We start from the raw sequence: 55,045 nt of genomic DNA on the forward strand, positions 1-55,045 counted from the left end.
GCTCCATCAGGGACGTCAATTTCTGGGAGCTGGCCCACGCCCTCAAGCGGCACGAGGAGTTCATGGCGGCCGGGCCGATGCAGACCTTCGTGGGTAACCATGACGTCGACCGTATCGCCAGTACCGTAGGCGACGCCGGGTCAGCGCTCGCCGCGGTGCTACTTTTCACGGTGCCCGGTGTGCCCAGCGTGTACTACGGCGATGAGCAGGCCTTCCGCGGGGTGAAGGGGACCGGTTTTTCCGCCGATGACGCGGTGCGGCCAGCCCTCCCGGATGACCCGGCGGAGCTTTCTTCCCTCGGTCAGGAGATGTTCGAGCTTCACAGGAACCTCATCTCGCTGCGGCGCCGCCACTCCTGGTTGGGCGGCGGCCACGTCGAGGTCGTGGATACACAGAACGAGTCGATCCGTTACGCGGTCACCGCGGAGGGGCACCGGCTCGACGTGCACCTCACCCTCGCGCCCGATGTCGGCGCGGAGCTCATCTTCGATGACGGTGAGGAATTCTCCGTCCGCCGCTGACGTGCACATGTCTCCACCGCGGCGCCGGGAGCGGGGCGCGGAAAACCCCGGTCACCTTTCGGTGGCCGGGGCGCTGTCCGTCAGTGAGGGGCTGTGCCTATTTGATGGTGAGCTCCGGCGAACGGGTGACCGGCTCGGAGATCTCGATGATCTCGGCCTCGGCCGGGGAGCGCGGGATGAGGGCGGTGGCCACGCCACCGAGGATGGCCGCGCCGGCGAAGATCCAGAAGGAGACGGTCGGGCCGAAGCCGGCGCCGATGATCAGGCCGCCGATCAGCGGGCCGACGATGCCGCCCAGCCGGCCGAAGCCGGCGACCCAGGACACGCCGGCGGCGCGCGAGGCGGTGCCGAAGTAGTTCGAGGCCAGGCCGTAGGTGAGCACCTGGGTGCCGATGACGCCGATACCGGCCAGTGCGATGAGGGGGTACATCGGGGCGACGGTCTCGAACGTGGGCAGGATGGCCAGGGAAATGCCGCCCAGGATGAAGGTCGAGGTGATGACCGCCTTCGCGCCGAACCTGTCGGCGAAGGAGGCCGCGATCAGTCCGCCGACGACGGCGCCGCCGTTGAGGGCGAGCAGGGAGTACAGCGAGTCGTGGGAGGAGGCGCCGTTGGCCTGCATGATCTTCGGGAGCCAGGTGTTCAGGCCGTAGGTGGAGAGCAGGCCGATGAAGGACATGAGGCCGATCAGCAGGGTGCCGGGAAGGTAGGAGCGGGAGAAGATCCCCGCGAAGCCGGTCTTCTCCATGTCGCTCCGGCGGGCGGAAGCAGCGGCGGTGATGGTGTGGCCGGGTGCAGCGGGGCGGGGTGCGGGGTCCAGGATGAACCTGTCCTCGGGCAGGCCGTGGCGGGCGCAGATGGCGAGGGCGTCGGCCTTGCGGCCGCGGGAGACCAGCCAGCGGGGCGACTCGGGGAGGGCGAACCAGGCCAGCGGCAGGAGGAAGAGGATCGGGGTGGCACCGATCATGAACAGTCCGCGCCAGCTGAGGGTGTCCTCGAGAACGAGGGCGAACAGGGAGGCCATGACGCCGCCCATGGGGACACCGGAGTAGACGATGGCGTTGAAGAGGTTGCGGCGGTTCTTCGGTGCGAACTCGGCGATGATGGCGCCGCCGGTGGCGACAATCATGCCGACGCCCAGGCCGGTGAGGAAGCGCAGGAAGCCGAACATGACGATGGAGGTGGACAGCGCGGTCAGTGCCATGCCGGCTGAGAACCAGGCAATGGCGGTGAGCATGACCTTGCGGCGGCCGAGGCGGTCGCCGACGGCGCCGGCGGTCAGGGCTCCGATGAGGACGCCGATCATGGCGTAGGAGCCGAGGGTGCCCGCCACGGCGGGGGAGAGCTGTCCGATGTGGCTGGGGTCGTCCATGAGGGTGGACAGGACGGCGCCGTAGATGACGAGATCGTAGCCGTCGAAAAGGATCGAGATGCCGACGACGGCGAGGACGAGGTACACCGTCCGGCGGTGTGCCGGTGATGCCCAGGTTTCGGTGGATTTCACTGTGGTTCCTTCTGTGGTTCGATGCGGTTGCTCTGTGACGGAGAGGATGATCGAACTCTAGAAGTGTTACAGGCCACATGACACCGGGGGCGTCCCTAGTAACTGCCCGGGGGATCCTGTCCGGCCCTTAGCGTCCCCGGCAGGAGGGGGTCCGGGCGGGGTCTGGGCCGCTGCAGGTGGGTGGCGTTATCCGGGGCCCCGTCCGCGCCTGCCGGGGGGCCGCTTCCTCGGTGGCGGGTGCGGGGCGCCACCCCAATGCGGGGGTGAACAAAAGGGCGCTGAGTGAACACTTCGGTTCATTCGGCGCCCCTGGTGTGGGTGAGTGCGTTACTGGCTCTCGGTTTCCGTGTCTTCCCCGTCGGGTTCTTCGCCCGCCGTGTTCTCCCGGCCTTCAGCCAGGGCGGTGCGTGCGGCGCGCAGCCAGTCGGGCTGATCCTCCAGCAGGGCCTTGATCTCGGCGGTGGTCAAGGGCTTGTCCATGTCGTTGCGCTTGAGCGCCGTGACGGTGATGCCCAGCTTCTGTGCGACGACGGGGCGCGGGTGGGGGCCGGTGCGGCGCAGCTCTGCGAGCCACTCCGGCGGGGTCTCCAGCAGGGCTTTCAACTCTGCGTGGGTGACGGCGTTGTTCTGGAACTCCTCCGGAGTGGCAGGCAGGTAGATGCCCAGCTTCTTCGCCGCGGTCTGCGGCTTCATCGCTGTGCCGGACGGCTGACGTGCGGACTCTTCATTCACGCCTCCAACGGTAGCATTACCCCCATGCTGCGCCTGAGTTTCGTCACCGGCACCGAACCCGGTAAATGGTTCACCCGCTTCCGGGACCGCACTGCCCACGGCCGAATGGTCACGACGGATTCGGAGGATCCGATTGCCGATCTTCTCGACGCCCGCGCGGATCTCGCCCTCGCCCGTCTGCCGGATCCGCGCGTCACCGCCGATCACCACGTGGTGGAGCTCTACCGGGAGGCCCCCGGGATCGCGGTCCCCAAAGACAGTGAGCTGACCCTGCTCGACCGGGTGACACCCTCGGACATCGAGGGCGAGGCCGTCCACTGGCGCACGCCCGCCGACGGCGTCGTGGATGTTCCTGCGGTGCGGGCGGGACTGCAGGTGGTGGCGGCGAACGTGGGCGTGGTCATCGCGCCCCGCCCGCTGCTCAGGGTGTTGTCCCGCAAGCAGGTCGAGCACCGGGATTTTGCGGGGGACGGTCCGGACACGCGCATCGCGCTGGTGTGGGGCCGGTCCGGGGACTCGGAGGCGATCCAGGATTTCGTCGGCATCGCCAGGGGCCGCACCCCGAATTCCTCGCGGCAGGCAGTTCCGAAGCGTTCCGCCAGGGAGAAGTCGCTGGCGAAACAGAAGCGGCGGGCGGAGGCGGGCGGCGTCAAGAAGCAGACGAAGAGGCCGCGGCGGAAATAAAACGAAAAAATAGGCACTTTTGTGTCGCGGAACACATATAGGCTGGATGGCACACGTCACCGTAGAAAGGAAGATCACCATGAAATCCACCATCCTGACCCGCCGCATCCTGGCAGGCGCCGCCGCAGCCACCCTCGCTTTCGGCATGACCGCCTGCGCCGATGACGGCGACACCGCCGGCGAAGAGACCGTCACCACCACGGACGCCGCCGGCGAGGAGACCGAGGTCGACCGGGATGACGTCGAGGCGACCACTCCCTCCGTCGCCGAAGACGAGGAGGCCGCCGAGGAGGGCGAGGGCGTCGAACCTTCCGGCGACGAGGTCGAATACGAGACCGCGGAAGGCAACGTGGTGGTCCCGGCCGCCGCCGCAGCAGCCTTCGACGAGTTCGCCGCGGAGTGGGGCGCGCCGGAGACGGTGGAGACCAACAACATCGGCCAGGCGCTGGCCATCTTCCAGGGCGGCAACCTGGCGACCTTCTCCGAGGACCTCGGCGGTATCCCGATCGTCGGCGAGATCGCCAACAAGTGGCTCGAGGACGGCGGGCTGGAGAACACCCTCGGCCTCCCGACGGGGCCCGAGCAGACGGCTCCCGACGGGACCGGCTGGATCCAGGAGTTCGCCAACGGCACCATCTCCTGGATCGCGGACGAGGACGGCGAGTTCTCCGCCGAGGTTCAGGAGAACTGACCCGCACGTCCCGGACAGTCGGCGGCTCCACCTGCACGGGGGGAGCCGCCGGCTTTCTGTTGTGCAGGTCAGGGGCCGTTGGTTACCTGATATTCATGTAACAACCATGTGATTTACGTCGCGCGTCGGGGGCGTCAGGGTTAGCCTGATGGCAACCGGATGCACTGTCCGGCCCGCGTCCGTCCGAGAGCCGGTACCGGCTCGACGGCCGTGCCCCGAGATGATGTTGGACCGTGGCGGTGACGGGTACCCGGCCCGCCACACCAGGGGAGCCTGCGCCATGTTCGACTCGACCACCGACTACCTCACCGCCCGCGACCTGGACGGCCACTCGGCCGTCGACACACGAACCTACGTCATCGACACCTCCGTCCTGCTCAGCGACCCGTGGGCCCTGCGCAAGTTCTCAGAGCACGAGGTGGTGCTGCCGGTCGTGGTGATCACCGAGCTGGAGGGCAAGCGCCATCACCCGGAACTCGGCTGGTTCGCGCGTCAGGCGTTGCGGATGCTGGAGGATCTGCGCTCCACCTACGAGGGCCTCGATCAACCCGTGCCCGTCAACGCCGAGGGCGGCACCCTGCGGGTCGAGCTCAACCACCAGGACCAGTCGCAGCTTCCGGCGGCCTTCCGCGGGACGGAGGGGGACCACCGCATCCTCGCCTGCGCTCTCAACCTCCAGCGCGAGGGGCGGGACACCACGCTCGTCACCAAGGACGTGCCGCTGCGGGTGAAGGCCGGCGCGGTCGGTCTGCAGGCCGACGAGTACCACGCCCAGGATGTCGTGCTCACCGGCTACACCGGTATCGCGGACGCGCACACCGACGCAGAAACCATCGACACCCTCTACCGCGAGGGGGAGGCGCAGCTCGCCGACACCGCCATGACCGACTCAGGCGACTACGTCGCCGAGCTACCCGTCCACTGCGGTATCCGGTTGACCACGTCCACCCAGTCCGCGCTGGGGCGCATCACCCGCGACGGCGGCGTGCGTCTGGTGCGCGGCGACCAGCAGGCCTTCGGCCTTCAGGGGCGTTCGGCGGAGCAGCGCATCGCCCTCGACCTGCTGCTGGACAACCACGTCGGCATCATCTCCATCGGTGGGCGGGCCGGCACCGGGAAGTCGGCGCTGGCGCTGTGCGCCGGGCTGGAGGCGGTGCTCGAACGCAACGAGCACCGCCGCATCGTCGTCTTCCGTCCCCTCTACGCCGTGGGCGGGCAGAACCTGGGCTACCTGCCGGGTTCCGAGACCGAGAAGATGAACCCCTGGGCTCAGGCGGTCTTCGACACCTTGGACGGACTCGTCTCGGACAACGTCATGGAGGAGATCCAGGCGCGCGGTCTGATCGAGGTCCTCCCGCTGACCCACATCCGCGGCCGCTCCCTCCACGACTCCTTCGTCATCGTCGACGAGGCGCAGTCCCTGGAGCGCAACGTGCTGCTGACCGTCCTCTCCCGCCTCGGCCGGGGGTCGCGCGTCGTGCTCACACACGACGTCGCGCAGCGGGACAACCTGCGGGTGGGCCGCCACGACGGCGTCCAGGCGGTCATCGAGAAGCTGAAGGACCACGAGCTGTTCGCGCACATCACGCTGCAGCGTTCCGAGCGTTCGGCTATCGCGGAACTGGTCACCGATCTGCTCGAGGACGGGTCCTAGGGGCGGTCGCCGGGAGGGCCCGCGCACGCCCAGCGTTTGCGGGCCCTGCGACGGGTGGGCAACAATGTCGGCATGGCAGATGTGACCTTCACGCTCCGACCCATCCGTCCCGAGGACTATCCCCAGGTCCGCGCCATCTACGAGACTGGCCTGGAATCCGGCCACGCGACGTATGAGACGCAGGCGCCGACCTGGCAGCAGTTCTCCCGGTCGAAGATCCTGGAAACCGTGTTCGTCGCGGTGGACGTCGAAGACCCCGACAAGTTGCTGGGCTGGGTGGCCGCGGCACCCATATCCAGCCGTTCCGTCTTTCACGGCGTCGTCGAGAACTCCATCTACATCCACCCTGACGCACGCGGCCGGGGGGTGGCGGGCGCGCTCCTGGACAAGCTCATCGAGGTGTGCCAGGGCCTGCACAAGTGGGGCATCCACGCCTGGGTTTTCCCCGAGAACGAGGGCTCGGCGGCGCTGCACGTCTCCCGCGGCTTCGAGAAGGTGGGCACCTTCCGGCACCTGGCGAAGATGAACTACGGCGACATGGCCGGCCAGTGGCGCGACACCGTCGTCTACGAGAAGCTGCTGCCCAAGCCGGGGGAGTAGCGGGCGGGAATCCGCCTACTCCACCGTCTCCTTGAGCTTGTCCTGCCTGACAGGCAGGAGAATGAACATGGCGAAAAGCGTCAGCGGCACCATGAGCAGGAAGACCGGCGCGAGACCGTCGTTGTAGCTGCTCAGGATCACCTCCCGGATGGGGGCGGGCAGCTGGATCACGGCCTCCGGGGTCAGCGAATTCGCGGCACCGCCGCCCGCGGAGAACTGTTCCGCGTAGGCTTGCCCCTCCTCGCCCATCTGTGCGAAGGCGCCGGGCAGGCGGTCGGCGAGGTTGGCCTGCAGGTTGTGGATGAACATCGCGCCGACCAGGGAGGCGCCGAGGGCGGAGCCGATCTGCCGGAAGAAGTTGTTTGCGGCGGTGGCGGTGCCCACGATCTGGATCGGGAAAGAGTTCTGCACGATGAGCACCAGCACCTGCATCACCAGACCGAGGCCGAAGCCGAAGAGGAAGAAGATGATGCCCAGCTGGACCAGCGTGGTCTCCACCGTCAGCCGGGACATCAGCCACAGCGCGCCGGACATGACGCCCAAGCCGACGACGGGGTAGATCTTGTAGTTCCCGGACCTGGCGATGAGAAAGCCCACGCTCGTCGAGGTGCCGATCATGCCCACCATCATCGGGATCATCATCAGTCCCGCGTCGGTCGGGGTCAGGGAGTGGACCATCTGCAGGTACGTCGGCAGGTAGCCCAGCGCGCCCATCATGGCCAGGCCCATGACGGTGCCGGAGACGGTGGTCAGGGTCATGTTGCGGTTGCGGAACAGGTCCATCGGGATGAGCGGGTTCGTCGCCTTCAGCTCGACGAGAATGAACAGGATCGCGCCGATGACGGTGGTGGCGATCAGGCCCAGGATGACGGGGTCGCCCCACTCGTACTCGGTGCCGCCCCACGTGGCCAGCAGGATCAACGAGGCGGTGGTGACGGTCATCAGCGCGGTGCCCAGCCAGTCGTAGCGGAGGTTGTCCCGGCTGCCGGTGCGCAGGCGGAGGGCCAGCAGGGAGACGGTGAAGGCGAGGAGACCGAGGGGGACGTTGATCCACAGTCCCCAGCGCCAGCCGGGGCCGTCGGTGAACCAGCCGCCGAGGACCGGGCCGAGCACGGAACTCACGCCGAACATCGCGCCCATGATGCCCATGAACTTGCCGCGCTGGCGGGCCGGGACCACCTCGGCGACGATGGCCTGGGAGGTGACCATCATGCCGCCGGCGCCGAAGCCCTGGATGGCCCGGGCGACGACCAGCAACTCCATCGACTGTGCGAAGCCGCCCATGGTGGAGCCGACGACAAAAGTGCCGATGCCGAAGAGGTAGAGCCACTTGCGCCCCACCATGTCGCCCAGTTTTCCGAAGATCGGCATGGCGATGGTCATGGTGACCATGAAGCCGGAGATGACCCAGCTCATGTGGTTGACGCCGCCGAGCTCGCCGACGATGGTCGGCAGGGCGGTGGAGAAGATCATCTGGCCCAGCGAGCTCATGAGCATCGTGGTCAGGAGGGCGCCGAAGATGAGGCCGACGCGCTGGGCCGGCGCCTCGGGGCGGGTGGCGGTGGTTACCAAGACAGTTCCTTTGCGAAGTCGGAGATGAGCTGACCGGTCTCGGGCAGCATGCGTGCCCCGGCGGCGTGGTCGGAGTGGGGGGCGGACTGCCGGCTCAGGCGGGACATGTGGAGCCACACGCTCTCGCGGATGAGCGCGGCGATGATGGAGGCCTCGATCTCGGGGGGCTGGTCGCCGAGCCTGCGGTCGGCGGGGTGCCGCTCGAGGTGGTCGAGGATGAGCTGGTGGATCAGTTTCGCCTGTTCCCGGAAGCGGTTGACCGACATCATCGCCACGGAGGGTTCGGCGGCGATGATGCGGTGGCGCCGTTCCCGCAGGATGTTCAGGAACTCCTGGTCCGCACCGGCCTCGATGTCCTCGCTCTCGGCGTCCGACAGGGTGGCCACGACCTGTTCCAGCGCGGATTTCACGAGGTTGTCGGAGGGGGTCTCCACCAGCAGCTGACGCCGGTCCTCGGCGATCGACATGGGGGGAATGCCGAGGACGGCCTCGTCCTTGGACTCCATGTAGTTGAAGAAGGTGCGGCGTGAAATATCCGCGGCGCGGCAGATGTCCTCGACGGTGACGTCGGCGAAGCCGTGCTTTTCGACGAGATCCGTGGCCGCATCCTCAATTCGTCGGCGTGTGGCCTGGCGTTTCCTCTCCCGGAGTGGGGTCTCATCAATCATGAGATCATACCTTACACTCAGTGCACCTTTGCACTCAAGTGCACATTTTCGGGGGCGGTGTCGTCTGGTTGGGGGTAGTCTCGATCCTGATGATTCTGCGCCGTGTCCACGCGTTCCGTCAGCGGAACCTCCCCGACCACCACTTCCCCGGTCTCACGCGGGGCAGGGCAGGTGAGCTCCGCACGGCACTGCGCCGCACCCTCGCGGAGAAGGGCGCGACCGTGCGTTTCGACGGCCGCCACGCCATCATCGAGCACCCCCGGCGCGGCCGCGTTACCGTGAATCTGGAGAATCTCCTCGGCGACGTCGCCTCCTCCCAGCACCCCAGGGCGGCGCGCACCATGGCCCGGGCGTTCGTCACCACCGTCCTCGAGGACGAGCACGCGGAGGACCTCGGCACCGCCGACCTCTACGCGGGCCTGCGCCTGCGCCTCGCACCCACGAAGAACCTCGTTCCGGAGGAGGCCGACATCGTCGCTTCCGCCACGCTCAACGAGTTCACCGCCGACACCGCCGTCACCCTCGTCCTGGACACGGAACGCTCCATCCAGACCATGCCACTGGCGCGGCTCCGGGAGGTCGACAGCCTGGACACCCTCGTCCGCGCCGCCCGGAACAACCTGCGCGGGGAACTCCTCGGCGCGAGGGTGCACGCGCAGAACCACCCGGGTTCCGAGCAGCGCCCCGGGGCGCGTTTCCGCTCCTTCGAGTCGGGCAGCTATTACGTCGCGTCGGCGCCGATTCTCCTGGAAGAGGTGCTCCGCGCCTGGGCGCCGGATCTCGACCAGTCCCGTGGCGTCCTCTTCGCCGTCCCCTCCCGGCACATCCTGCTCGCCCGCGACATCAGCACCGGGGAGGACCTCCTCCAGGGGCTGGGCAGGCTCGCACCCGTCGCCGCGCAGCTCGCGGTCGACGGCCCGCACACCGTCTCGCCGCTGCTGCACATGTGGCACGAGGGCGAGGTGTCCACCCTGTCCTCCTTCGATCCGCAGGCGCGGGAGCTGAAGATCAGCCCCACGCCCTACCTCATGGACCTCATCGCCCGGGGCTGAGAATCACGGACGCCCCGCGGCGCCCGGGCCTGACGGCGGCGGGCGACGCGGGGCGTCAATAAGCGGGAGGACTAGTCGCGGTCGGTGTTGGCCATCGCGAGGACGTCGAGGCGCTTGTCCAGCTCCTCCTCGGTGAGGGTCTCGCCGTCGACGAAGCCCATGTCGATGACGGTCTGGCGGATGGTCTTGCCCTCTGCCAGAGCGGTCTTGGCCACCTTGGCGGCGTTCTCGTAGCCGATCGCGGAGTTCAGCGGGGTCACGATGGACGGCGAGGACTCCGCCAGGGTGCGCATGCGCTCCACGTTCGGCTCGATGCCGTCGACCAGGTTCTCCGCGAAAACGCGGGCCGTGTTGGCCAGCAGACGGGAGGACTCGAGGACGTTGCGTGCCATGACGGGGATGAACACGTTGAGCTCGAACTGGCCCTGGGTGCCGGCGAACGCGACGGCGGCGTCGTTGCCGATGACCTGGGCGGAGACCTGGGTGGCGGTCTCGCACAGGACCGGGTTGACCTTGCCCGGCATGATGGAGGAGCCCGGCTGCAGGTCCGGCAGGTGGATCTCCGCGAAACCGGTCAGCGGGCCGGAGCCCATGAGACGGATGTCGTTGGCGATCTTGTACAGGGAGACGGCCACGGTACGCATGGCGCCGGAGAACTCGACGAGCGCGTCGCGGTTGGCCTGCGCCTCGAAGTGGTTCTTCGCCTCGGAGAGCTCCGCCACGCCGGTGAGCTTCTTGAGCTCCTCGGTGACCTTCGCGCCGAAGTCGGCCGGGGTGTTGAGGCCGGTGCCCACGGCGGTGCCGCCGATCGGCAGCTCGCCCAGGCGCTCGACGGTGGACTCGATGCGCTCGATGCCCAGCTCGATCTGGCGGGCGTAGCCGCCGAACTCCTGGCCCAGGGTGACCGGGACAGCGTCCATGAGGTGGGTGCGGCCGGACTTGACGATGTCCTTCCACTCCACGGCCTTCTTCGCCAGGGACTCATGCAGGACCTTCAGGCCCGGGATGAGGTCGTTGACCGCTGCCTCGGTGGCCGCGACGTGGGTGGCGGTGGGGAAGGTGTCGTTGGAGGACTGGCCCATGTTGACGTGGTCGTTCGGGTGGACCTCGACGCCCTTGGCCTTCGCGATGGAGGCGATGACCTCGTTGGTGTTCATGTTGGACGAGGTGCCGGAACCGGTCTGGAACACATCGATGGGGAACTCGGCGTCGTGCGTCCCGTCGGCGATCTCGCGGGCGGCGGCGACGATGGCGTCGGCCTGCTCCGTCGGCAGGAGGCCACGCTCCTCGTTGACGATCGCGCAGGCGGCCTTGAGCAGGCCCATCGCGCGGATCTGAGCGGACTCGAGGCCGCGGCCGGAGATCGGGAAGTTCTCCACGGCACGCTGGGTCTGGGCACGCCACAGTGCGTTCACCGGGACCTTGACCTCACCCATGGTGTCGTGTTCGATGCGGAATTCCTGCTCGGTCATGGATAAACCACCTTTTGTCTGTAGAACGAACGTGTGAAAACTGCCCGGCAGGGGGGAGTGGAACGTCGTACGGGCCGCCGGGACATGGCCCGTACAAGTATGCCGGATGATACCGGTCTAGGCGGAAGGATCCTTGGAGTAGTCGATCACGGAGTACTCCTGCAGCTTGGCCAGCTGGTGGCGGGACTCGACGAAGCGGACGGTGCCGGACTTCGAGCGCATTACCAGGGACCGGGTGGTGGCGCCGTTGGCGCGGTAGGACACGCCGCGGAGCATGTCGCCGTTGGTCACGCCGGTGGCCGCGAAGTAGCAGTTGTCGGAGGATACGAGGTCGTTGATGCCCAGAACGGAGTCGAGATCAAGGCCCGCATCGCGTGCGCGGCCGGCCTCCTCGTCGGAGGTGGGCCAGAGCTTGCCCTGGATCTCGCCGCCCATGCACTTGAGGGCGCAGGCCGTGATGATGCCCTCGGGGGTGCCGCCGATGCCCATGGCCATGTCGATGGAGTTGGAGTCCTGTGCGGCGGCGATGGCGCCCGCGACGTCGCCGTCGGAGATGAGGCGAACCTTGGCACCCGCGCGGCGGATGTCGGTGATCAGCTCGAGGTGGCGGGGGCGGTCCAGCACGACGATGGTGACGTCGGCTGGCTTGATGCCCTTGGCCTTGGCGACGGCGTTGATGTTGTGGGCGACCGGCGCCTCGATGTCGATGGTGCCCGCGGCCTCCGGGCCCACGGCGATCTTGTCCATGTAGAACACGGCGGAGGGATCGTACATGGAGCCGCGCTCGGCGGCCGCGATGATCGAGATGGCGTTGGGGCGGCCCTCGGCCATCAGGGTGGTTCCGTCGACGGGATCGACGGCGATGTCCACCTCGGCGCCCTGGCCGTTGCCCACGCGCTCGCCGTTGTAGAGCATCGGGGCCTCGTCCTTCTCGCCCTCGCCGATCACTACGACGCCGTTCATGTTCACGGAGTTGATGAGCTGGCGCATCGCGTCCACTGCCGCGCCGTCACCCTCCTCCTTCATCCCCCGGCCGACCCAACGCCCCGATGCCAGTGCGGCCGCCTCGGTGACGCGAACCAACTCCATCGCGAGGTTACGATCGGGTGCTTCGGGGTGGGGTGCATTCATGTTTAACGGCCTCCTGCGGGCAAGGTATGTGCGTGTGACTGGCTCAGTGGAGGTTGTCCACCCGCCTCCCGGCTATTGTTCCACCTCTTCGGCCCGCCGGTGAGGGTTTCTCCACCCGAAAGAGGGGGGTGCGCCACATCTGGAGGAGGAATTCCTGAACTGGCGCCGTTCTGACATACTTGGGGCCGTGTCTGCAGCGGAAAAGCCCAGGATCTTCCAGAGCGGCCGGGATATGATCCTGTCGCTCCTCGTCGTCGTCGTTCTCATGGTCGTCAGCGTCGGTGCCACCGGCCTGTGCAGCTATGAACCGGGAACCCCGGAGAACGGGCCCGTGCGCGAGGTCGACGCCCGCACCTTCATGGGGATGGAGGCCCGCGCGGCGTCCTTCCCGCTGCGCCTGCCGGAGAGCCCCGAGGGGTGGACCACCAACTCGGCCCGCCGCAGCCAGGTGGAGCAGACTCCCTCGCCCGTCGTCGGCTGGGTGACCGCCGAGGGCGGTTTCATCCAGCTCACCCAGACTTCGCTGCCGCTCGCCGACGCCGTCCGCGGCATCGACTCCCACCGCCGCGACCTGGACCGCACCATCGACGTCGCCGGTTACCAGGTGGAGGTCTACCACTCCGAGGAATCGGACGTCCGTGACCTCTGGGCGGTGGACATGGGTGACGCCCGACTGTTGTTCGGCGGTGCCAGCAGGGAAGAGGATTTCCTCACCATCATCGAGGCCACCGTCACCTCTGAGCCGCTGCCGAGCTCCTGACGCGGGCGCCCGTCGCGAGAATCCTCCTGAGCCCGAGCCCGGTGAGGACCGCGACCGTGGTGGCCATGGCCACGCCCGTCCCCACGAAGGAGATCAACAGCACGGGGGCCGGGGTGGTGGCGTCCACGAAGGGGCCCGGCAGGAGGGTGCACACCAGTCCCGCCAGCCAGGCGACCATGGTCAGGGGAATTCACCGCCCTGCGCGCGGCACGGTCCGACGTAGCACGGTCCACTGGGCTACGGGAATGGCTGAGAGCAGAATGAAGGCCCCCGGCACCAGCACGGCCCACGTCCCCGCCTGTGTCATCTCCACATGTACGCCCGCCTCCGTCAACGTCGAGGGGAGCATGCCCAGCGACCACGCGAGTACCGCGCCCACCGTCGTTGCCGCCACCCACTGGAGCGGCGGCACATCGCCCCGAGTGCCAGCAGGAGCCCCTCGGCCGCTCCCAGTGCGATGAGGAGCGCGTAGGTGGCCACGGCCCCAGATCTGCGGTCGTGGCTACCGCGAAGTCCGCCGTCGGGGCCAGGAATCCGGGACTCTCTCCCGTCACCACGAAACCGGTCCACCGGCCCAGCGAGAAGGGGCGCGGTTCCGGGACCGCCCACTCTGTCCCGCTCACGCGGTCCGGGGTAATGGCATGGACGCCGGTCGACGGGTAGACAAAACCGCTAGTCTTCGGCCGGGCGTACGTTGCCCAGCGCCTCCTCCACGCGGCGGGCGGCGCCGTCGAGGTGCTCCTCGCAGCGCCGCGCGAGAGATTCTCCGCGTTCCCAGTACTTCAAGGACTCGTCGAGCCCCATCTGGCCGAGCTCGAGGATTTTCACGGTTTCGATGAGTTCGTCGCGCGCCTGCTCGTAGCTGAGGTCGGCCACGTCGGGGAAGGCGTTCTGGCCGGCTTGGCCGCTACCCACCACATTGTCGTTCATGCTCTGTCTCCTTGGAAGTTCTAGTCTGCCGGGACCGCGGACATGCCCGCGGCTGTGATGGATCCGTCCGCCACGCGGATGCGCAGCTGGCTGCCCGGGGGCGCCTGCCTGATGCTCATGACCACCTCGGGGGGAGTGCCGTCCCGGGGGACGACCTGCACCACCGAGTAGCCGCGGGACAACGTGGCCGCCGGACCGAGCGCCGAGACCTGCGCCCGCAACGCCTTGATCTGGGCGACTTCCGTCTGCAGCAGGTACTGCACGTCGCGGCGGATGAGGGCCACCGCCCGCTCGATCTCTTCCCGCCGCACCCGGATCGGCGTCATCGGATCCGCCAGCACCGGCCGCGAGCGCATCCCCGCCAGCCCGTGCCGTTCCCGCTGGACCCAGCCGCGCAGGGCGGCCGCCATCCGGGACCGCGCCTCGGCGAGGAAAGCCCGCTCCTCGGCCACGTCCGGGACGACACGCTTCGCGGCGTCAGTCGGGGTGGCCGCGCGCAGATCCGCCACGTTGTCCAGGACCGGGTTGTCCGGTTCGTGGCCGATGGCCGAGACCACGGGGGTCTCCGCCGCGGCCACCGCACGTTGGAGGGCCTCCTCCGAGAAGGGCAGCAGATCCTCCACGCTGCCGCCGCCGCGCGCGATGATGATGACGTCGACCAGGGGATCCCGGTCGAGCTCCTCCAGTGCCCGGATGATCTCCGGCACGGCCGTCGCGCCCTGCACGGCAGTGTTGATCACCCGGATGTCCACCTCGGGCCACCGGTCGCGGGCGACCGAGAGGACGTCGCGCTCCGCCGCCGAACCTCGGCCCGTGATCAGGCCCACGCGGACCGGCAGGTAGGGCAGGGGTTTCTTGCGTGCCGGGTCGAACAGGCCCTCCTGGGCCAGTTGCGCCCGCAGGCGCTCGATCCGGGCCAGCAGCTCGCCGATGCCCACAGGCCGGATCTCCGTCACCCACAGGGAGAAGCTGCCGCGGCCTTCATAGAAGGCGGGCCGGCCGTGGACGACGACGCGGTCGCCGTCGCGGAGCGGGGAAGGCATTGACTGGATGAGGTTCGTCGGCGCGGTCAGCTGGACCGACGTCTCGGATTCGGTGTCGCGCAGCGTCAGGTAGGACAGCTTCCATGAGGGTTTGACGTTGACCTGGGTGAGCTGGCCTTCGACCCACGCGGAACCCAGACGCTGGATCCAGCCCTTGACCTCGGCGTTGAGGCGCCGCACCGGCCACGGGGTCTCCGGTGAGGATGGCTGACCGGCCATGTGATGCTCCTGACAATCGGCTGGGGATTCGGTGACGCGTCCCAAGTCTAGGCTTAGCAGGCCGGGTTGGTTAGGGTGGGGGCATGAGTGAAGCAGTGAAGAAGGTCCTCCTCGCGGCCCCCCGCGGCTACTGTGCCGGCGTCGACCGGGCAGTGGAAACCGTGGAGAAGTCGCTGGAGAAGTACGGCGCCCCCGTGTACGTGCGAAAGGAGATCGTCCACAACCGTTACGTGGTGGACACCCTCGCTGAGCGGGGGGCCGTCTTCGTCGAGGAGACCGACGAGGTGCCCGAGGGTGCGCACCTCGTGTTCTCCGCCCACGGTGTCTCCCCGGCCGTCCACGCAGAGGCCGAGCGCCTCAGCCTGAACACCCTCGACGCCACCTGCCCGCTGGTGACCAAGGTCCACAACGAGGTCAAGCGTTTCGTGCGCGACGGTTACCAGATCCTCTTCGTCGGCCACGAGGGCCACGAGGAGGTGGAGGGCACCATGGGTGAGGCCCCCGGCCACACCCACCTGGTCGACGGGCTTGAGGGCGTCGGGAAGCTCCCGGATTTCCCCGCCGATCAGCCGCTGGTGTGGCTGTCCCAGACCACTCTCTCGGTGGATGAGACCATGGAGATCGTCCGGGCGCTGAAGGAGCGTTTCCCGGGCCTGCAGGATCCGCCGAGCGACGACATCTGTTACGCCACCCAGAACCGTCAGGTGGCCGTCAAGGCGATCGCGCCGCGGGCCGACCTGATGATCATCGTGGGCTCGCAGAACTCCTCGAACTCCAAGCGCATGGTCGAGGTCGCCCTCGACGCCGGGGCGAAGGCCGGTCACCTCGTCGACTACGCCCACCAGATCGAGGACTCCTGGCTCGAGGGCGTGGAGACCATCGGTCTGTCCTCCGGTGCGTCCGTGCCGGAGATCCTGGTGCAGGACGTTCTGGCGTTCCTCGCCGAGCGCGGCTTCGGGGACGTCGAGGAGGTCACCACCGCCTCCGAGAAGATCGTATTCTCGCTGCCGCGTGTGCTCCGCCACGCCCGCACCCGGTAGTCCCCGCCGGGGCCCGCTCCGCCGGTGCTTGTCGACGCCCCCTCAAAGCGTCGGTGCCCCGGGTGGGCGGAAGGAACAACAGCCGGGAGTGCGCCGTTGCGCACTCCCGGCTGTTGTTCAGCTGTAGAGGTCGTCGTCGAGTCGTCGGCGCCGCGGCGGCTTCGGCTGCTTCGGCGGCTGCCCGGGCGCCGGATCCCTGCGGGGTACCTCGGGTCGGCGGGCTCCGCCGCGGGTTTCGCCGGTCGCCTCGTTTCGTGCGCGGTTGCGGGCCAGCAACTCGTCCACGGTGACCTGGTTGGTGCGCTGACGTGCCCGGGAGGCGGTGTCGCGGTTGACGCGGTCGGCTTCGGCGGCGCGGCGGCGGTGCTCGATCGCCGCTCTTTCCCGGGCGCGGCCGGAGCGGCGGAGGAGCCACAGCCGGAGAACGGCGATGAGGCCCGCGGCCGCGGTGGCGCCGAAAAGAACGGGGAAGAACTGCGCCAGCGGGAACAACGCGGTGATCACCGTGGTGGTGGAGAAGGCTGCCGACCCCTCGGCCGCCAGCGAGCGGGTCACCGCCCACGCGGAGATCACCGTCATGATGCCGAACACCAGCGGCAGGGAGGCCACGACGAGGAAGAGCCCCCGAGCTTCAGTGAACAGGGCCACCACGACGGCGGCGACGCCGAAACATATCAGATACGGCGTGCCGATCGACTGCGCGTTGATGCTCAGCAGCAGGCCCGTTATCAGGGCCGCGATGACGATGGCGATACCGGACCAGGTCGGTAACCCGGCGTTCCGGGCATCCGGCCTGGCTCTGCTGCGGTGGGTGGGGGTGGACACGGAGGATCAGTCTAGTCCGGAGTCTTCGTCCGTAGGCGAAGACCTGTCCCGGGGGCGGGTGATGATCTGTTCCGGCCGGGTGGGGTGCCGGTCCGTCCGGGCGGGAACATCGAGGTCGGCCAGATGCCGGGCGGTAACCATCACCCTGGAATCGAGGGATGTCAGGGTCGAGTTGTAGGCCTCGATGGTATTCTCCAGTTGCCGGCCCACCCGGTTGTAGTGGTCGCCCATGGTGTTCAGGCGCTTGTAGAGCTCGCGGCCGAGGCGCTGGATGTCGCGCGCCTTCTCTGAGATGTCCTCCTGCCGCCAGCCGAGCGCCACCGTGCGCAGCAGCGCGAACAGGGTGGTGGGTGTGGCGATGACGATGTTGCGGGAAAAGGCGTACTCGAGCAGTTCGGGATCCACCCCGAGCGCGGCGTCCAGGAAGGGGTCAGCGGGGACGAACAGGACCACGAATTCCGGGGTCGGTGTGAAGGCGTCGATGTAGTCCTTCGCCGCGAGCTGGGTGACGTGGGTGCGCAGCAGATGGGCGTGCCGACGCAGGTAGGCGCCGTGTTCCTCGGGATCCTGCGAGTCCAGGGCATCGAGGTAGGAGACGAAGGGCACCTTGGCGTCGACAATGATGCGGCGCCCGCCGGCCAGCTCGACGACCCGCTCCAGCTGGATCTCGCCCCACCGGCCGCGGACCTGCGGGGCCCGCAGGGCGGTGACGAGCTGGTCCGTGCGGTCGGTCAGGCGGGTGGAGGTGCGCGTCATCGCCTGGACCTGGCTGGCCAGGGAGGCGTAGGAGACAGCGCGGTCCTGTTCCAGTTCACGGAGCTGCCCGCCGATGGTGCTCACGGCGGACTCCAGGCGGATGAGGCCGGGATCAACGGTGGGGATCGGCGGCGGGGAAGGTTCACAGGGTCGGCGATGCGCATGGGCGAGCCAGCCGAGCGCCGCGCCCAGAAGGACACCGACGAGCAGGACTGGCAGGGCGGAACTCATGCGCTCACCCTGTCACACGCCCCCGACACGACCAGCTCAGCGGCGGCCGAAGCGTTCGAACACCTTGTCGGCGACGGGGATCCGCAGGCGAAGCCTTCCCCGGCCGGAGGAGCGGGGTGCGGCGGGGGAGGGGGTCTCGGGAGCTGCCTGCTGCTTTGTCTTCTGCTGTGCGGAAGGTGCCTCGGAGCGGCGCGGCTCCTCGACGTAGGAGAGCGACTCGCGCCACTGGCGGCGCCGCACGCGGCCCTCCTCCTCGGAGAGCAGGCCGTTGAGTTCGCCCTCCGGGGTGGACCAGGTGATGTCGGCGGCGAGTTTCTCGCCGGCCCGCAGCGCGGTCATGTCCTGCAGGTAACGGAAACCCACCGCGATCATCGCGACGAAGGGGACCGCCAGGAAGGAACCGATGAGGCCGAACAGGCCGCCACCCACGGTGACGGAGACGAGCACGATGACGGGGTGGAGGTCCATCGCCTTGGACTGCAGCCAGGGGGACAGGACGTTGCCCTCGAGCTGCTGGACGGCCAGGACGATGCCCAACACGATCAGCGCTTCGGTGAAACCGAGGGAGACCAGGGCGACCAGCACCGACAACATGCCGGCGACGATTGCGCCGACGAAGGGGATGAAGCCCGCGATGAAGGTGATCACCGCGAGGGCCAGCGCCATGGGCACCCCGACGAGGACGAGCCCGAGGCCGATGAAAACCGCGTCGATGAAGGAGACTATCGCCTGCGCCCGGATGAAACCGCCGAGGGTGCTCCAGCCGCGGGTCAAAGATTCGGTGAGATGCCAGCCCGCGCGCCTGCCCGCGACCGCTCGGGCCCACGGGAGGAAACGGGGGCCGTCCTTGAGGAAGAAAAAGGTGAGCACCAGGACGATGAACAGGGTCACTATCACCGACGTCGCCGTCCCCACGCCGGTCATGATGCCGCCGGCGATGGTGCCCGCCTGATCCTGGATCCAGGAGGCGGCGTCGTTGATCAGCTCGGAGAGATCTTCCCCGTCGACGTTGAGCGGCGGGCCCTGCGCCCACAGTTGGAGCCGTTGCACCCCCTCCAGGGACTGGAGGTAGAGGATCTGCGACTGCCGCCCGATATCGGGTGCGATAAACCACACGATAGTGCCGAAGAAGCCGAAGAAACCCAGCATCGAGATCATCGCCGCAAGGGCGGAGGGCAGCCCTCGACGCCGCAGCCAGGTGGTGGGCGGGGCGAGAACGGTGCACACGATGATCGCGAAGACCACCGGCAGCACCCCGCGCCCGACCACCTTGAGCAGGAGCCAGGCGCCGTACGCGAACGCCACGATGATGATCATCCGCAGCGCCAGCATGGAGAAGGACTTCAGCCATTCGCCGATGACCACGGACCGGTCGATTTGGTCGACGTAGCGGCCGGACGCGTCCGGACCGGTGGGCTCCAACCCGACGAACCCCGCGGGGTTCTCCGCCGCGGCGGCAGCGGCTTCGGCCGCCTCCGCAGTTCCGGCGGAGGTCGGGGAGGGGTCGTTCGGTTCCGGTCGGGCGGTCGGCTGGTCTGTCACAGGCTCCATCTTGCCTGACATCCGCGCCCCGGGTCTCAGTAGTGGTGCTCCAACCCGGCGAGGCGGGAGTTGGTGGAATCCTCTGAGCGACCGAGCTCGCCGGAGGTGTCGTCGGGGTTCTTGATCAGGTGGATGGTGCTGACGACGAGTCCGCCCCAGATGACCACCATGAACAGGACCATCATCATGATCGCGATGCCGCTCATAGCGCCGCTCCCTTCTCGTTGTGCTGTTTGTCGGAGCCGTTGTATTTCCGCGGTTGGTGGAGGACCCGCCGGATCTCCGGGTCGACGCCGAAGTCGGATCCCGGTGGGCCGTCCAACGGATGGTTGCCGCGCCAGGGGACCAATGACAGGGCGAATGCGGCCACGACGATGAGGCCGATGACCCCCCAGCCGTAGAGCGCCACCTGGGCCGCGGTGTACCCGCCGTAGGGTTCCTGGATCAGGGTGATCAGCTCCTGGATGAGGGTGAAGCCCAGGACCAGCGTGGTCACGTTGATCACGCTGATACGCCAGAGAGTGCCCACCTTGAAGGATGAGACGGCGTTGATGTGGGAGGAGAACTCATCGATGCGGCGCAGGATCCAGTCCAGCACAATCACGGAGATCAGCGCGATGGCCACGATGCCCACGTTGTTGGTGAACTTGTCCATGATGTCCAGTGCCAGCAGGCCGGACGTGGTGGAAAACAGCGCCAGCGAGAGCAGCGCCATGACGGTGCCGATGGCGACGGCGACGGTCTTGCGCGGCAGGTTCAGTTTGTCCTTGAACGCCGAGACCACGACCTCCAGCAGGGAGAACAGCGACGTGAAACCGGCGATGGTCAGCGAGGAGAAGAAGAGGAAGCCGAAGATCGGGCCGAAGGCCATCTCGTTGATGATCGCGGGGAAGGCGACGAACGCCAGGCCGATGCCGGAGGTGGCGACCTCATCGACGGGGACCGCCTGCTGGACCGCCATGAAACCGAGGGCGGCGAACACACCGATACCGGCGAGGACCTCGAAGGAGGAGTTGGCGAAGGCGGTGGTCAGACCCGTACCGGTGAGGTTGGTGCGCGGGCGCAGGTAGGAGGAGTAGGTGAGCATGATGCCGAAGCTGACGGACAGGGAGAAGAAGATCTGTCCGTAGGCGGCGACCCACACGCCCGCATCCGCCAGTGCGCCCCAGTCCGGGGTGAACAGGGCGTCCAGGCCGGTGGCCGCGCCGGGCAGCAGGAGCGCCTGGATGACGACGATGACGAAGAGGACCGCGAGCAGGGGGATGAAGACCTTGGCCACCCGGCCGATGCCCTTGTCCACGCCGATCGCCAGGACGACGATCGCGGCGATCCACACCAGCGCGAGGGCTAGCGCGATCTGCGGCACGAAGTTCGTGGAGAAGGATGCGGTGTCGTCGAACTGGAGGAAATCGGAGAAGAAGTAGGTGTCCGGGTCGGCGCCCCATGCCTTGTTGAGCGACTTCACCGCGTAGAGGCCCGACCAGCCGATGATCGCGGCGTAGTACAAGGTGATGAAGAAGGAGATGCCGACCTGGATCCACCCGACGGGTTCGGCCCAGCTCTTGATGCGGCGGAAGACCAGCGGCGCGGAGCCGCGGTAGCGGTGACCCAGGGTGTAGTCGAGAAACAGCAGCGGGATGCCCGCGGTCAGCAGCGCCACGAGATAAGGGATGAGGAAGGCTCCGCCGCCGTTGTCGTAGGCGATGTAGGGGAAACGCCAGATATTGCCCAGGCCGACGGCCGAGCCGATGGCGGCGAGCAGGAACACCCAGCGCGAGGAGAACACCTCGCGCCGCTGGCCCTGCTGGGGAGTTGCAGACATAGTTGAACCTGTCAGTGGTTGAGGTGCACGGTCATGGGCCCGGGTGCAGGCGTGGAAGGCGTCCAGGGTGTGACGCGGATAACGTGGGAACGGGCTGATTCTATAACGGTGGCCCTTTGTACTACCAACGGTAGCCGCCCCGGCCGCTGCCAGTGCGAATCCGCAGGCTGCTAGGATCAACGCCCGTGAGCCTTACTCTTGGAATCGTCGGTCTGCCCAACGTGGGCAAGTCCACCCTGTTCAATGCCCTGACCCGCAACGACGTGCTCGCCGCGAACTACCCGTTCGCCACCATCGAGCCCAATGTCGGCCTCGTCGAGCTTCCCGACGCCCGCCTGACCCGCCTCGCCGAGATCTTCGGCTCCGAGCGGATCCTGCCGGCCACGGTGTCCTTCGTCGACATCGCCGGCATCGTCAAGGGAGCCTCCGAGGGCGAGGGAATGGGCAACGCCTTCCTCGCCAACATCCGGGAGGCAGACGCCATCTGCCAGGTCGTGCGTGCGTTCTCCGACGAGAACGTCATCCACGTCGACGGCAAGGTCGACCCCTCGACGGACATCTCCGTGATCAACACCGAGCTGATCCTCGCCGACCTGCAGACCATCGAGAAGGCACTGCCGCGCCTGGAGAAGGACGCCCGCAAGGACAAGTCGCTCGCCGACACCGTCGCCGAGGTGAAGAAGGCTCTTGCCGTCCTCGAGGACGACCGCACGCTGTTCTCCGCCGCCCGCAGCGGCGAGATCGACCTCGCGCTGCTGCGGGAGCTGCACCTGATGACGGCCAAGCCCTTCCTCTACGTGTTCAACTCCGACGAGGAGGTGCTCACCGACGAGGCGAAGAAGGAGGAGCTCCGCGCTCTGGTCGCCCCCGCCGACTGCGTCTTCCTCGACGCCCAGACCGAGACCGAGCTCCTCGAGCTCGACGACGACGAGGCCGCCGAGCTGCTCGAGTCCGTAGGCCAGTCCGAGCCCGGCCTGCACTCCCTGGCCCGCGCCGGCTTCGAGACCCTCGGCCTGCAGACCTACCTCACCGCCGGTCCGAAGGAGTCCCGCGCCTGGACGATCCACAAGGGCGACACCGCCCCGCAGGCCGCCGGCGTCATCCACACCGACTTCGAGCGAGGCTTCATCAAGGCTGAGATCGTGTCCTTCGCGGATCTCGACGCCGCCGGGTCCATGGCCGAGGCCAAGGCCCAGGGCAAGGTCCGCCAGGAGGGCAAGGACTACGTCATGGCCGACGGCGACGTGGTGGAGTTCAAGTTTAACGTCTAACGTTATTGACGCATCGCGTTATGCCTGCAAAAATTGACGGGTGATCAGATCGTTTTCGAACCGCGACACCGAACGCCTCTGGCGCCGTGAGCGGGTCGCATCGATTGACCCTAAGGTGCAGAAGGCTGCAATTCGGAAGCTGAAGATGCTGGATGCAGCGCCGACGCTCGACACACTCAGGGTGCCGCCAGGCAACCGTCTTGAAGCGCCCAAAGGGGATCGCGAAGGTCAATTCAGCATCCGTATCAATAATCAATGGCGGCTCTGCTTCATCTGGAAAGACGGAGGCGTGGAAGATGTTGAACTCGTCGATTACCACTGAGAAGTGGGCTCCGATCCATCCGGGAGAAATCCTGATGGAGGATTTCATCAAGGGCTTTGGTATTACCCAGAACCGCCTCGCCGTTGCGATCGGAGTTCCGCCTCGCCGCATCAACGAGATCGTCCACGGAAAGCGCGCGATCACAGCGGATACGGCGTTGCGCCTCGGACGTTACTTTGGTGTGGAGAGCAGGTTCTGGCTCAACCTTCAGGCGCAGTACGACCTTGAGGTTGCGGAGGGCAAAGTTGCGGACCAGCTCAATGAAATTGAACCGCTGAGGACGGCGTGATGGATGACTCCGAAAGTCTCACGCAACTCGCGTCCCAGGCAACGGCGCTCGAGCGCTCATTGCATGAACTTCTGGTGCGACGTCGTTTCGCTCCTGCTGAGGCCCTGCCAGAAGTAGATGAGGAGATTAGTCGGGTTCTGGATCGTCGAAAGGTGGTTTCTGATCAGGCTGCAGCGATTACCGCGTGCCAGATCGAGAAAAGACTTCGCAAGGCCCGGGCCTTAGCTGATCCAGATGGTCCTCGGCTGGACATGGGCAATTTTGTGCGTGCCCTGGATCGAGGACTTGGTTGGCGGCGGGATGAGAGCTGTTATATCGAAGACGGCATCAGAAAGCTTCCGACGCTGCGCGTTGTCGCCGCCTGGGATGATGGAGAGTTCATCCACTTCGTAATTCACGTTCTCGCCGGAACCCAAGAAGGATTCTTGGGTTATTGCTACGAAGACGATCCCTCCCGGTGGTCGTGGCAGGTTGCTGATATTGAGATGCAGGAAGTGAGTGCGCTCAGTGACCTGTGGTTCTATGGTGAGAACCTCGTGCCGAAGATTGAGGGTGCAGAAGCGGAAGAGGTTCGATGGCAGCGTCCGGTCCCCGATAAGTTTCTCCCGGCGAGTATGGAGGAGCTGCGTTCGTTTGAGCTGGGAAAATGTGCGTGGATCAACCCCGAATATTTTCATACGGCATAGAACAACTTTCCCAGTGACGTTGCTTGTCGACGTAACCCGGCGGAGTTCAAGTTCCACGTCTAGCTCCACGACAGTCCGGCGCGTCACTCTCCAAGGTGACGCGCCGGTTTTCTCTTTCCGAGGCGAACCACAGAGGATTGTGGAAAGCCCCCGTCTCCGGAATCGCAGATTCACTAGGGTGGGGCACACGTGAGAGCAGAGCAGCTCTGTCCAGATCCCGAACAGGAGCTTCAGTAATGAGTTTCAATGTCTATCTTTCCGGCGAAATCCACACCGACTGGCGCGAAGAAATCCAGCGCGGTGCCGAGGCCGCCGGGCTCGACGTGGTGTTCACCGCGCCGGTGACGGACCATCCCGCGAGCGACGCCGCCGGCGACCATCTGGGCGAGGCTGAGAGCCAGTTCTGGCGTGATCACCAGTCCGCCAAGGTCAATGCCATCCGCACGCGCACCCTGATTGAGCAGAGTGATCTGGTGGTGGTGCGGTTCGGGGACAAGTACAAGCAGTGGAACGCTGCCTTCGATGCCGGTTACTGCGCCGCGCTGGGCAAGCCCTATGTGACCCTGCATGAGGCGGACATCGTCCATCCGCTCAAGGAGGTTGATGCAGAGGCGCAGGCCTGGTGCACCACCACCGACCAGGTGGTGGAGATCCTGCGGTACGTGCTCAAGGCGTAGCCTGGCGGACCAGATCAACGCGGATGGGTGATTTCTCCGGGGCGAAGTGGCCACGGTCAACGGCGCTCAAGCGGATTCCGGTCATCCAAGGTGGCCGAGGTGAAGTTCAACGCGTAGCGGCACGGGCGCGGCACGGGGCATCTGCTGCTGCCACGCCCGCGACGCCCGCCACGCCCGGCGCAGAAGGAGGAGTCACAGGCGATGACGTCACCCGACAACATTCTGCTGCATCTCCGCGAGGAAGAAGAGCACCAGGTGCGTGAGGTGTTCGCGCATCTGGCGGAGCGTGGGTTCCCCGCGCAGAAGCAGACGCCGCACATCACCGTGACGTTTTCTTCGGCCATGCCGGGCGACGTCGTACGGCGCGCCGCCGATCTTCTCCCGCCCCTGATCCCCGCCCGTTTTGAGCGGGTGGGCACCGTCGTATTCGGCACGCAACGCAAACAGACCGTCGCATGGTTGCTCGAAACCTCCGACGAACTGGAGATTGCGGCCCGTGAGATCAGTGACCTCAATCCCAGTGGGCGTGGCCCCCGATGGACTCCACATCTGACGATGGGGCTGCGGCTGCCGCAGGAGGTCGTGCCCGACTACATCCGTGCGCTCAACGAGGTGACTTCTTCCCGTCTCAGGGAGGTGGAGGTTGTCCGGGCCGCGCTCTGGCGACCGGGTCCCCGGGAACTCACGGTCCTCGCCGGGGAGAGCTTCGCTGAGGGGACAGACATGAAGGTCGAGAGCGGCCCCGGCCGTCGGCCCTGAGCAATCAGATCCTCAGCACCGTTGAGGAGGCGTCGCTCCGAGAATGCGGGGCCACTGCCCTCGTGCGCGGCCACTCAGGGGACCGGGGCGAAGACGAGCAGTTCCCCGCCGTCGCCGTCACCCAGTCGAAGCTTCGTGTCCACCAACTCGTAGCTGCGGACGTCCTCGATCGAGTCGAGGAACCTCCGCTCGAAGACCATCGCGGCTGGCGCGCCTCCTCTCTCGGTCACTGCGAGCTCATCGAACTTGAAGAACCCGTTCGCCTTCCACGTGTAGGTGCCCTGATAGCTGTTGACCCCGGTGCTGCCGGACACATCGCCGGCGTCGAGAGTCATGGTGACGATCAGGCCGGGGTTGCCTGAAGAGGGGCCGGCGGATGCTCCGAAATCCTGGAACCGCCAGGTCCCGTCGAGCGCCTCGTTGCGCCCGCCGGAAATGATCCCGCATCCCGGTAGGAGGAGCAGCAGGGACAGCATAAGTGCACCCAGCCGGACGTTGCATGCCGTGTGAACCGGGTGGTCAACTGCACGGCGCCGCGCCGCCCCGGCCATGTCCTCAGCCAAGGTTGGCCTCGAACCCGAGTCCCGCCAGCACGTTCATCGCGATGAAAGCCAGCGCAATGATGCCCAACAGGACCGCCGGCACCCACCCGCGGCGGTCACCCCGGGAGGCGGCGCGCCGTGCGAACCACGCAGACACCACGGCCGGGACACAGAACACCAGCAGCGCCGGGATCGTGGCGACCAGGATCGCCCACAGCGGGGCGTCACTGTCCGCCCCGCCGACGGGATACCCCAGGAGCCCGATGAGCCCTTCCCCCACGAGGAAGGCCAGACCGAAGGCAACCGGGAGCAGGAGCACACTCAACCAGGCGTAGCGCACGTCCCGGCCCGGACCGTCACCCGGGTGACGGGTGGATGTGGTCGACATTCCTCACCTCCGTGTGCGGAAGAACCCCGGACCGGGGATCCTGCTTCCATTGTCGTACGTGGGCGGGGTGTCCACAACGGCACCGGGTGATGAGATGCGGCATATCCGCCCCCTGACGGATGGGGGTGTCCACCAAACAAGGGACGGCCCCCAGCGACCATCCCCATGATGGGGACACCATGAAAGTAACGGGACGCATGATCCCGTAGCCCTCGCCCTCTACGGTGTCCGCCGGAACACGAGCAGCGCGTCGCGGGTCAGGTCCTGTGGCAGTCTGTCCCATTCGATCTCCACGAGGGCGGCGCGGCGGAGATGCGCATCGAGAACCATGGCGCAGTCATCGATGAGATGCGTCTGGTCGCCCTCGTGGAAGATGTCCGCCACGTTCCACACCAGGTACCCGCCCGGGTGGAGAAGCCGCGCGCACTGCTTTGCCACTGCGCCGAGTTCCCTCAGGTAACGGGGGTAGTTGCCGCCGTCCTCCTCGTAGGCGGTGAGGGGGTCTGCGTCGTGGTGGGTGGCTGTCATGTAGGGCGGCGAACTGAGCACCAGGTCGACACCGTTGCCGGGGTCCGTCAGCCGTGGCAGCAGTTCACGGGCGTCCCCTTCGATGACCACGGCGCCGGGCGTGTGTCGGCGGATGTGCTCGACACGTTCGGGGAGCAGTTCCACACCGACACCCCGTCTCCCCAGACGCACCGCGCGGTCGAGGGTGGTGCCGAAACCTGCGAAAGGATCCAACACCAGGTCACCGGGGTTGGTGCAGCACTCGATGACGTGGTCCACGATCGCGGGGATCATGTGGACGTCCTCCTCCGCGCCGGGCGGCCGCTCGGACAAGAAGGTCTCGTGGGAAGCGGCAAGCCGGGCATCCACAGGGCTATCCGGCGAAGTGTCCATGGAGGGCAGCTTAGTTGGGGCGGTTCCTGGCCCGGACACGGCCGGCGTCTGTGGGGCGTCGATAAGCGATCGCGTCGGCGGCGTTCTCGCTGGGCTGAGCCCATGACCGCACTGGAACGGTCTACCGGGCCGTCGCGGAACGCGCGGGCGAACCGCTCTTCGAGACTCTGATGGCGGGCACCTACGTGCTGATCGCCGGCACCCCGCGCCTCGCTCTCTAACAGCAGACCACCGCCACCCACTGAACCGGTTCCGGTGCGGGCGATGGCCGAGTACCGTGATGGTTATGACCAGTGACAGGCCGGTGTGGGAGCGCTATCTCCCCGGAATCGGCGTACTCCGGCGCTATGAGCGCTCCTGGCTGCGCGGCGACGTCGTCGCGGGTGTGACCGTCGCCGCCTACCTGGTCCCCCAGGTGATGGCCTACGCGGTCATCGCAGGCCTGCCCGCCGTGGTCGGGCTCTGGGCGATCCTCGCGCCGATGCTCATCTATTTCGTCCTGGGCACCTCGCGCAAGCTGTCGATCGGCCCGGAGTCGACGACGGCGCTCATGACGGCGGCCGGCGTCGGCGCACTGGTGGGGGCTGCGGGCGGGCCGGAACGGTACGCAGAGGTCGCCGCCGTTTTGGCGATCGCCGTCGGAATCGTCTGCGTGGTCGGGTTTGTCGCCCGGCTGGGTTTCCTCACCTCACTCCTGTCCCGTCCCGTCCTGATCGGCTACCTGATCGGCATTGCGCTGCTCATGATCGTCAGTCAGCTCGGAAAGATCACCAAGCTGGAAGTCGAGGGGGAGAGCACCGGGGATGAGGTGGTCTCGTTTCTCGGCCAGGTGGCCCAGGCGCACCTGCCGACGGTGGCGCTCGGGTTGACCGTTCTGGTGCTGCTCTACCTGGTGAACTGGCTGGCCCCCACACTGCCGGGGCCGTTGATGGTGCTGTTGCTCGGGGCCGCGGTCGTCGCAATCTTCGGGCTGGAGCGTTACGGGCTGGAGGTCATCGGGGAGGTTCCCCGTGGACTGCCCGAGCCCCGGCTCCCCAACCTCGGCGACCTCGAGGTCTGGTCACTGCTGCCTTATGCCCTGGGCATCGCTGTGGTGGGCTTCTCGGACAACATCCTCACCGGCCGGGCGTTCGCGTCGGGGCGGGACGAGGTCATCGACTCTAACCAGGAGTTGCTCGCATTGGGCACCGCCAACCTGGCCAACGGCTTCCTCCAGGGCTTCCCCGTCTCATCCAGCGGGTCCCGGACCGTGCTCGGCGACGCGGCCGGGGCCAGGACGCAGGTGCACTCCCTTGTTGCGCTCCTCGCGGTGGTGATGGTCCTCCTCTTCGCCGGACCCGTGCTGGAGTCCTTCCCGGATGCCGCGCTGGGCGCGCTGGTCATCTACGCCGCGACCCGCCTGATCGACGTCGGGGAGATCCGTCGCATCGGCCGCTTCCGTCGCAGCGAGCTCATGATCACGGCCGCCACCGCCGCCGCCGTCGTCTTCTTCGGCGTTCTGGGGGGCATCGGCTTCGCCGTAGCGCTGTCGATCCTGGATCTGCTCCGGCGCATCACGAGGCCCCAGGCGGACGTCCTCGGCTACGCGCCCGGTGTGCCTGGCATGCACAGCCTGGACGACTACCCGGAGGCGGCCTCGGTCCGCGGGCTCGTGGTCTTCCGCTACGACTCGCCCCTGTTCTTCGCCAACGCGGACAACTTCCTGGAGCAGGCGATGTCGGCGGTCGACGACGCGGATCAGCCGGTGGTGTGGTTCCTGCTCAACGCCGAGGCGAACACCGAGATCGACCTGACAGCGGTCGACGTTCTGGAGGAGCTGCGCACCCGGCTCGAGCAGCGCGGCATCCGCTTCACCATGGCGCGAGTCAAGCAGGACCTGTACCGGAGCCTCGAGCCCACGGGTTTTATCGAGCGCGTCGGCGCCGAGAACATCTTCGCCACCCTCCCGACCGGTGTGCGGGAGTACGCGCGGCGCTACCGCGCCGAACACGGTGAGCTGCCCGCCGGGGTGCCCCGGGACGTCGTCGAGTCCGCATCGCCGCCCGGTCCGGTGCCCTTCAGCCCCGACCGCCCGGATCGTCCTCAGCGGAACTCGTAACCCTCGATGTGCTTCTGGCCCAGGAGGCGGTCGGGCAGGTCCTCGGCCACGCAGCGGCCCTCGAGGTCGTACGTGACCTCGCCCGCGGCGAGGAACTCCTCAAGTGCGTCGTGGAGGGTGAACCCCAGCAGGCGGGGATCCGCCACGTTCCTGAGCCTGCACAGTGTGGTCGGCGGGTCGCCGTCGCGCCCGCAGGCCGCCACGACGTAGGTTTCCTCCGGGTCGAGCGGGCGCCCGCCGATCTCGACGGAACGCAGGCGGTGTCCCATGGGCGCTTCGGAGACGAACCGCACCCGCATTCCCGCGAATCGCACGACCCAACCGCCGAACACTTCGTCGGCCCGTGGGGAGAAAACGTTGTTCAATTCCTTCTCGAGCCACGTGCGGATCTGCGCCCCCGTGACGCTTCCCACCTTGACCTCGGAGTTCTCCGGCAGCATCGACCACAGGAACTGCCTGTCGATGGCCGCGCTCCCGCCCTCGTCGGGGACGAGCGGCGGGCAGAACCGGAAACCGTTGGACAGCGCGATGTCGAGCTTCCCGCCGGCAGCTTCCAGCGTCGTGGACGCTGCGGCGAACAGGGCGTCGGTGATGAGGTTGTCCATCGGTGTCTCGAGCACGTAGTAGCGCTGCAGCGCGCTCGCGGTGGTCCCGATCTGCTCCTCCAGTTCCGGGTGGCCGGCGCGGAGTTTATCGACGATCGCCCGGACTTCACTGTCCTCCGGCAGGTCCCCAGGGACGTCCATCAGCTCGTAGCCGACCTCGCGGACACCCTCCGCATCCACCGCCAGGTCGAGGCGGCCGACGAAGGAGCCGAAGGCGCCGGGTTCCGTGACACGTGCGAACCTGCCCTGCAGCGGCTGCCGGACGCGTTCGTGGGTGTCGCCGCCGAGGATGTAATCGACTCCCTCGGTGAAGCCCTCGTCCGCGAGCGCCACCTGCGGCGCGATGCCCAGGTGCCCCATGACGAGCACCACCTGGCAGCCTTCCTCCTCCCGGAGGCGTCGCACCCAGTGGGCCATGCTCTGGGCCGGGCGCGTCATGGCGATGCCGCGGCTGTAGGCAGGGGCCTGCCGCTTGGTGAGGTTGGGGTCGTTGTAGGCGAGGATTCCCACCCGGATGCCGTCGCGCTCGACCACAGTGAAGGGGGAGAACAGGTGGTTGCCCACGACGTCGTTGCCCAGCGGCTGAGATTCGCCTTCCCCGGGTTCGGCGTGGTGCATGTTGGTGCACACCATGGTGCAGGCGTACTCCGCACCGACCTCCAGCAGCCTGTCCTTGCCGAAGACCACTTCCCAGTTGCCCGGCATGAGCACGTCGTAGCCGAGCGCGTTCATGACCGGCACCATCGCCTGTCCTCGGGTCAGCTGGGTCCAGCCGCTGCCCTGGAAGCAGTCGCCGTTGTCCACGACGATGGTGTTGGGGTTCTCCGCCCGCACCCGGTCGAAGAGGGTCCTGATCCGGGCCACCCCGCCGGCCTGCCGGTACGTCGGCTGACCGTCCTCGAGGTAGAACTCGTCGTGGGTCTCCAGCTGCCCGTGCAGGTCAGCGGTCTGCAGAATCGTGAGTCGTGTCGTCGTCATGGTCATGCATCTGCGCGTCCGACGGTGGCCAGCACCTCCGCCACCCGCTCCGCCGTCTCCTTCGCGGACGCCGGGTTCTGGCCGGTGATCAGCGTGCCGTCCGCGACCGTGAAAGGCGCGAACGGGAGCTTCGCCTTCCGGTACGACGCCCCGCGCTCCTTGCTCTGCTTCTCGACGTCGTAGGGAACGAGCTTGTCGACGAGCACCAGTTTCTCCTCGAGCCACGAGAAACCGGTGATCTCGCGGCCGTCGAGAAGCAGGGAACCATCCGACAGCCTTGTGTTGAGCAGCCCGCAGTAACCGTGGCAGACCGCGGAAACGACGCCGCTGGCCTCGAAGATCTCCCGGGTGATGCGCTGGAGGTCGACGTTGTCGGGGAAGTCGTACATGGCGCCGTGGCCGCCGGCGAAGTAGACGGCGTCATAGTCGGCGGCGTCGACGTCGGCGGCACGGGGGGTGTCACCGAGCAGCGACATTTTCGCGGGGCCGGAGAGCCACGCCTCCGCGGTCTTCTCCTTGGCCGGGAACTTCAACGAACGCGGATCCAGGGGCACGTAGCCGCCGACCGGGCTGATGATGGTCTGCTCGAAGCCGCGGCCCTCGAAAACCTCCCAGGCGTGGGTGAGTTCGGACAGCCACAGGCCGGTTTTTTCGGACGGGTCGTCGAAGTGGGCGGTATTGGTGACCACGTGCAGGATATGAGGGCTCATGCATCCATCCTCCACGGAGAAGGTGACCTGTGCCACCATGGCGGCATGGGCACCATCTACTGCACCGCCACCAGCCTGGACGGTTTCATCGCCGACGAAAACCACAGTCTCTCCTGGTTGTTCGCCACCCCGGGGTACGCCGATGACCCGGAGGGGCGGTACGGCGACGATGCGACGCTGGACTTTGAGCGGATGATGGGGGACGTCGGGGCGATCGTCTGCGGCGCCAGCACCTACGCATGGCTGGAAAGCGAGCTGACCAAGGACGGGCAACCTTTCGTCTGGCCCTATGCGCAGCCGTCCTGGGTGGTGACCCACCGTGACATCACCCCGGTCGCCGGGGTCGAGCTTTTCGCCGGGGATGTGGCGCAACTTCATCCCCGCCTGGTCGAGGCGGCGGGAGGAAAGGACGTGTGGGTCGTCGGAGGGGGAGACCTGGCGGGTCAGTTCGCCGACCACGGGCTGCTTGATCTGATGTGGATCCACCAGTGCCCGGTGGTTCTTGGGCGGGGGAAACCGCTGCTGCCGCGCCGTCTCCGCCTCCACCGCGAGCGTGTGGAACGCGACGGCCAGTTCACCGCCATGCTCTTCCGCGTCGTCGGCCCCGAACCTTAGGTTCACCCCGTTCGAGGTGGGGCATTTAGTTGCTGTGTAATGTTCCCCGGGTTCAAGGGTGGGGTCACATGGTCCACCCCGGGTGCCCGCGTGCGGGCCTGAGGTGAGGGAAAATCGATGAGAACTCTGCTGGTGTCGGTCCTGGTGGTGGCCGTGGGAATAGTGGCGTTTTTCGGGGGCGGCGCGTTGGCTCTGAAGGATCAGCTGCCGTTCGAGAAGCCGCTCGAGGTGATCACCGAGTCCAGCAACGAGAAGATCGTCACTGCGGTCGAACGCCAGGAGCAGCTGGTGCTGCTGAGCGCGAACGTCCAGGGTCTGTCCACGGAGACCGTGGAGCGCGTGGTCATGGGGAAGAGTGTGCCCGGCACCAGCCGCACGCAGTTCGTGAAGTACACCTACCGCGCCAAGCTCGGTATCGAGGGCGGCGATGTGACCGTCGAGGAGACCGGGGAGAACCGGTACCTCATCTCCGTTCCCGACTTCATCTTCATCGGCCACGACAACGGGAAGTTCGAGACGGCGCTTGAGGATAACGGCGTGCTCAGCTGGGGGACCCCGAAAATCGACACCGCGAAGACCATCACCGAGATCCTCAACGACGACACGAAGGCCGAGCAGGTCAAGGAGAACCGCGACCTCCTCAAGGGCCAGACACGAAACTTCTACACCGGCATCATCCACAGCATCGACGACCAGGTGAAACTCGAGTTCGAGTTCCGCTGAGTCAGGACCCCGATCGGAGGGGCGGGGCCGCGGGCAGCGTCTCGTCCAGCCCTCGGCGGCGTAGTTCACCTCGGGCCCGATCGAGCCCGCCGTGCTCGAGTGCAGCAAGCGACGTCTTCCCCGTCCACACGTGCCGGCCGAAACGGTGCACGCTCACCTCCATGTCACCCACGAGGTGCTCCAGGTCACCGGGGGTGTTGTGGTGCTCGCTGGGCAACGGGACGGGCAGCACGAAGGCCTGGTCGAGTGGGGCAGTGGCGTCGACCTCGATGCGCCAGCCATAACCGCGCCCGGACAGATGCCATTGATCGTCGCTGGTGCGGGTCCGCACCGGGCTGACCACGGGGTTGCCCAGGCGGATGACGCGGCCGTCGGGAAGCCGCACGACCAGGCCGGTGACCTCCACGCGCAGCCGGCCGTCGGTGACCAGGCCGCCGGCGAAGGCGACGCAGGCCTCGGGGTCGTCGAAACCCTGCGCCTGGCCCCACCACCAGTATCCGGGGAAGCCCTCGCGGCCCCAGTTCTTTTCCCCGTACACCTGCGCGTCCTCGAAGTGCCACTTCTCGCCGCCCACGGTCGCGGTTCCGGTTGCCTTGCCGCCGAGCAACCAGGGGTGCCAGTACTGGTTGAGGCGGGGCACGGCCTGGAACACGCTTGAGCCGCCCAGTGAACGGTGCGGCCAGGGATCGAGGTCGTGGAAAGTGACATCGAGTTTCGCGTCGGCACCGAGGTCGACCCGGAGCCGACGGTCGTCGCCCTCGAAAGCCGGGGAGCCTGTCCGGCCGACGGTCCCGCCCCTCACGCCGAGCCCCTCCGGGTCGGTCCACGAACCGTCCAGGGCATCGGTGCGGAGGAAACCGTTGGGCCACGCGGCGAGACCCACCGTCGCCCACGAGCCCCGCGGACCCTGGTTCGCTCCGCACAGCGCGATGATGACGCGGCCGGTGCCGGGATCGGTGATACGCCAGAAGTAGCCCTCCATCGCCACCCCGTGATGCGCCCGGAGGGGGTCACCGAAGGGCAGGTCTGCTCCGGTGGAGCGGTAGCGCTGCAGGAAGCTCATGAGGCCAGTACAGCACAGGTCACGGGGGTCCGGGGAAGAAAACGGCCGCGACCGTCGTTGCAGGGGAGTGGACCGAGAACATTCCCGAGAAGCACGAAAAGGACCACCAGAATTCATGAGTGATCACGACACCGCACATCCGCTGTTCTCCCCGGCTGAACTGGGCAGGCTCGAGCTGGACAACCGGGTCGTCATGGCCCCGCTGACCCGGATCCGGGCGGAGTCCGACGGGACCCCGACCGAGCTGATGAAGGAGTACTACGCCCAGCGCGCATCCTTCGGCTTGATCATCACCGAGGGCACCTGGCCCGTACAGGAGGGCCGCACGTGGGGGCGTCAGCCCGGCATCGAGACCGACGCGCACGTCGCGGCCTGGCGGGAGATCACCGACGAGGTGCACGCCCGGGGCGGGCGGATCGTCATGCAGATGATGCACGGCGGACGCATCTCCCACCCGGAGCTCACGGGCACCGGGAGGATCGTCGCCCCGAGCGAGATCGCCAGCCCGAACCCGATCCGCATCTCCTCCGGCAAGGTCGACGCCCCGGTGCCCCACGCTCTGACCGGGGAGGAGATTCAGAAGGTCATCGGGCAGTTCGTGGCCGGGGCGCGCAACGCGATGTCGGCAGGCATGGACGGTGTGCAGGTGCACGGCGCCAACGGCTACCTGATCCACGAGTTCCTCGCACCCAGCGCAAACACCCGCACCGACGCCTACGGCGGCAGCCCGCTCAACCGCGCACGCTTCGCCGTCGAGGTCCTCACCGCGGTGGCGGAGGCCATCGGCCCGGAGAACACCGGCCTGCGGTTGTCCCCGGAACACAACATCCAGGGCGCGCTGGAAAATGACCGGGAGGATGTTCTGGCCACCTACCTCGCACTGGCGGAGGGGGTGGCGGGCCTCGGGCTGGCGCACGTCGAGATCGTCCACCACGAGCCGGAGGGCGAGCTGGTGCAGGCCCTGCGCGAGGCCTTCGGCGCCCCGCTCATCCTCAACACCGGTTTCAGCCGCTTCAGCACCCGGGAGACCGCCTTCGGGCTCGTCGACCGCGCCGGCGCGGACGCGGTGTCGGTCGGCCGCTCGGCGCTGGCCAACCCGGACCTGGTGCAGCGCTGGCGCGAGGACGGACCCCTCAACGACCCCGACCCGGAAACATTCTACGGCGGCGGCGCGAGGGGCTACACCGACTACCCGGCCCTCCAGCGCGCCTAGCCGTGGCCTCGGTGAGGGTGGAGGTGCACGGCCCCGCGGCACCCGAGGAGGCGTGGGAACGCTACCTCCATCCGGAGCGGTGGACCACCTGGGCCCCGCACCTGACCAGCGTGGCCGCGTCGACGGCTGTTCTGCGGCGCGGCACCACCGGCACCGTCACCGCGCTCGGCGTCGTGCCGGCCCGTTTCGAGGTCCTGTCGGTTGATCCGGAATCGCGCTCCTGGTCCTGGGCGGTGCGCGTCGGGCCGGTGGAACTGGTCCTGCACCACAGCCTCAGCAGCCTCAGCGCGCGGGCGGGCGGCAGTGACGCGCCGGGCACGGCTGCCGGCATCACGATGACGGGGCCGTGGCCGGTCCTGACGGCGTACCGGCCGCTGATGCGTCGGGCGCTGCGGCGGCTGGTCCGCTGACGGTGCCCCGCACCCTCAGACCTCGTTCCGGCCCCGGAGAAGGCCGGCGACGGCCCAGGCGGCCCGGTCCCCCGAGACGAGGGCACCGTTGATGGAGGCGGTGTCGCGGTGGTCGCCGGCGACGAAGACGTGGTCGCCGACGCGCTGGGTGCGGCGGTCGATCAGCGGCGGCGGCTGGGCCGGCAGAGTGCGGGGGATCTCGTGGCGGGCGATGAGCTCCCACCCGGTCACGGAGGTGCCGTACATCCGCTCCAGATCGCGGCGGACCGCCGCCTCGTCCGCGTCGCCGCCCTCCGGACCCAGCAACGTCGTCGCCTCCACCAGGTGCCGGCCGGCAGGGGCGTAGGAGGGGGCCGCCTCGGAAACCACGGCAGCGTGCACGACGGGTCCCGCCGGGCCGCCCGCGGTGCCGGTGGCGTCCAGCAGGAGGAACTTCTCGGCCAGCGGCGATTCCTGCACGGAAAACCACCACGTGGTCAGCCCGTTCATGGCCGGCGCGGTGATCCCGGTCAACTCGGCGGCCTCCACCGGGCCCGCCGCCACGACAGCCATGCGCCCGCCCAGGACACCGGCGTCGGTCTCCACTTCCACGCCGCCGCCGGTGTCGCGCACGGCGGCGACCTTCAGCTCGGGGAGGGGTGGCCGGGTGAGCTGCGCGGCCATCTGCTCCGGCAGGGCCTGCATCCCCTGGGCGGGAAGCCCGGGCGCCCCGAAGGCGAATGCACGCAGAAGCAGCCGGACGAAGTTGGCGGAGGTGGTGCCGCCGGCGTCGGCGAGCACGCCGCTGAGGAAGGTGTCGAGGATGCTCCTGCGCAACGGCCCCGTCACGCCGGCGGCATCGAGCGCGTCGGCGAGCGTCGCGTCGCCCGTGGCACGGGAGGAGGCTGTTTCGCGGATGAGAGTGGGCGCCAACCACCGGGCCAGGGCGAAGACCTCGCCGGGGGTCACGTAACCGCTGCGCAGCGTCTCAAGCAGGAGCCGCGGGTGCCGGAGCGGGTGGGCGAGCGTCGACAGTCCACTGCCGTCGCGCACCATGACGCCGACGCCGAAGTGCTGCAGCCGAAGCGCGCGGACGTCGATGAAGTCCCGCACGGCCGGGTAGGCGGGGTTGAGGATCTGGAATCCGCGGTCGACGAGGAAACCGTCGACCCGGTCCGTGCGCACCCGGCCGCCGACGGCGTCGGACCCCTCCAGCACGGTGACGGTGAGTCCGTTGTCCTGCAGCCTGCGAGCGGCCTGCAGACCTGCCAGGCCGGCTCCGATGACGATGACGTCTGCGTCCATGAGCTCTCCTTGTTCCGGGCCACCGAGTGTAGTGGGACTCCGTCGGGTGTCGGACCGTCCTCCACTAGCCCCAGTCAACCTCGCCGTACCCGCTGTCCCGGAAGCGCAGGTACTCGCCGACGACGGCGGCCCCCAGGTCGTCGAGGTCCGGGGCCGTGACCCGCCCGCCCGCGCGGTCGGCGAGCTGGTTGAGGAACCTCTCCAGGCCAGGATCATCGCCCAGACGGAAGAACGTCGTGCGGGTGCCCCGCCGGGTGACGCGGTCCAGCTGCGTCACGGTGCGGCGCAGTGTCTCGGGGTGGGTCGGCCAGTCGAACCAGGTTTCTCCGTGCGCCTCGAGGTGGGCCGTCGGCTCGCCGTCGGTGACGATGAGCAGCGTCGGGTCCATACCCGGGTGCCGGGCGAAGAACTGCTCCGCGAGCAGCAGGCCGTGATGGAGGTTGGTGCCCTGCTCGTGCACCGGGGGAAGGGCGGTGAGCTCGTCGATGTCCATGGTCACGGCCAGACGCCCGAAGGTGATCAGTGCCAGCTCGTCGCCCCGGAACCTCGTCGAGACGAGGTGGTGGAGAGCCAGCGCGGTGCGCTTCATCGGCACCCACCGGCCCTGCGTGGCCATGGAGTAGGAGGTGTCCACGAGCAGCGCCACGGCCGACTGCGTGCGCGCCTCGGTTTCGACGACCTCGACGTCGCCCACCTCGATCCGCACCCGGCCGGGTGCCGACGGCCCCTCGCCGGCGGTGCGTTGCAGCGCGTTGGTCACCGTCCGGGTCACGTCCCAGGGCTGGGTGTCGCCGAACTCCCACGGCCGGGAGGCCCCGGTCTGCTCGCCCGAGGCGCCGGCCAGCCGTGAGTCCCGGGCGCCGCTGCGGGCGCCGAGCTTCTGGGCGGCGTCGTCGAGCAGCGCCTTGCCCAGCCGCCTCATGGCCCTCGGCGACAGACGCAGGGAACCGTCGGCCTCCTTCCGTAGCAGCCCGCTCTCGCGCATGGTGCGTTCGATGTCGGCCAGGATCTGCGCCGACACCGATGCCTCCTCGCCGAGCTGGCGGGTCAGCGCCTCGAGGTCGATGTCGGAGGAGTGGGCGCCGCCGTAGGACTGGCTGAGCTGCTCGGCGAGGGCGTCGAGCTCCGCGATGTCCTGCACGGCGCCCGTTCCGTCGCCGAGCCCCAGGCCCTCGTCACCGGAGAAGTCCTCGGCCCCGGACCAGTCGAGGTCGGGGCGGATCGAGCGCAGGTTCTCGTCCAGCGCGCCGAGCTGGTCCATGAGCTCCGGGGAGCCGAAGGCCTGGGCCGAGAGCTCCATCAGTTCGCGGCGCTGTTCCTCGGACATGGAATTGAGCATCCGCTGCGCGGCGGCGGAGCGCCGTGCCATCGCGTCGATGAGCTCCTCGACGCTGCCGGGGTTGCCCGGGAAGTGGTCACCGTGCCGGGCCATGAACTCGGCGAAGTCCTGTTGCGTGTCCTCACCGCGGCGGTGCTTGTCCAGCAGCGCGTTGAGGTCGGCGAGCATCTCCCGGATGGCCGCGCGGTCCTCGTCGGTCGCGCCTTCGAGCGCCTGCTTCATACCCGCGAAGCGCTGGTCCAGCACCTCCCGGCCCAGCAGGTCCCTGATGTGGTCGAACTTCTCCCGCGCGTCCGTGGACTGCCAGTCATAGTCCGACAGCTCCTGCACGGCCGCGGCGGTGGAGACCGGGAGGTTGGCCATCTGCATCTCCCGGAGGGCGCGGTCGTCGTCGTCCATGGTCACGTCGCGGGCGAGCTGCTTGCGCTCCTCCAGCACGGCGTCGTCGAGAAGCTTCTTGACGTCGCGCAGCGTGCCGCCCAGGTTGTGCTTCTGCAGCAGTTCCCGGCGCTTCTCGGAGACACGCCGGGCCAGGTCGTCGTAACCTTCGCGCCCCGCACCGCCGCGGCGCAGATACTCCCGCAGGGCACGCTCGGGGGAGTAACCGGCCATGACATCCTCGGCGATGGCGTCGAGCGCCCCGGACACGTCGACCGGGGGAGCCAGCGGATCGGGTCCGCCGGTGTAACGGCCGTAGCGGGCGCGGCGTCGGCCGCCGCCCGGGGCGGTGTGGCTGTTCGACATGTCGGCCTCCTCAGCCGTAGATGGTCTCGCCCTCGCCGGAATCCTTGGCGATCTTCCGGGCGAGGTAGAGCGCCTCGAGGGCGAGCTCGATGGCGCTGGCGCGGGTCCCCTCGTCCGTGGCCCCGAGCCGGGCGGCGACCTGGTCGTAGAGGTCGGAACCGCCGAGGTCGGGCAGCCCGGCGAGGAACTCCGCGGCGGTGACCTGCTCGCCGGTGGAGACCGTGGTGGTGCCGTCCAGCGCCCCGATCAGCGGGGCGAAGTCGACGCCGCGCAGATGCTCCCGCACGGCTTCCGCGGTAGCGGTGCGCAGCAGGTAGCCCAGCACCTCCCATTCGCGGCCCTCTTCCCCGGACTCGAACTCGATCTTGCCGCCGAGCACGTCGACGGCCGCCTCCAGGTCCACGAGGCGGGCGACCGCGTGCTCCTCGCCCCGGACGGCCGCACGGTGGCGGGCGGCGGCCGCGATCGTCTCCGCGCCCGCGATGGCGAATCGCGCGGAGACGCCGGAGCGCTGGTTGACGGCCGGCGATTCGCGCAGCGCGCGGGTGTAGCGGGCCAGGATCTCCAGCAGCACCGGCGGCACGTCGGCGAGGAGGACGGCCTCCTGCGCGATGACCGCGATCTCGTCCTCCAGGGCGATGGGGTAATGGGTGCGGATCTCCGCGCCGAAACGGTCCTTGAGCGGCGTGATGATCCGGCCGCGGTTGGTGTAGTCCTCCGGGTTCGCCGAGGCGACCACCAGCACGTCGAGCGGCAGGCGCAGCATGTAGCCGCGGATCTGCACGTCGCGCTCCTCCATGACGTTGAGCATGGACACCTGGATGCGCTCGGCGAGGTCGGGCAGTTCGTTGATCGCCACGATGCCCCGGTTGGAGCGCGGGATCAGCCCGTAGTGGATGGTCTCCGGGTCTCCCAGGCGCCGGCCCTCGGCCACCCGCATGGGGTCGACGTCGCCGATGAGGTCCGCCACCGAGGTGTCCGGCGTGGCGAGCTTCTCCGCGTAACGGTCGTCGCGGTGGATCCAGGTGAGGGGCAGGCCGTCGCCCTCCTCCCTGATGCGGCGGCGCGTCGCCTCCGTGATGGGGGCGAAGGGGTCCTCGCGCAGGTCGGAACCTTCCACGGCCGGCATCCACTCGTCGAGCAGGCCGGTCATGGAGCGCAGCAGCCGGGTCTTGCCCTGGCCGCGTTCGCCGAGCAGCACAATGTCGTGCCCGGCGATGAGCGCCCGCTCGACCTGCGGGATCACGGTGTGCTGCAGGCCGTGGAGACCCGGCCAGGGATCCTCGCCCGCGGACAGCATCGCCAGCAGGTTCTCGCGGATCTCGGCCCGCAGGGGGCGGTGGGTGTAACCGGCGGCCCTGAGCTCACCGATCGTGGACGCATTCGGCTTCTGACTCACAGGCGCCAGGCTAGCGCGACGCCGGCACTCCCGTCGAGGGTCCCGCCCAGGGGCGCGTCCGGTACTACCCACCTTCCTGGTCCGACACTGCCCCGCAGCGCGGTGCCCAACCAGAAAGGTGGGCGTTTAGCGGCGCGCCGGGCCAGCTGAGTGACTAGGCTGCGGGCGATGGACATCGATCACACCGCACCCTCCACCCTGCTCCTGCTGGTGCGTCACGGCGTCACCCCCACGACGGGCCAGGTGCTCCCGGGGCGTGCCCCCGGACTCCACCTCAGCGAGGCCGGCCGCGAGCAGGCCCGCGCTGTGGCGCAGCGCCTCGAGGGTCTGGAACTGGCCGCGATCTACACCTCTCCGATGGAGCGCGCCCGCGAGACGGCGGCGCCCGCCGCGGAGAGCTCCGGGCTGGAACCGGTGCTCTGCGGTGGCATCGTGGAGTGCGACTTCGGTGAATGGACTGGCGGGCAGCTCACGGAGCTGTCCCGGCTGCCCGAATGGAAGACCGTCCAGCAGGCACCGTCGACGTTCCGCTTCCCGGGCGGCGAGAGCTTCCCGGAGATGCAGGACCGCATGGTGGCGGCACTCGAGGCCATCGCCGCCCGGCACCGGGGCGGGGTGGTTGCCTGTTTCAGCCACGCGGACCCCATCAAGGCGGCCGTGGCCCACCTGTCCGTCCGGCCGCTGGACGAGTTCCAGAAGATCAGCATCGATCCCGCATCCGTCACCGTGGCGGAGTACCGCCCCGACGGCACGACTGCGGTGGTGGGGACGAACTCGACCGTCGGCCCGGTCAAGGGCCTCCGGGGAACGGGCCGGCCGTGAGCGTGCCTACGCCTCCCTTCACCCGAGAACTCGAGCTGCTCGAAGCCGGTGAGCTCAACCTGGTCGCTCAACTCGCCGAGTCGAGCAACCTCACCTTCGTGCTCGAGGCCGCCCGTGGCGGGGAGTACGGCTGGGCGGTGTACAAACCCGAGCGGGGGGAGCGGCCGCTGCACGACTTCGCGCCGGGCCTGCACGCCCGCGAGCGGGCCGCGTTCCTGCTCAGCGAGCACCTCGGCTGGCATATCGTGCCGCCGACCGTGGTCCGGGAGGACGGGCCCTTCGGCGTCGGTTCGCTGCAGTGGTACATCGACAACGACGGCTCGCACTACCTGCAGCTGCTGGAGTCCCGCCCCGACCTGCATGAACAGTTCCGCCGGATGGCGGTGTTCGACCTGCTCAGCAACAACACCGACCGGAAATCCGGCCATGTGCTGCTCGACGCCGTCGGCGGAATCTGGGGCATCGACCACGGGCTGTGTTTCAGCGCCGAACCCAAACTGCGGACCGTCATCTGGGATTTCGCGGGCGAGAAGATCGACGCCGGGCTGCTCGCGGCCGTGGAACCGTTGATCGACGGGATTCCGGGGGACATCGCCGCGTTGCTGAACCCGGCGGAGGTGGCTGCCCTGCAGTCCCGCGCCGCCCGGATCGTGCGCCTGCCGCATCTTCCGCACCCCAGGTCGCACTACCACTATCCGTGGCCGCTGGTGTGAGGCTCAGACCGTCAGAGGAACCAGCGGGCCGGCGGTGCCGGCGCCGGCGCGGGCGGTGTGGCACCGTGGCCGCGCAGGGACGCCGCGCAGGCGTAACCGGCGATCGTTCCTGAGCTGACGGCGACCGGGACCAGCTTCAGGTCGGTGGTGAGGTCGCCGGCCGCGTAGACCCCGCTGACGCTGGTCAGCTGGTATTTGTTGACCGCCACCGAGCCGTCGCGGTGCAGTTCGCACCCCAGGTCGGCGGCGAGCTGGTTGGTGGCCAGGTGGCGCTGGGAGAAGAACACCCGGGAACCGTGGACCAGGGTGCCGTCGGCGAGCGAGATTCCCCGCAGCTGCCCGGGCCCGCCGACCAGGGCCTCGGCGATCCCCTCCACGACGCTGATCCCGTGCTCCGCCAGGGCCTCGCGCTGCCGCCCGGTGAAGTGCGGGTCGAGGGAGTTGGTGACGATGGTGATGTTCTCCGTCCACTGGAGGAACCCGGCCGCGTACGCCGGGATCCGGCTGCTGGAACCGAGCACGATGATGTCCTCGCCGCGGGCGTTGAAACCGTCGCAGGCGGGGCAGTGGTGGACGTCGGCGCCGTAGTGCTCGTCGAATCCGAGGAGGTGGGGAAGCTGATCGCGGATGCCGGTGGCCAGCACGAGGCGCAGGGCGCTGACCGGGTGGCCGCCGTCGACGGTGGCGTGGAAAAGTCCGTCCTCGTCGCGGCGGACGGAGTTCACTATCCCGCGGTGGAGCCGGACCAGCGGGTACTGCTCCAGGTCGGCGAGGGAATCGGCGCGCAGCTGATGCGGCGGGACAGGGTCGCGGCTGAGCAACCCGTGCACCTGGTTGGCGGCGGAATTGCGGTATTCGCCGGCGTCGACGACCAGTGTGAACCGCTGGTAGCGCCCCAGCCACGTGGCGGCCGCCAGACCGGAGGGCCCGCCGCCGACGACGAGGACATCCACGGCGTCAGGAAGCTCGGTGCTCATGCACACCAGCTTACTTATCCTGCGGGGCCGGATACCGGACTTTGCCGTCCCCGCCGACGACCGCCCCGTCGTTGAAGGAGGCCCCGGTGATCTGGCCGGGCCCCATGATGTGGCGGACGTCCTCGCCCGCGGACAGCAGATGGTCGGCGATGATGCGCCGGTGGCAACGCCACCAGACCGCCTCGGAGCACATGACGGCGGTGGTCTCGCGCCGGGCGGCCTCGCGAAGGTGGTGGAGGGCGGCAGAGAACTCCTCGGAGAGGGCGTGGTCGGCGTAGTTGTGGAAGCTGCGGTTGCGCCAGTTGCCGTTGACGTCGAAGGGGACCGTCCGGGAAACTTTTCGACGCCCCGTCAACTCCTCCACCCGGCGGTAGGAGATCCCGTGTCCGGGCAGTTCGGCGGAGAGCACGTCGTCGTTGAAGTGCGGGTACTTCCGCGACCCCGGCAGTTTGCGCACGTCGACCAGCGCCTCGACGCGCGCGTCGAGAAGCAGGCCGATGAACTCCTCAAGGCTGTGATTGGAATGACCGACGGTGAAGATCGGTTTCCGGCCCATGTCTCAGGTTCCTGTCCTGGCGGGGAACTCACGCATCGACGACACCGCAGGCGAGGCGACTGCCCGCGTCGCCCGTGTTCAACGAATCCTCGTCAGCCCCCTCAGAGGCGTAGCGCTCGGGAATGTTGGCGTAGTTGTCCGGGCCGGAGTGGATCATGATCGCCGAACCGTCCTCGTCCTCCAGGTCGGACAGCGTCAGGCGGTCAGTTTCGAAGGTCAGAACCGCGTCTCCGGATTCCTTCACCAGTAGTTGCGGAAGATCACCGGCGTGGTCGGGATGATCAGCCTCGTCGGAGCCGAGGTGGCCGCCGGCGGACAGGAAGTCACCGGTGTCGTCGGGGGCACCGGGAGCGGCGCTGTCCGGCTCACACAGTCCGGTCTGGTGGATGTGGAAGCCGTAGAACCCCGGTTCCAGGCCGGAGAGGTCCGCGCTGATCTGGAGGGCGTCATTGACCTCACTGATCTCCACGGTGCCGAACTCCGTGCCCTCGGCGTCGTTGAGTACGACGGACAGTGTCTCGCCGGTGGTGCTTTCCTCCATGGTGGCGACAGTTGCGACAGGCTCGGCGTCGGGGGACTCGTTCTCGGTGGCACAGGCACCGACTGCGAGCAGACCGGTAACCCCCAGAACTGCGAATGCGGTGCGGGGCAGGGATCGGGAAGGGGATCGCATTGGGTTTCCTCTCGTGTCATACCCGCACAGTTGCAGAGAGGACCACCTGAGGATGAACGCGACGTGCTTCGGTGGATTTCTCCCGGAACTGCCAGGCTCTCGTGTCCCCGCCACGCTACAACGTCTATCTCTGTGGTGTCAGCGGTTTCAGCCTCGCATGCGGAAATTGCAATACTTCGGTGATCAACGGTGGGGACGGGAACGTTTCTCCCGGTGGTCCCGGTTGGCCGGGCCCAACAGCAGCCGATGACGGGGTTCGCTCCCGGGGTGACAGAATGAGACGATGACTGCAACACTCGTGGCGCACGGCCTGGCCGGCGGGCACGGCCACCGCACCCTGTTCGAATCGCTCGACCTCACCGTCGCCCCGGGGGACGTGGTCGGCGTCGTCGGTGCGAACGGCGCCGGAAAATCCACCCTGCTCAGGCTGCTCGCCGGCGTCGATGAACCCCAGGCGGGCACCGTCACCCTGGCCCCGGCGGACGCATTCGTCGGCTGGCTGCCGCAGGAACACGAACGCGTCGCCGGCGAGACCGTCACCGACTACATCGCCCGCCGCACGGGATGCTCCGAGGCCACCCGGGAAATGGATGAGGCGGCCGCCGCCCTCGGCGACCCTGATCTGTCCCGCACGGACGGCGTGGACCCGGCCGACGCCTACGCGGCGGCGTTGGACCGTTGGCTGGCCAGCGGCGCAGCCGACCTCGCCGAGCGCATTCCAGCCGTGCTGGCGGATCTGGGATTGGAGCTGGACGGCACCCGGGCGGAGGAGACGCTGATGACCTCCCTGTCCGGCGGGCAGGCCGCCCGCGTCGGATTGGCGGCGCTGCTCCTCTCGCGTTTCGACATCGTGCTGCTCGACGAACCCACCAACGACCTCGACCTGGACGGGCTCGAGCGGCTCGAGTCCTTCGTGCAGGGGCTGCGCGGGGGAGTGGTGCTGGTCAGCCACGACCGTGAGTTCCTGGCGCGCTGCGTGACGCATGTGCTGGAGCTGGACCTGGCGCAGGGCACCAACCGCGTGTTCGGCGGCGGATACGACGCCTACCTGGAAGAGCGCGAGACGGTGCGCCGCCACCGGCGCGAACAGTACGAGGAGTTCGCCGACAAGAAGTCCGACCTGGTCTCCCGGGCCCGGACTCAGCGGGAATGGTCGAGCCAGGGCGTGCGCAACGCGATCAAGAAGGCGCCGGACAACGACAAGATGAAGCGTAAGGCCGCGACGGAGTCCAGCGAGAAGCAGGCCCAGAAGGTCCGCCAGATGGAGAGCCGGATCTCCCGTCTCGAGGAGGTCGAGGAACCGCGCAAGGAGTGGAAGCTCGAGTTCTCCATCGGCTCCGCCCCCCGGTCCAGTTCGGTGGTCTCGACGTTGAGCGGCGCGGTCTTCCGGCAGGGTCCTTTCACGCTCGGGCCGCTCTCACTCCAGGTCAACGCCGGTGAGCGCATCAGCATCACCGGCCCCAACGGGGCGGGAAAATCGACGCTGCTCCGCGCGCTGCTCGGCCACCAGCACCCCGACGAGGGGACCGCGAGCCTGGGAGCCAGCGTGCAGATCGGGGAGATCGACCAGGCGCGTTCCGCCCTGGCCGGCTCCCGTCCCCTGGCGGAGGCGTTCAGCGACGCCGTCCCGGACTACACCGGGGAGGAGGTGCGTACCCTGCTGGCCAAGTTCGGACTCAAGGCCGAGCACGTGAACCGGCCCGTCGACGAGCTCTCGCCCGGCGAACGCACCCGCGCCGGGATGGCCGTGCTCCAGGCCCGGGGCGTCAACCTGCTGGTCCTCGATGAGCCGACGAACCACCTCGACCTGGAGGCCATCGAACAGCTGGAGCAATCGCTCGAGTCCTACACCGGCACGCTACTGCTGGTCACCCACGACCGGCGGATGCTCGACACTGTCCGCACCGACCGGCACTGGCAGGTGGAGGCGGGGAAGGTCAGCGAGGTCTGATCTGCAGGCAGTGTCGGAAATGCGCTGATTATTGCCCTGAATCCCCATTTTCCGGCCTTCCACGGGAGATTTCAGCCCCAGTCTGACTGGTTCCGCAGGCCGGGCGGCCGGGCGGGCGGGCGGCCGGGCGGGCAAAATCTCTTGTCACTCAACCCGGCCGGGACGATACTGGAGCCATGAGAGCCTGGAAGACCACAGACGTGCCCGGCCGACTTGAACTGACCGAGGTCTCCGTTCCGGAACCGGGCGCCGGTGAGGTTCTGGTCAAGGTCGAAGCGTGCGGAGTGTGTCGCACCGATCTGCACGTCATCGACCAGGAGCTGCCCGTCCATCGGCCCGGGGTGATCCCCGGCCACCAGGTCGTGGGTATCGTCGAGGCCGTCGGGTCTGCGGTGGTCGAGTTGCGCCCCGGGGACCGGGTGGGTGTGGCCTGGTTGCGGCACACCTGCGGCGTCTGCCGGTGGTGCAGGACGGGCCGGGAGAATCTGTGCCCCAACTCCACCTACACCGGCTGGGACGCCGACGGCGGTTACGCCGAGTACACCACAGTTCCCGAGGCCTTCGCCTACCGGCTCCCGCAGCTTGTCGACGCCGTGCGCACCGCTCCCATGCTCTGTGCCGGGGTCATCGGCTACCGGGCCCTCAAACGGGCGGCACTGCCGCCGGGTGGTCACCTGGGGATCTACGGTTTCGGTTCCAGCGGACACATCACCGCGCAGCTGGCGGCGGCGTCCGGCGCCGAGATCTACGTGATGACCAGAGGAGAGGCGAACCGGCAGCTCGCCCGCGACCTCGGCGCGGTCTTCGTCGGGGACACCTTTGACACGCCTCCGGAGCCGCTGGACTCGGCGATCGTCTTCGCCCCCGCCGGCGAGATCGTGCCAGCAGCGCTGCGGGCAACCACGCCCGGTGGCACCGTCTCGCTGGCGGGTATCCACATGAGCGACGTGCCCGCCATGACCTACGGGGAGCACCTCTTCCACGAGCGCGACCTGCGCACGGTCACGGCGAACACGCGGGCCGACGGCATTGAATTCCTGCGGTTGGCGGAACGGCTCCGGCTCAGCGCCCGGATCACCACCTACGGTTTCGACGAGGCTGCCACGGCCGTGGCTGATCTGCGTAGCGGCCGGGCCTCGGGATCGCTGGTGCTGACGTTTCAGAAGAAATAGGCGGCTATGAGCACCACGAGGGGCGGGATACTCGAGCCGATCGTCCCCCCCGATGCTTCCGCCCCGCGGCCTCCAGAAACCGAGGAGGTCGGCCACGCCCATGGCCAGGCTGGCCAGCAGTAGGTACCACGCGACGGTCACGACGACGATCGTGCCGGTTGTCTGGTTTCCCGTCCAGTACGCCACCAGTCCGACAATCATGCCGGCACCCGCGATCAGGTTCCGGGCGCCGACCACGAACGCCCACATCCTCACGTCGTCCAGATTCTCTGTGTGGACGGCGAGGAACTTCCGCGCTGTGGGATGCCCGTAGAAGAACATCTCCAGCGGCGAGACGACGATATAGGCCACCGCGCCAACCAGTGCGGCGATCTGAGCGACGAGGTGCAGTGTGTCCATGGCGGCCTCCTCGACCTGCCGGTGGATGTTTCCCTCCAATTTTACGGTCCGCTCTCCTTGCTCACCTGAGAGCCGGAGAAGAGAATGGCCACTATATTGGAGGTATGAACCTACTGGTCAGTCGTGAGGATGTCGTGGCTTTCCGCCTGCGGATGCATCACCTCTCGGAGCGTCTAGGAGAGGGAAACCTGGCGGAGGCAACGGGGCGGTGCGGCGTCCAGGACAGTCCACCGGGTTCGGCTCTCCTGTCGCTCCACGCCCGGGTACAGGGGGTGAGCCCGGCGGGGGTGGAGACAGCCATCGGTGAGGACAAGACCCTGCTGCGGACCTGGTGCATGCGCGGCTCCCCGCATCTCGTCCCCACGTCCGAGGCATCCGTGTTCACCACCGGCGTGCTCCCGGTCGATGAACAGGGCGAAAGGCACCTCATCGGCGGTGTCGGGTGGGCGCTGGACCGGCTGGGCATGAGCCTGACAGAGGCGGTCCAGCTCATTGAAGCGGGTGTGCGGGAGGTTCTTCCGGGCAGGTGGCTGGCCATCACAGACCTCGGCGAGGAGGTTGCCCGACAGGTTACTCCGGCGTTCCCTGCCCACCTTCGTATCCGCTGGGAAGAGGAGGGTCCCTACGCGCAGGGGCAGCCGCTCGGTGAGGCGGTCGTGCATTTCTGCCTGCGCATTCTCGCCCTGCGGCAGGTAGTGTGTTTCGCCCCGCGCACAGGGAACAAGGCGCCCTTTGTCCTGATGGAGGAATGGCTTGACACTCCTGCGCCGCCACTCGACCCCGGACAAGCGCGGGCCGAACTACTGCGGCGCTACCTGCGTTCCTACGGTCCTTCGACCCGCGCCCATTTCGCCGCGTGGCTGGGCGTGCGGGTCAGGGATGTCGGCCCGTGGTGGGAAGAGCTTGCGGGTGAGCTCGTTCCGGTCGATTACAACGGTGCTGCCTGGTTACTGGAAGAGGATGCAGCGAAGCTGGGAGAGGTGGCGGCGGCCACGGGGATACGGTTGCTTCCGCCCGGTGATCCGTACACACAGCTTCGCGACCGCTGGAGCATCCTGGACGAGCGGTTACACCGCGAAGTCTGGCGGTCCGCCGGATCACCCGGGACCGTCCTCCTGGACGGCGAGATCGTGGGCACGTGGCGGCATCGCAGCGCCCGCGGGCGAATGCACCTGAATATCTGGACTCCCGAAGAGCTGAGTGGGGTCCAGCGGGAGGCACTTGACACAGAGGCCCAGCTGATCGCATCCCTACGGGGAGCGGCGCGAGTGACCGTCGAGTTCGGCCGGCACGGCCGCCCCGGGTGACAACAGTGGACGGTGCGCCAGAACAGCGAGCACGAGCGCCAGGAACGCGAAGCCGCTGAACGCGATGGGGAGCACCCTTGAGGCTGCGGGATCACCGGCAACCTGCATGACTACCGCCATCTCTGCTACTGAGGAAGCCAGCAGGGCGGCCCAGCCGGTCACTGCGTAGCGCAGCAGAACCGCCCGCTCCGGACTCCTGATCAACCGGAGTGCCGCGATCACGATGACAGGCACAGCAATCCCCAGATCCATCACCTTCACCAGCCAGAACAGTCCCGGATAGGTGAGATACTCCACCGTCGGGTCACCCCGCCATAGAGCGGGTAGCCCGGGCAGATGCAGCCCGAACAGCAGGAACGCGCTGACCACCAGCAGGTAGACGCCGATGACCCGATCGACGCTTCTCGACGCCCCGTCATCTCCGGCACCGGCTCCTTCGCCGCCCACCGCAGGACCAGCCCGCACAGCACGAAAAGTCCCCGCAGGAGCGGGAAGAAGTACCCGCTGTTGCCGGGGGAACGGGTCGGATCTCCAGCGACACCCAGCTGGAAGTACATGTACAACCCGTACGTCGCCGGACTGAGTACGAGTAACCGGGCCTAGACGGTGGCCGCGCAGAACCAGCACCAGCCCCGCTACGTCGCCGCACCGGGCCTGGCCCGCCGTGCCGGATGAGACGTGATATTCGAGCCAGCCTGCGCCGAGGGGCCGAGGAGGGCGATCGTCGCGGCGCCGCAGCCCAGGACATTGAGGGCGATTCCCGGCAACCGGGAGTGCCGGAGAGCACTGTCGGACACGTTATCCACCTCCGACCGACATCCTAGGACGGGTGGATCGGTCGTGGGAGGTTGTTAACATCGGGGAATGCCCTCGACAGTGAGCGTTTACGCCGGCGTCGACCTCGCCGCCGACCCGAAGCGGACCGGACTGGCCACCATCCGGGACGAAGGCGAGCGCGTCGTGGTCGAGGACGCCCGGCTCGGGGCCGGGGACGACGCGATCATCTCGGTTGTCGGCGGGGCGCGCAAAACTGGCGTCGACGTGCCCTTCGGCTGGCCGCGTCCCTTCGTCGAGCATGTCGCGGCGCATTCGGCCGGGACACTCGGCTCCGCGCCCGACTCGGGGCCTGCGTGGCGCCGTTCGATGACGGCGCGCCGCACCGACGCCGTGGTCCGTGAGCGCTTCGGACTGGTGCCGCTGAGCGTGTCCGCCGACCGCATCGCCCACCCTGCGCTGCGCTGGTCGGTCGTGGAGGCACGTCTCCGGGACGGCGGAACGGACTGCCCGCGTGACGGTTCCGGCCGCGTCTGCGAGGTGTACCCCGCCGCGGCGCTGCGCTCCTGGGGGCTGCCTTTCCGCGGGTACAAGGCGGCGGATGCTTCGGCGGTGCGCGAGGGCGTTGTCGACAAGCTCGGGGAAATCGTGGACTGGAACGGATTCCGTGAGGAGTGCGTCCGTTCCGACGATGTGCTCGACGCGGTCATCGCCGCGTTGGTGGCCAGGGAAGCAGCTGCAGGAAGAACGCTGGCGCCCGAACCGGGAGACCTGGACCTCGCGTTGAGCGAGGGCTGGATTCACCTGCCTCTCGCGGGGATGCCTCACTGACTAGGGTGGGCGGCATGAGCAACCATGACGCCAGCCACCCCTACGATGCGCAGACGTTCGACCCGGAGACCCTGCTCGGCACGGTCGTCGCCGCCGGAGACCCCGACAAGACTCTGATCGAACCGTGGGCGGGCACCGTCAACGGCAGAATCCTCGACGTCGGATCAGGCACCGGGCGGTGGGCGGGCCGCCTGACGGCCCTGGGATACGACGTCGAGGGGCTGGAGCCGGCGGAGCGGATGCTCGACCTGGCACGGCAGACCCACCCTTCGGTGCCCTTCCGGCGCGGCTCCATCGAGGATCTGGCGGACTCGGGGGAGAAGTGGGCGGGCATCCTGGCCTGGTATGCGCTCATCCACATGGGCCCCGAGGAGCTCCCGGAGGCGCTGGCGACGTTGCGCACGATCACCAAGGACAACGGATCGCTGCTCATGTCCTTTTTCACCGGACCCCGCATGGAGACGATGGAGCACCCGGTGGACACCGCCTACCGGTGGCCGCTCCCGGACGTGACCCTGGCGGTGGAGCGCGCCGGGTTCGAGGTCGCGGGCACTTCCGGTGGGCAGGATTCCCCGCACGCCTACCTGCTCGCCCGGGCGACGGTCGAGCCGATCTCGCGCTGACCTGACCGAGCCCCCGCATCATTCGGGTTCATTGCCGGACCCGCGCCCCAGCAGGAACGGCGTGGTGACCCCTTCGTAGGAGACGTGCGTCATGAGTCCTTCGACGGCGTGCGGGAGGTTGTGGCAGTGGTCCATCCAGATGCCGGGGTTGTCCGCGAGGAAGACGATGTCGTAGGACTCTCCCGCCTCGACGTCCAGCGAGTCCACCCACCACGGGCTGCCGGTGGCGGGCCGTCCGTCCCGGGCGGTGACCAGCACATGATGGCCGTGCAGGTGCATCGGATGCACCTCCGGGGAACGGTTGACGATGCGCATCGCCACCACCTCCCCCTCGTTCACCGTGTACATCGGCACGTGGCGTCCCATGCGCCCGTTGATGGTCCACCAGTAGCCCGGGCGCCCGTCGAGGAATCCGACGCGTTGACCGATCCGGTACTCGTAGCTGCGGTCGGGTGCGCCGGCGTCGAAGGGGAGGACCGCCGGGGTGCCGTAGGTGAGCAGGTCGAGTTCCTCCGCCGGCGACGGCGCTTCGGGCGCGACGGCGTCCGGGGGTCCGAGAACCAGGGAGACGCCGGGGGACTGGACACGGACGGCCCCGTCGGCGGGGACGGTGACCGCCAGATCGGCGCGGGCCCCCGCGGCGAGCCGTATCCTCCGGTTCTTCACGACGCCCGGTTTGTGCAGGTCCGTTCCGTCGACGGCGAGAAGGCGGGCGTCCGCCCCCGCGACCCAGACCTGCGCGGTGACGTTGTCGGTGTTGATGGCGCGCACACGGATGGTGGCGCCCGGCGCCGCGTCCCGGCGGGTTTCCTCCGGCACGCCCGCGATCGTGCGGGAACCGCCGGGGTAGGTGTGCAGGAGCATGGTGGCGTCTGCGTCTGCGTCCGTGTCCTGCCCGGTGCCGGCCACCGGTTCGATGACGAGCGGGCCGAGCAGGCCGCCGATCACCTGCTCGTGGGAGACCTGGTGCGCGTGGTACCAGTAGGTGCCCGGATCCTCGGCCACGAACCGGTAGGTGAAGGACCCGCCCGGGTGCACCGCATCCTGGGTCACCCCGGCCACGCCGTCCATCGCGGCCGGGACATCGACGCCGTGCCAGTGCAGCGTGGTGCCGTCCGCGACGTCGATGTTGTGCAGTGCCACCTCCACCATGTCTCCTTCGCGGGCGCGGATCTCCGGCCCGGGTGAGGAACCGTTGAGGGTGTAGCCCCGGAACGATCCTCCGTTGGAGTTGGTGAGGGTGGCGGACCGCGCCTCCAGGCGCATCCGCACGTCGGCGGGCCGGTCGGGGTCGGCTGTGAGATCGACCACGTCCACACCGTCGGCCCCGACCTGTGCGCCGTGTCCGGAGTGCGTCGGCGCTACGGAGTAGGTGGCGGGCACGCGGCTGTCCCACCAGAGCCAGGCGGCCCAACCGATCGCGACGGCGAGGAGGGCGACGACCGCCCGCCGGGCGGTCGTCGAGAAGCGGTGGGCCGTCTCGGGGCCTTCGGCGGGGCGGTCCGGGTCAGACACCACTGCCTACGGAGCGGCGGGACGGCGCGGCAGCCGGGGCAGGGGCGGGTTCGACGTGCTGCCGCCCGAGGGTCAGTGCAGCGGTGAGCGCGACACCGAAGATCAGCAGGGCGTTGAAGCCGTGGAGGAACGCCAGGAAGGTGAAGGAGGAGGCCGTCAGCCCGAGCGTGACCTGCACGCCGACCAGGATGACGACGACGGCGGCCAGTGCCAGGGCACGGCGATCGTGCGTGAGGTAACCGACGATCAGGAGGATGGCGGCCACGACCGGGATCACGTACAGACCCGATATTGTGTGGACGATCAGTCCCCACACCTCCGTGAACGGGGGAGGCCCGGATGTGTCCGACATGTCGATGGTGCCGCCCTCGGCGATGTATTTGCCCACGCCGGAGGCGAACCACGCCTCAGAGGCGGCCTGCAGCATGACGAGCCCGCAGATGAGCCCGGCGAGGGAACGGTAGGCGGTTTTCATGATGACTCCTCGAGGGGGTTCGGCCCACCGGCGGTGGGCGCCGAAGTTGACGGGTAGGAGTGCATCAAGAGGGGAACGGGGCTATTGATTGACTTCAGTTAACGCCGTTGAAGATCGGGGAGTCAATGGCACTCATGTCACATCTCGGCAACAGTCCGCGAATATGGGATATGGGTGTTGATCAGCTGTGATAATGCGAAAAATAGTCGCGCCAGGGTGAGAACAGGCTGTTAGAATCCGGCTATGCGCCGACTCCTCGCGATTGCAGCCGTCACCTCCCTGTCCCTGTCTGTCACCGCATGCGCCGGGGCCAATCCACTCTCCTCCGGCACTTCCGACTCTTCGGGCGGTTCCTCGCAGGCTCACCCGCAGGTGCCCGTGGGGTCGATCGACCAGTTCCGGGTCACAGAACACGCCAGCTTCGACGAGGGTTGGGCCATGAGCTTCCTGCCCGGCACCGACCATCTGCTGATTTCCGAGCGCGGAGGTTCCCTGCAGCTGCGGGACCAGGGGAGCGGTGAGGTCGTAGAGGTCGGCGGGGTGCCCGAGGTTCACCATGCCGGGCAGGCCGGCATGCACGACGTCATCCCCGGCCCCGACTTCGAGACCGACGGCACCGTCTACCTCAGCTGGGTCCGCGACCACGAGCTCGGCGCCCAGGGAGTGGTCGGCCGGGCGACGCTCGACGTCGACAAGGCCAGCCTCAGCGGCCTGGAGGTCATCTGGGAGCAGGACCCCACCTCCGGCGACGGGCATTTCTCGTTGCGCATGCTCATCCAGGAGGAGAACCTGTTCGTCACATCGGGCGACCGCCAGAAATTCGATCCGGCCCAGGACAGGCAGACGAACCTGGGGGCGGTCCTGCGGCTCACCCTCGACGGGGACCCGGCCCCGGGAAACCCCTGGGCCGATGAAGGTGGGAAGGCGGCTGAGCTGTGGACCATCGGCCACCGCAACCCGTTGGGCATCGCCGAGGACAAGGCGGGCAACCTGTGGGTCTCGGAGATGGGTCCCCGGGGCGGCGATGAGCTCAATCTGCTGGTGGAGGGGGAAAATTACGGCTGGCCGGACGCCTCAATGGGAGTGCATTACGACGGTTCCCCAATTCCGGACCATACCCCCGGCGACGGTTTCCGGGCCCCTGCGGAGTACTGGGCGCCGTCCATATCGCCGGGCAGCCTGGCGATCTACCGCGGCGGGCTTTTCCCGGGCTGGGAGAACAGCGCTCTGCTCGGCGGCCTGTCCGGCCAGCGCCTGGTCCGGGTGCAGATCGACGGCGGGGAGGCGCAGACCGTCGAGCAGTGGGACGCAGGCGAACGCGTCCGGGCCGTCGCCGAGGCGCCGGACGGCGCCGTGTGGATCCTCGAGGACGGTGACGGAGGGCGTCTTCTTGAGCTGCGCCCAGCCTAGGAGCGCGGGGGGTCCTGGCGCTGCGGAACTGCCACGGTGTCAATGACGGCGTCGTCGGCCACGGGAATCCTCCCGGAATCCGCCGCGTCGTCGTCGGCCCACTGGCCGCTCTCGTAGTCGTAGTCGATCTCGTTGCCTTCTTCGTCGGTGCGCTGGTACCAGTTGGTCACCCGGTCGGCGGTGGAGTCGAAGTTCGCGCCCGCTCCCCGGCCCTCCGGCGCGGAGGAGACCGTCAGCTCGAAGTCGTCGCCGTGCTCCTCGAGCCCGCGGACGACCGCGTTCTGGACCGCGGCGCTGGCGTAGGTGCGGCGGATGGCGGCGGGGTCGGTGGTCAGATCCCGCAGGAACGCGACGGTCAGGAGGATGAGCACCACAGAGAAGGG

58 protein-coding genes and 1 pseudogene (2 of these 59 only partly in view) are annotated in these 55,045 nt (G+C 68.2%); 27 read left to right on the forward strand and 32 right to left on the reverse strand.

The genetic code is table 11. The features are described from left to right. Positions 1-521: the final stretch of an alpha-amylase family protein gene (locus B840_RS03895; RefSeq protein WP_042622500.1), read on the forward strand. It extends 670 nt beyond the left edge of the window; 521 of the gene's 1,191 nt are visible here — the last part of the coding sequence; its start codon lies beyond the left edge, outside the window; its stop codon occupies positions 519-521. Positions 522-618: 97 nt separating this feature from the next. Here the strand turns inward: B840_RS03895 and B840_RS03900 are convergent, their stop codons facing one another. After that, positions 619-2,025 (reverse strand): MFS transporter, encoded by a 1,407-nt coding sequence (locus B840_RS03900; protein WP_042621046.1) that lies wholly within the window; start codon positions 2,023-2,025, stop codon positions 619-621. A 327-nt stretch (positions 2,026-2,352) separates the two neighbouring features. After that, a complete protein-coding gene (locus tag B840_RS03905) occupies positions 2,353-2,718 on the reverse strand; it encodes a DUF5997 family protein (RefSeq protein WP_042621047.1) in 366 nt (121 codons plus the stop codon). Positions 2,719-2,781: 63 nt separating this feature from the next. On the opposite strand from B840_RS03905, the gene B840_RS03910 reads away from it, so the two are divergent. The 4 genes from B840_RS03910 (at position 2,782) to B840_RS03925 (ending at position 6,386) form a co-directional block, all read left to right on the forward strand. Continuing rightward, the gene (locus tag B840_RS03910; protein ID WP_042621048.1) at positions 2,782-3,441 is read left to right on the forward strand and encodes a LysR substrate-binding domain-containing protein; all 660 of its coding nucleotides are present in this window, start codon (positions 2,782-2,784) and stop codon (positions 3,439-3,441) included. A 79-nt stretch (positions 3,442-3,520) separates the two neighbouring features. Next, on the forward strand, positions 3,521-4,132 hold the full coding sequence (locus B840_RS03915; RefSeq protein WP_042621049.1) for an LGFP repeat-containing protein: 612 nt from the start codon (positions 3,521-3,523) through the stop codon (positions 4,130-4,132). A gap of 280 nt (positions 4,133-4,412) precedes the next feature. Continuing rightward, positions 4,413-5,786 (forward strand): RNA 5'-3' helicase PhoH2, encoded by a 1,374-nt coding sequence (gene phoH2 / locus B840_RS03920; protein ID WP_042621050.1) that lies wholly within the window; start codon positions 4,413-4,415, stop codon positions 5,784-5,786. A gap of 72 nt (positions 5,787-5,858) precedes the next feature. Continuing rightward, complete coding sequence (locus B840_RS03925; RefSeq protein WP_042621051.1) at positions 5,859-6,386, forward strand: GNAT family N-acetyltransferase; 528 nt, start codon at positions 5,859-5,861, stop codon at positions 6,384-6,386. A gap of 15 nt (positions 6,387-6,401) precedes the next feature. Here the strand turns inward: B840_RS03925 and B840_RS03930 are convergent, their stop codons facing one another. Together B840_RS03930 and B840_RS03935 are read right to left on the reverse strand one after the other, a co-directional pair. Next, positions 6,402-7,958 (reverse strand): MDR family MFS transporter, encoded by a 1,557-nt coding sequence (locus B840_RS03930; protein WP_042621052.1) that lies wholly within the window; start codon positions 7,956-7,958, stop codon positions 6,402-6,404. Beyond that, a complete protein-coding gene (locus tag B840_RS03935) occupies positions 7,952-8,626 on the reverse strand; it encodes a TetR/AcrR family transcriptional regulator (protein ID WP_052491083.1) in 675 nt (224 codons plus the stop codon). Before B840_RS03935 ends, B840_RS03930 begins: the two co-directional genes overlap by 7 nt. Positions 8,627-8,715: 89 nt before the next feature. Between B840_RS03935 and B840_RS03940 the strand changes: the two genes are divergently transcribed. Continuing rightward, positions 8,716-9,678 carry a hypothetical protein gene (locus tag B840_RS03940; RefSeq protein ID WP_042621053.1) on the forward strand — a complete coding sequence of 321 codons (963 nt, stop codon included), beginning with the start codon at positions 8,716-8,718 and terminating at the stop codon, positions 9,676-9,678. Positions 9,679-9,749: 71 nt separating this feature from the next. Here B840_RS03940 and B840_RS03945 read toward each other — a convergent pair whose 3' ends face one another. Together B840_RS03945 and glpX are read right to left on the reverse strand one after the other, a co-directional pair. Next, positions 9,750-11,150 carry a class II fumarate hydratase gene (locus B840_RS03945; RefSeq protein ID WP_042621054.1) on the reverse strand — a complete coding sequence of 467 codons (1,401 nt, stop codon included), beginning with the start codon at positions 11,148-11,150 and terminating at the stop codon, positions 9,750-9,752. A gap of 117 nt (positions 11,151-11,267) precedes the next feature. Then, the gene (glpX, locus tag B840_RS03950) at positions 11,268-12,281 is read right to left on the reverse strand and encodes a class II fructose-bisphosphatase (protein ID WP_042621055.1); all 1,014 of its coding nucleotides are present in this window, start codon (positions 12,279-12,281) and stop codon (positions 11,268-11,270) included. A 187-nt stretch (positions 12,282-12,468) separates the two neighbouring features. Here glpX and B840_RS03955 point away from each other — a divergent pair, with 187 nt between their 5' ends. Next, positions 12,469-13,041 (forward strand): DUF4245 domain-containing protein, encoded by a 573-nt coding sequence (locus B840_RS03955; protein WP_084602769.1) that lies wholly within the window; start codon positions 12,469-12,471, stop codon positions 13,039-13,041. On the opposite strand, the gene B840_RS12830 is transcribed toward B840_RS03955, so the two are convergent. The 3 genes from B840_RS12830 to xseA all read right to left on the reverse strand — a co-directional run bounded on the left by B840_RS12830 (position 13,013) and on the right by xseA (position 15,233). Next, the gene (locus tag B840_RS12830) at positions 13,013-13,219 is read right to left on the reverse strand and encodes a hypothetical protein (protein ID WP_052491084.1); all 207 of its coding nucleotides are present in this window, start codon (positions 13,217-13,219) and stop codon (positions 13,013-13,015) included. The two genes, B840_RS03955 and B840_RS12830, sit on opposite strands and share 29 nt — an antisense overlap. 494 nt (positions 13,220-13,713) lie before the next feature. After that, on the reverse strand, positions 13,714-13,971 hold the full coding sequence (locus B840_RS03965; protein ID WP_042621057.1) for an exodeoxyribonuclease VII small subunit: 258 nt from the start codon (positions 13,969-13,971) through the stop codon (positions 13,714-13,716). Between the two features lie 20 nt (positions 13,972-13,991). Further along, positions 13,992-15,233, reverse strand: a complete 1,242-nt coding sequence (xseA, locus tag B840_RS03970; protein ID WP_042621058.1) for an exodeoxyribonuclease VII large subunit — start codon at positions 15,231-15,233, stop codon at positions 13,992-13,994. A gap of 83 nt (positions 15,234-15,316) precedes the next feature. On the opposite strand from xseA, the gene B840_RS03975 reads away from it, so the two are divergent. Then, positions 15,317-16,273: a 4-hydroxy-3-methylbut-2-enyl diphosphate reductase gene (locus B840_RS03975; RefSeq protein WP_042621059.1), complete on the forward strand. Its 957-nt coding sequence runs from the start codon at positions 15,317-15,319 to the stop codon at positions 16,271-16,273. A 117-nt stretch (positions 16,274-16,390) separates the two neighbouring features. Here the strand turns inward: B840_RS03975 and B840_RS03980 are convergent, their stop codons facing one another. The 5 genes from B840_RS03980 to B840_RS04000 are packed head-to-tail and all read right to left on the reverse strand — an operon-like array spanning position 16,391 to position 21,449. Continuing rightward, positions 16,391-17,098: a DUF6542 domain-containing protein gene (locus B840_RS03980; protein WP_042621060.1), complete on the reverse strand. Its 708-nt coding sequence runs from the start codon at positions 17,096-17,098 to the stop codon at positions 16,391-16,393. 6 nt (positions 17,099-17,104) lie between these two features. Further along, positions 17,105-18,085, reverse strand: a complete 981-nt coding sequence (locus B840_RS03985) for a DNA recombination protein RmuC (protein WP_042621061.1) — start codon at positions 18,083-18,085, stop codon at positions 17,105-17,107. A gap of 36 nt (positions 18,086-18,121) precedes the next feature. After that, a complete protein-coding gene (locus B840_RS03990; protein WP_084603068.1) occupies positions 18,122-19,636 on the reverse strand; it encodes an AI-2E family transporter in 1,515 nt (504 codons plus the stop codon). A 26-nt stretch (positions 19,637-19,662) separates the two neighbouring features. After that, positions 19,663-19,833, reverse strand: a complete 171-nt coding sequence (gene metS, locus B840_RS03995; protein ID WP_042621062.1) for a methionine/alanine import NSS transporter subunit MetS — start codon at positions 19,831-19,833, stop codon at positions 19,663-19,665. Continuing rightward, complete coding sequence (locus B840_RS04000) at positions 19,830-21,449, reverse strand: sodium-dependent transporter (protein ID WP_042621063.1); 1,620 nt, start codon at positions 21,447-21,449, stop codon at positions 19,830-19,832. Before B840_RS04000 ends, metS begins: the two co-directional genes overlap by 4 nt. Before the next feature lie 185 nt (positions 21,450-21,634). Between B840_RS04000 and ychF the strand changes: the two genes are divergently transcribed. The 6 genes from ychF (at position 21,635) to B840_RS04025 (ending at position 25,453) form a co-directional block, all read left to right on the forward strand. After that, entirely contained in the window at positions 21,635-22,720 is a 1,086-nt protein-coding gene (gene ychF / locus B840_RS04005; protein ID WP_042621064.1) for a redox-regulated ATPase YchF, read from the forward strand. 40 nt (positions 22,721-22,760) lie between these two features. Continuing rightward, on the forward strand, positions 22,761-23,042 hold the full coding sequence (locus B840_RS13030; protein ID WP_084602772.1) for a type II toxin-antitoxin system RelE/ParE family toxin: 282 nt from the start codon (positions 22,761-22,763) through the stop codon (positions 23,040-23,042). 34 nt (positions 23,043-23,076) lie between these two features. Further along, positions 23,077-23,331, forward strand: coding sequence for a HigA family addiction module antitoxin (locus B840_RS04010; protein ID WP_229676585.1), 255 nt, complete (start codon positions 23,077-23,079; stop codon positions 23,329-23,331). Then, positions 23,331-24,017: a hypothetical protein gene (locus tag B840_RS13430; RefSeq protein ID WP_156971832.1), complete on the forward strand. Its 687-nt coding sequence runs from the start codon at positions 23,331-23,333 to the stop codon at positions 24,015-24,017. Before B840_RS04010 ends, B840_RS13430 begins: the two co-directional genes overlap by 1 nt. Before the next feature lie 236 nt (positions 24,018-24,253). After that, the gene (locus B840_RS04020; RefSeq protein WP_042621066.1) at positions 24,254-24,694 is read left to right on the forward strand and encodes a YtoQ family protein; all 441 of its coding nucleotides are present in this window, start codon (positions 24,254-24,256) and stop codon (positions 24,692-24,694) included. A gap of 201 nt (positions 24,695-24,895) precedes the next feature. Then, a complete protein-coding gene (locus B840_RS04025; protein WP_042621067.1) occupies positions 24,896-25,453 on the forward strand; it encodes a 2'-5' RNA ligase family protein in 558 nt (185 codons plus the stop codon). A 74-nt stretch (positions 25,454-25,527) separates the two neighbouring features. Here the strand turns inward: B840_RS04025 and B840_RS04030 are convergent, their stop codons facing one another. The 3 genes from B840_RS04030 to B840_RS04040 all read right to left on the reverse strand — a co-directional run bounded on the left by B840_RS04030 (position 25,528) and on the right by B840_RS04040 (position 27,283). Next, positions 25,528-25,929, reverse strand: a complete 402-nt coding sequence (locus B840_RS04030; RefSeq protein ID WP_042621068.1) for an META domain-containing protein — start codon at positions 25,927-25,929, stop codon at positions 25,528-25,530. Between the two features lie 79 nt (positions 25,930-26,008). Further along, entirely contained in the window at positions 26,009-26,383 is a 375-nt protein-coding gene (locus tag B840_RS04035) for a hypothetical protein (RefSeq protein WP_042621069.1), read from the reverse strand. A 219-nt stretch (positions 26,384-26,602) separates the two neighbouring features. Then, on the reverse strand, positions 26,603-27,283 hold the full coding sequence (locus tag B840_RS04040) for a TRM11 family SAM-dependent methyltransferase (RefSeq protein ID WP_042621070.1): 681 nt from the start codon (positions 27,281-27,283) through the stop codon (positions 26,603-26,605). A gap of 286 nt (positions 27,284-27,569) precedes the next feature. On the opposite strand from B840_RS04040, the gene B840_RS04045 reads away from it, so the two are divergent. Continuing rightward, positions 27,570-29,381 (forward strand): SulP family inorganic anion transporter, encoded by a 1,812-nt coding sequence (locus B840_RS04045; RefSeq protein ID WP_084602776.1) that lies wholly within the window; start codon positions 27,570-27,572, stop codon positions 29,379-29,381. Here B840_RS04045 and B840_RS04050 read toward each other — a convergent pair. Both B840_RS04050 and B840_RS04055 read right to left on the reverse strand, forming a co-directional pair. Then, positions 29,366-30,964, reverse strand: coding sequence for a bifunctional metallophosphatase/5'-nucleotidase (locus B840_RS04050; RefSeq protein WP_169745259.1), 1,599 nt, complete (start codon positions 30,962-30,964; stop codon positions 29,366-29,368). The genes B840_RS04045 and B840_RS04050 overlap by 16 nt on opposite strands. A 2-nt stretch (positions 30,965-30,966) precedes the next feature. Beyond that, positions 30,967-31,674, reverse strand: coding sequence for a type 1 glutamine amidotransferase domain-containing protein (locus B840_RS04055; protein ID WP_042622506.1), 708 nt, complete (start codon positions 31,672-31,674; stop codon positions 30,967-30,969). A 45-nt stretch (positions 31,675-31,719) separates the two neighbouring features. On the opposite strand from B840_RS04055, the gene B840_RS04060 reads away from it, so the two are divergent. Both B840_RS04060 and B840_RS04065 read left to right on the forward strand, forming a co-directional pair. After that, entirely contained in the window at positions 31,720-32,289 is a 570-nt protein-coding gene (locus tag B840_RS04060; RefSeq protein WP_042621071.1) for a dihydrofolate reductase family protein, read from the forward strand. 117 nt (positions 32,290-32,406) lie between these two features. Beyond that, positions 32,407-33,012 carry a hypothetical protein gene (locus tag B840_RS04065; protein WP_042621072.1) on the forward strand — a complete coding sequence of 202 codons (606 nt, stop codon included), beginning with the start codon at positions 32,407-32,409 and terminating at the stop codon, positions 33,010-33,012. Position 33,013: 1 nt separating this feature from the next. On the opposite strand, the gene B840_RS04070 is transcribed toward B840_RS04065, so the two are convergent. Then, complete coding sequence (locus B840_RS04070) at positions 33,014-34,075, reverse strand: tocopherol cyclase family protein (protein WP_042621073.1); 1,062 nt, start codon at positions 34,073-34,075, stop codon at positions 33,014-33,016. Between the two features lie 115 nt (positions 34,076-34,190). Here B840_RS04070 and B840_RS04075 point away from each other — a divergent pair, with 115 nt between their 5' ends. Then, the gene (locus B840_RS04075; protein ID WP_042621074.1) at positions 34,191-35,288 is read left to right on the forward strand and encodes an alkene reductase; all 1,098 of its coding nucleotides are present in this window, start codon (positions 34,191-34,193) and stop codon (positions 35,286-35,288) included. Between the two features lie 2 nt (positions 35,289-35,290). Continuing rightward, on the forward strand, positions 35,291-35,698 hold the full coding sequence (locus B840_RS04080) for an SRPBCC family protein (RefSeq protein WP_042621075.1): 408 nt from the start codon (positions 35,291-35,293) through the stop codon (positions 35,696-35,698). A 15-nt stretch (positions 35,699-35,713) separates the two neighbouring features. Here B840_RS04080 and B840_RS04085 read toward each other — a convergent pair whose 3' ends face one another. The 3 genes from B840_RS04085 to B840_RS04095 all read right to left on the reverse strand — a co-directional run bounded on the left by B840_RS04085 (position 35,714) and on the right by B840_RS04095 (position 40,464). After that, the gene (locus tag B840_RS04085) at positions 35,714-36,982 is read right to left on the reverse strand and encodes an NAD(P)/FAD-dependent oxidoreductase (RefSeq protein WP_042621076.1); all 1,269 of its coding nucleotides are present in this window, start codon (positions 36,980-36,982) and stop codon (positions 35,714-35,716) included. Between the two features lie 64 nt (positions 36,983-37,046). Beyond that, positions 37,047-39,065 (reverse strand): vWA domain-containing protein, encoded by a 2,019-nt coding sequence (locus B840_RS04090; RefSeq protein ID WP_042621077.1) that lies wholly within the window; start codon positions 39,063-39,065, stop codon positions 37,047-37,049. A gap of 10 nt (positions 39,066-39,075) precedes the next feature. Continuing rightward, complete coding sequence (locus tag B840_RS04095) at positions 39,076-40,464, reverse strand: sigma 54-interacting transcriptional regulator (RefSeq protein WP_042621078.1); 1,389 nt, start codon at positions 40,462-40,464, stop codon at positions 39,076-39,078. Positions 40,465-40,632: 168 nt separating this feature from the next. Here B840_RS04095 and B840_RS04100 point away from each other — a divergent pair, with 168 nt between their 5' ends. Together B840_RS04100 and B840_RS04105 are read left to right on the forward strand one after the other, a co-directional pair. Then, complete coding sequence (locus B840_RS04100; protein WP_188656892.1) at positions 40,633-41,286, forward strand: histidine phosphatase family protein; 654 nt, start codon at positions 40,633-40,635, stop codon at positions 41,284-41,286. Positions 41,287-41,288: 2 nt separating this feature from the next. Continuing rightward, positions 41,289-41,999: an SCO1664 family protein gene (locus B840_RS04105; RefSeq protein ID WP_042622508.1), complete on the forward strand. Its 711-nt coding sequence runs from the start codon at positions 41,289-41,291 to the stop codon at positions 41,997-41,999. An 11-nt stretch (positions 42,000-42,010) separates the two neighbouring features. Here the strand turns inward: B840_RS04105 and B840_RS04110 are convergent, their stop codons facing one another. From B840_RS04110 to B840_RS04120, 3 genes are read right to left on the reverse strand one after another with little or no spacing between them, the layout of a single operon-like run. Continuing rightward, a complete protein-coding gene (locus tag B840_RS04110; protein WP_042621079.1) occupies positions 42,011-42,976 on the reverse strand; it encodes an NAD(P)/FAD-dependent oxidoreductase in 966 nt (321 codons plus the stop codon). A gap of 10 nt (positions 42,977-42,986) precedes the next feature. Then, positions 42,987-43,532, reverse strand: a complete 546-nt coding sequence (locus tag B840_RS04115; RefSeq protein WP_042621080.1) for a DUF488 domain-containing protein — start codon at positions 43,530-43,532, stop codon at positions 42,987-42,989. A gap of 28 nt (positions 43,533-43,560) precedes the next feature. After that, on the reverse strand, positions 43,561-44,205 hold the full coding sequence (locus tag B840_RS04120; RefSeq protein WP_042621081.1) for a superoxide dismutase family protein: 645 nt from the start codon (positions 44,203-44,205) through the stop codon (positions 43,561-43,563). Between the two features lie 283 nt (positions 44,206-44,488). Here B840_RS04120 and B840_RS04125 point away from each other — a divergent pair, with 283 nt between their 5' ends. Further along, complete coding sequence (locus B840_RS04125; RefSeq protein WP_042621082.1) at positions 44,489-46,156, forward strand: ABC-F family ATP-binding cassette domain-containing protein; 1,668 nt, start codon at positions 44,489-44,491, stop codon at positions 46,154-46,156. 176 nt (positions 46,157-46,332) lie between these two features. Next, positions 46,333-47,328 carry a zinc-dependent alcohol dehydrogenase family protein gene (locus B840_RS04130; protein WP_042621083.1) on the forward strand — a complete coding sequence of 332 codons (996 nt, stop codon included), beginning with the start codon at positions 46,333-46,335 and terminating at the stop codon, positions 47,326-47,328. A gap of 150 nt (positions 47,329-47,478) precedes the next feature. On the opposite strand, the pseudogene B840_RS14040 reads toward B840_RS04130, so the two are convergent. Continuing rightward, positions 47,479-47,727 (reverse strand): annotated as a pseudogene (locus B840_RS14040) (DUF1304 family protein); the annotation flags it as partial. A gap of 104 nt (positions 47,728-47,831) precedes the next feature. Between B840_RS14040 and B840_RS04140 the strand changes: the two are divergent. Then, positions 47,832-49,034: a winged helix DNA-binding domain-containing protein gene (locus B840_RS04140; protein ID WP_042621085.1), complete on the forward strand. Its 1,203-nt coding sequence runs from the start codon at positions 47,832-47,834 to the stop codon at positions 49,032-49,034. On the opposite strand, the gene B840_RS04145 is transcribed toward B840_RS04140, so the two are convergent. After that, positions 48,978-49,481, reverse strand: coding sequence for a hypothetical protein (locus tag B840_RS04145; protein ID WP_042621086.1), 504 nt, complete (start codon positions 49,479-49,481; stop codon positions 48,978-48,980). The two genes, B840_RS04140 and B840_RS04145, sit on opposite strands and share 57 nt — an antisense overlap. 188 nt (positions 49,482-49,669) lie before the next feature. Next, positions 49,670-49,831, reverse strand: a complete 162-nt coding sequence (locus tag B840_RS13435) for a hypothetical protein (RefSeq protein WP_156971833.1) — start codon at positions 49,829-49,831, stop codon at positions 49,670-49,672. Positions 49,832-49,898: 67 nt separating this feature from the next. Here B840_RS13435 and B840_RS04150 point away from each other — a divergent pair, with 67 nt between their 5' ends. Together B840_RS04150 and B840_RS04155 are read left to right on the forward strand one after the other, a co-directional pair. Continuing rightward, positions 49,899-50,639: a DUF429 domain-containing protein gene (locus tag B840_RS04150; protein WP_042621087.1), complete on the forward strand. Its 741-nt coding sequence runs from the start codon at positions 49,899-49,901 to the stop codon at positions 50,637-50,639. Between the two features lie 14 nt (positions 50,640-50,653). Further along, positions 50,654-51,262 (forward strand): class I SAM-dependent methyltransferase, encoded by a 609-nt coding sequence (locus B840_RS04155; RefSeq protein ID WP_052491088.1) that lies wholly within the window; start codon positions 50,654-50,656, stop codon positions 51,260-51,262. A gap of 18 nt (positions 51,263-51,280) precedes the next feature. Here the strand turns inward: B840_RS04155 and B840_RS04160 are convergent, their stop codons facing one another. Beyond that, on the reverse strand, positions 51,281-52,777 hold the full coding sequence (locus B840_RS04160) for a multicopper oxidase family protein (protein WP_084602778.1): 1,497 nt from the start codon (positions 52,775-52,777) through the stop codon (positions 51,281-51,283). Next, complete coding sequence (locus B840_RS04165) at positions 52,770-53,252, reverse strand: hypothetical protein (protein ID WP_042621089.1); 483 nt, start codon at positions 53,250-53,252, stop codon at positions 52,770-52,772. Before B840_RS04165 ends, B840_RS04160 begins: the two co-directional genes overlap by 8 nt. 243 nt (positions 53,253-53,495) lie before the next feature. Between B840_RS04165 and B840_RS04170 the strand changes: the two genes are divergently transcribed. Further along, positions 53,496-54,662 carry a PQQ-dependent sugar dehydrogenase gene (locus tag B840_RS04170; RefSeq protein WP_042621090.1) on the forward strand — a complete coding sequence of 389 codons (1,167 nt, stop codon included), beginning with the start codon at positions 53,496-53,498 and terminating at the stop codon, positions 54,660-54,662. Here the strand turns inward: B840_RS04170 and B840_RS04175 are convergent. Beyond that, positions 54,659-55,045, reverse strand: partial view of a BCCT family transporter gene (locus B840_RS04175; protein ID WP_042621091.1) — the 3' portion only. 1,539 nt of this gene lie beyond the right edge of the window; the window shows 387 of its 1,926 coding nt (coding positions 1,540-1,926); its start codon lies off the right edge, out of view — the gene reads right to left on this strand; the stop codon is at positions 54,659-54,661. The two genes, B840_RS04170 and B840_RS04175, sit on opposite strands and share 4 nt — an antisense overlap.

This window comes from Corynebacterium marinum DSM 44953 (assembly GCF_000835165.1).
Classification (GTDB): Bacteria; Actinomycetota; Actinomycetes; order Mycobacteriales; family Mycobacteriaceae; genus Corynebacterium; species Corynebacterium marinum.

Excerpts from the sequence above, each read along its gene's own strand:
- B840_RS03905 (WP_042621047.1), bottom strand. The coding sequence starts at position 2,718 with ATGAAGCCGCAGACCGCGGCGAAGAAGCTGGGCATCTACCTGCCTGCC.
- B840_RS03910 (WP_042621048.1), top strand. The coding sequence starts at position 2,782 with ATGCTGCGCCTGAGTTTCGTCACCGGCACCGAACCCGGTAAATGGTTC.
- B840_RS03915 (WP_042621049.1), top strand. The coding sequence starts at position 3,521 with ATGAAATCCACCATCCTGACCCGCCGCATCCTGGCAGGCGCCGCCGCA.
- phoH2 (WP_042621050.1), top strand. The coding sequence starts at position 4,413 with ATGTTCGACTCGACCACCGACTACCTCACCGCCCGCGACCTGGACGGC.
- B840_RS03925 (WP_042621051.1), top strand. The coding sequence starts at position 5,859 with ATGGCAGATGTGACCTTCACGCTCCGACCCATCCGTCCCGAGGACTAT.
- B840_RS03935 (WP_052491083.1), bottom strand. The coding sequence starts at position 8,626 with ATGATTGATGAGACCCCACTCCGGGAGAGGAAACGCCAGGCCACACGC.
- B840_RS03940 (WP_042621053.1), top strand. The coding sequence starts at position 8,716 with ATGATTCTGCGCCGTGTCCACGCGTTCCGTCAGCGGAACCTCCCCGAC.
- B840_RS03945 (WP_042621054.1), bottom strand. The coding sequence starts at position 11,150 with ATGACCGAGCAGGAATTCCGCATCGAACACGACACCATGGGTGAGGTC.
- glpX (WP_042621055.1), bottom strand. The coding sequence starts at position 12,281 with ATGAATGCACCCCACCCCGAAGCACCCGATCGTAACCTCGCGATGGAG.
- B840_RS12830 (WP_052491084.1), bottom strand. The coding sequence starts at position 13,219 with ATGGTCGCCTGGCTGGCGGGACTGGTGTGCACCCTCCTGCCGGGCCCC.
- B840_RS03965 (WP_042621057.1), bottom strand. The coding sequence starts at position 13,971 with ATGAACGACAATGTGGTGGGTAGCGGCCAAGCCGGCCAGAACGCCTTC.
- xseA (WP_042621058.1), bottom strand. The coding sequence starts at position 15,233 with ATGGCCGGTCAGCCATCCTCACCGGAGACCCCGTGGCCGGTGCGGCGC.
- B840_RS03975 (WP_042621059.1), top strand. The coding sequence starts at position 15,317 with ATGAGTGAAGCAGTGAAGAAGGTCCTCCTCGCGGCCCCCCGCGGCTAC.
- B840_RS03985 (WP_042621061.1), bottom strand. The coding sequence starts at position 18,085 with ATGAGTTCCGCCCTGCCAGTCCTGCTCGTCGGTGTCCTTCTGGGCGCG.
- B840_RS03990 (WP_084603068.1), bottom strand. The coding sequence starts at position 19,636 with ATGGAGCCTGTGACAGACCAGCCGACCGCCCGACCGGAACCGAACGAC.
- metS (WP_042621062.1), bottom strand. The coding sequence starts at position 19,833 with ATGAGCGGCATCGCGATCATGATGATGGTCCTGTTCATGGTGGTCATC.
- B840_RS04000 (WP_042621063.1), bottom strand. The coding sequence starts at position 21,449 with ATGTCTGCAACTCCCCAGCAGGGCCAGCGGCGCGAGGTGTTCTCCTCG.
- B840_RS04010 (WP_229676585.1), top strand. The coding sequence starts at position 23,077 with ATGGAGGATTTCATCAAGGGCTTTGGTATTACCCAGAACCGCCTCGCC.
- B840_RS13430 (WP_156971832.1), top strand. The coding sequence starts at position 23,331 with ATGGATGACTCCGAAAGTCTCACGCAACTCGCGTCCCAGGCAACGGCG.
- B840_RS04020 (WP_042621066.1), top strand. The coding sequence starts at position 24,254 with ATGAGTTTCAATGTCTATCTTTCCGGCGAAATCCACACCGACTGGCGC.
- B840_RS04025 (WP_042621067.1), top strand. The coding sequence starts at position 24,896 with ATGACGTCACCCGACAACATTCTGCTGCATCTCCGCGAGGAAGAAGAG.
- B840_RS04030 (WP_042621068.1), bottom strand. The coding sequence starts at position 25,929 with ATGCTGTCCCTGCTGCTCCTCCTACCGGGATGCGGGATCATTTCCGGC.
- B840_RS04035 (WP_042621069.1), bottom strand. The coding sequence starts at position 26,383 with ATGTCGACCACATCCACCCGTCACCCGGGTGACGGTCCGGGCCGGGAC.
- B840_RS04040 (WP_042621070.1), bottom strand. The coding sequence starts at position 27,283 with ATGGACACTTCGCCGGATAGCCCTGTGGATGCCCGGCTTGCCGCTTCC.
- B840_RS04045 (WP_084602776.1), top strand. The coding sequence starts at position 27,570 with ATGACCAGTGACAGGCCGGTGTGGGAGCGCTATCTCCCCGGAATCGGC.
- B840_RS04050 (WP_169745259.1), bottom strand. The coding sequence starts at position 30,964 with ATGACGACGACACGACTCACGATTCTGCAGACCGCTGACCTGCACGGG.
- B840_RS04055 (WP_042622506.1), bottom strand. The coding sequence starts at position 31,674 with ATGAGCCCTCATATCCTGCACGTGGTCACCAATACCGCCCACTTCGAC.
- B840_RS04060 (WP_042621071.1), top strand. The coding sequence starts at position 31,720 with ATGGGCACCATCTACTGCACCGCCACCAGCCTGGACGGTTTCATCGCC.
- B840_RS04065 (WP_042621072.1), top strand. The coding sequence starts at position 32,407 with ATGAGAACTCTGCTGGTGTCGGTCCTGGTGGTGGCCGTGGGAATAGTG.
- B840_RS04070 (WP_042621073.1), bottom strand. The coding sequence starts at position 34,075 with ATGAGCTTCCTGCAGCGCTACCGCTCCACCGGAGCAGACCTGCCCTTC.
- B840_RS04075 (WP_042621074.1), top strand. The coding sequence starts at position 34,191 with ATGAGTGATCACGACACCGCACATCCGCTGTTCTCCCCGGCTGAACTG.
- B840_RS04085 (WP_042621076.1), bottom strand. The coding sequence starts at position 36,982 with ATGGACGCAGACGTCATCGTCATCGGAGCCGGCCTGGCAGGTCTGCAG.
- B840_RS04090 (WP_042621077.1), bottom strand. The coding sequence starts at position 39,065 with ATGTCGAACAGCCACACCGCCCCGGGCGGCGGCCGACGCCGCGCCCGC.
- B840_RS04100 (WP_188656892.1), top strand. The coding sequence starts at position 40,633 with ATGGACATCGATCACACCGCACCCTCCACCCTGCTCCTGCTGGTGCGT.
- B840_RS04110 (WP_042621079.1), bottom strand. The coding sequence starts at position 42,976 with ATGAGCACCGAGCTTCCTGACGCCGTGGATGTCCTCGTCGTCGGCGGC.
- B840_RS04115 (WP_042621080.1), bottom strand. The coding sequence starts at position 43,532 with ATGGGCCGGAAACCGATCTTCACCGTCGGTCATTCCAATCACAGCCTT.
- B840_RS04120 (WP_042621081.1), bottom strand. The coding sequence starts at position 44,205 with ATGCGATCCCCTTCCCGATCCCTGCCCCGCACCGCATTCGCAGTTCTG.
- B840_RS04125 (WP_042621082.1), top strand. The coding sequence starts at position 44,489 with ATGACTGCAACACTCGTGGCGCACGGCCTGGCCGGCGGGCACGGCCAC.
- B840_RS04130 (WP_042621083.1), top strand. The coding sequence starts at position 46,333 with ATGAGAGCCTGGAAGACCACAGACGTGCCCGGCCGACTTGAACTGACC.
- B840_RS04140 (WP_042621085.1), top strand. The coding sequence starts at position 47,832 with ATGAACCTACTGGTCAGTCGTGAGGATGTCGTGGCTTTCCGCCTGCGG.
- B840_RS04150 (WP_042621087.1), top strand. The coding sequence starts at position 49,899 with ATGCCCTCGACAGTGAGCGTTTACGCCGGCGTCGACCTCGCCGCCGAC.
- B840_RS04155 (WP_052491088.1), top strand. The coding sequence starts at position 50,654 with ATGAGCAACCATGACGCCAGCCACCCCTACGATGCGCAGACGTTCGAC.
- B840_RS04165 (WP_042621089.1), bottom strand. The coding sequence starts at position 53,252 with ATGAAAACCGCCTACCGTTCCCTCGCCGGGCTCATCTGCGGGCTCGTC.
- B840_RS04170 (WP_042621090.1), top strand. The coding sequence starts at position 53,496 with ATGCGCCGACTCCTCGCGATTGCAGCCGTCACCTCCCTGTCCCTGTCT.